This is a genomic window from Kocuria marina (assembly GCF_000786655.1).
Taxonomy (GTDB): domain Bacteria; phylum Actinomycetota; class Actinomycetes; order Actinomycetales; family Micrococcaceae; genus Kocuria; species Kocuria marina_A.
The window spans coordinates 56,644-114,175 of the sequence record NZ_JROM01000007.1; the positions used below are offsets into that span (position 1 = coordinate 56,644).

The 57,532-nt window shown below is 69.0% G+C and carries 55 protein-coding genes, 1 tRNA gene and 1 riboswitch (2 of these 57 running past the window's edge); of the genes, 13 read left to right on the plus strand and 43 right to left on the minus strand.

The features are described 5' to 3' along the window. From rplB to AS25_RS01075, 31 genes are all read right to left on the minus strand, one after another. Positions 1-352, minus strand: partial view of a 50S ribosomal protein L2 gene (gene rplB, locus AS25_RS00925; RefSeq protein ID WP_035959718.1) — the start only. It extends 488 nt beyond the left edge of the window; the window shows 352 of its 840 coding nt (coding positions 1-352); it begins with the start codon at positions 350-352; its stop codon lies off the left edge, out of view. Between the two features lie 31 nt (positions 353-383). Next, a complete protein-coding gene (gene rplW / locus AS25_RS00930; RefSeq protein WP_035959727.1) occupies positions 384-689 on the minus strand; it encodes a 50S ribosomal protein L23 in 306 nt (101 codons plus the stop codon). Next, positions 686-1,309 (minus strand): 50S ribosomal protein L4, encoded by a 624-nt coding sequence (rplD, locus tag AS25_RS00935; protein ID WP_035959733.1) that lies wholly within the window; start codon positions 1,307-1,309, stop codon positions 686-688. The genes rplW and rplD overlap by 4 nt, the downstream gene beginning before the upstream one ends. 5 nt (positions 1,310-1,314) lie before the next feature. Then, positions 1,315-1,971: a 50S ribosomal protein L3 gene (rplC, locus tag AS25_RS00940; RefSeq protein WP_035959743.1), complete on the minus strand. Its 657-nt coding sequence runs from the start codon at positions 1,969-1,971 to the stop codon at positions 1,315-1,317. Positions 1,972-1,987: 16 nt separating this feature from the next. Further along, the gene (rpsJ, locus tag AS25_RS00945; protein ID WP_003803825.1) at positions 1,988-2,296 is read right to left on the minus strand and encodes a 30S ribosomal protein S10; all 309 of its coding nucleotides are present in this window, start codon (positions 2,294-2,296) and stop codon (positions 1,988-1,990) included. Between the two features lie 514 nt (positions 2,297-2,810). Beyond that, the gene (gene tuf, locus AS25_RS00950) at positions 2,811-4,001 is read right to left on the minus strand and encodes an elongation factor Tu (protein ID WP_035959752.1); all 1,191 of its coding nucleotides are present in this window, start codon (positions 3,999-4,001) and stop codon (positions 2,811-2,813) included. A gap of 160 nt (positions 4,002-4,161) precedes the next feature. Next, the gene (gene fusA / locus AS25_RS00955; protein WP_035959758.1) at positions 4,162-6,276 is read right to left on the minus strand and encodes an elongation factor G; all 2,115 of its coding nucleotides are present in this window, start codon (positions 6,274-6,276) and stop codon (positions 4,162-4,164) included. Positions 6,277-6,354: 78 nt separating this feature from the next. Then, on the minus strand, positions 6,355-6,825 hold the full coding sequence (gene rpsG, locus AS25_RS00960; RefSeq protein ID WP_035959766.1) for a 30S ribosomal protein S7: 471 nt from the start codon (positions 6,823-6,825) through the stop codon (positions 6,355-6,357). Next, positions 6,825-7,199: a 30S ribosomal protein S12 gene (rpsL, locus tag AS25_RS00965; RefSeq protein WP_012397684.1), complete on the minus strand. Its 375-nt coding sequence runs from the start codon at positions 7,197-7,199 to the stop codon at positions 6,825-6,827. The genes rpsG and rpsL overlap by 1 nt, the downstream gene beginning before the upstream one ends. A gap of 229 nt (positions 7,200-7,428) precedes the next feature. Beyond that, on the minus strand, positions 7,429-8,247 hold the full coding sequence (locus tag AS25_RS00970; RefSeq protein WP_035959774.1) for an IclR family transcriptional regulator domain-containing protein: 819 nt from the start codon (positions 8,245-8,247) through the stop codon (positions 7,429-7,431). Between the two features lie 107 nt (positions 8,248-8,354). Next, the gene (locus tag AS25_RS00975; protein WP_035959783.1) at positions 8,355-9,014 is read right to left on the minus strand and encodes a 3-oxoacid CoA-transferase subunit B; all 660 of its coding nucleotides are present in this window, start codon (positions 9,012-9,014) and stop codon (positions 8,355-8,357) included. Then, complete coding sequence (locus tag AS25_RS00980; RefSeq protein ID WP_035959791.1) at positions 9,011-9,709, minus strand: 3-oxoacid CoA-transferase subunit A; 699 nt, start codon at positions 9,707-9,709, stop codon at positions 9,011-9,013. Before AS25_RS00980 ends, AS25_RS00975 begins: the two co-directional genes overlap by 4 nt. 32 nt (positions 9,710-9,741) lie before the next feature. Next, the gene (locus AS25_RS00985) at positions 9,742-10,953 is read right to left on the minus strand and encodes a thiolase family protein (RefSeq protein ID WP_035959800.1); all 1,212 of its coding nucleotides are present in this window, start codon (positions 10,951-10,953) and stop codon (positions 9,742-9,744) included. Positions 10,954-11,094: 141 nt separating this feature from the next. After that, positions 11,095-11,493, minus strand: coding sequence for a carboxymuconolactone decarboxylase family protein (locus AS25_RS00990; RefSeq protein ID WP_052160594.1), 399 nt, complete (start codon positions 11,491-11,493; stop codon positions 11,095-11,097). Positions 11,494-11,639: 146 nt separating this feature from the next. Continuing rightward, on the minus strand, positions 11,640-12,428 hold the full coding sequence (locus tag AS25_RS00995; RefSeq protein ID WP_035959807.1) for an alpha/beta fold hydrolase: 789 nt from the start codon (positions 12,426-12,428) through the stop codon (positions 11,640-11,642). Further along, a complete protein-coding gene (locus AS25_RS01000) occupies positions 12,425-13,867 on the minus strand; it encodes a lyase family protein (protein ID WP_035959815.1) in 1,443 nt (480 codons plus the stop codon). The genes AS25_RS00995 and AS25_RS01000 overlap by 4 nt, the downstream gene beginning before the upstream one ends. Then, the gene (gene pcaG / locus AS25_RS01005) at positions 13,867-14,439 is read right to left on the minus strand and encodes a protocatechuate 3,4-dioxygenase subunit alpha (RefSeq protein WP_035959822.1); all 573 of its coding nucleotides are present in this window, start codon (positions 14,437-14,439) and stop codon (positions 13,867-13,869) included. Before pcaG ends, AS25_RS01000 begins: the two co-directional genes overlap by 1 nt. Beyond that, entirely contained in the window at positions 14,432-15,244 is an 813-nt protein-coding gene (pcaH, locus tag AS25_RS01010; RefSeq protein ID WP_035960353.1) for a protocatechuate 3,4-dioxygenase subunit beta, read from the minus strand. The genes pcaG and pcaH overlap by 8 nt, the downstream gene beginning before the upstream one ends. A gap of 45 nt (positions 15,245-15,289) precedes the next feature. After that, on the minus strand, positions 15,290-16,489 hold the full coding sequence (locus tag AS25_RS01015; protein WP_035959831.1) for a 4-hydroxybenzoate 3-monooxygenase: 1,200 nt from the start codon (positions 16,487-16,489) through the stop codon (positions 15,290-15,292). 189 nt (positions 16,490-16,678) lie between these two features. Continuing rightward, a complete protein-coding gene (locus AS25_RS01020) occupies positions 16,679-17,452 on the minus strand; it encodes an IclR family transcriptional regulator (protein ID WP_035959834.1) in 774 nt (257 codons plus the stop codon). A 146-nt stretch (positions 17,453-17,598) separates the two neighbouring features. After that, on the minus strand, positions 17,599-21,489 hold the full coding sequence (locus AS25_RS01025; protein WP_035959838.1) for a DNA-directed RNA polymerase subunit beta': 3,891 nt from the start codon (positions 21,487-21,489) through the stop codon (positions 17,599-17,601). Between the two features lie 65 nt (positions 21,490-21,554). Beyond that, positions 21,555-25,064 carry a DNA-directed RNA polymerase subunit beta gene (gene rpoB, locus AS25_RS01030; protein WP_035959842.1) on the minus strand — a complete coding sequence of 1,170 codons (3,510 nt, stop codon included), beginning with the start codon at positions 25,062-25,064 and terminating at the stop codon, positions 21,555-21,557. A 239-nt stretch (positions 25,065-25,303) separates the two neighbouring features. Next, entirely contained in the window at positions 25,304-26,047 is a 744-nt protein-coding gene (locus tag AS25_RS01035) for an MBL fold metallo-hydrolase (RefSeq protein ID WP_035959847.1), read from the minus strand. Positions 26,048-26,181: 134 nt separating this feature from the next. Continuing rightward, the gene (gene gcvT / locus AS25_RS01040; protein ID WP_035959853.1) at positions 26,182-27,327 is read right to left on the minus strand and encodes a glycine cleavage system aminomethyltransferase GcvT; all 1,146 of its coding nucleotides are present in this window, start codon (positions 27,325-27,327) and stop codon (positions 26,182-26,184) included. After that, a complete protein-coding gene (gcvP, locus tag AS25_RS01045) occupies positions 27,324-30,227 on the minus strand; it encodes an aminomethyl-transferring glycine dehydrogenase (protein ID WP_035959861.1) in 2,904 nt (967 codons plus the stop codon). Before gcvP ends, gcvT begins: the two co-directional genes overlap by 4 nt. 161 nt (positions 30,228-30,388) lie before the next feature. Beyond that, a riboswitch (glycine riboswitch) is annotated at positions 30,389-30,523 on the minus strand. A gap of 158 nt (positions 30,524-30,681) precedes the next feature. Continuing rightward, positions 30,682-31,068, minus strand: a complete 387-nt coding sequence (gene rplL, locus AS25_RS01050; protein ID WP_035959869.1) for a 50S ribosomal protein L7/L12 — start codon at positions 31,066-31,068, stop codon at positions 30,682-30,684. Positions 31,069-31,190: 122 nt separating this feature from the next. Then, on the minus strand, positions 31,191-31,724 hold the full coding sequence (gene rplJ, locus AS25_RS01055) for a 50S ribosomal protein L10 (protein WP_035959878.1): 534 nt from the start codon (positions 31,722-31,724) through the stop codon (positions 31,191-31,193). Between the two features lie 305 nt (positions 31,725-32,029). Beyond that, the gene (gene fdhD / locus AS25_RS01060) at positions 32,030-32,878 is read right to left on the minus strand and encodes a formate dehydrogenase accessory sulfurtransferase FdhD (protein ID WP_035959885.1); all 849 of its coding nucleotides are present in this window, start codon (positions 32,876-32,878) and stop codon (positions 32,030-32,032) included. A 1-nt stretch (position 32,879) separates the two neighbouring features. Beyond that, positions 32,880-34,055: a molybdenum cofactor biosynthesis protein MoaE gene (locus AS25_RS01065; protein ID WP_052160595.1), complete on the minus strand. Its 1,176-nt coding sequence runs from the start codon at positions 34,053-34,055 to the stop codon at positions 32,880-32,882. After that, the gene (gene moaC, locus AS25_RS01070) at positions 34,052-34,549 is read right to left on the minus strand and encodes a cyclic pyranopterin monophosphate synthase MoaC (RefSeq protein WP_035959890.1); all 498 of its coding nucleotides are present in this window, start codon (positions 34,547-34,549) and stop codon (positions 34,052-34,054) included. Before moaC ends, AS25_RS01065 begins: the two co-directional genes overlap by 4 nt. Then, complete coding sequence (locus AS25_RS01075) at positions 34,546-35,895, minus strand: molybdopterin molybdotransferase MoeA (RefSeq protein ID WP_084117927.1); 1,350 nt, start codon at positions 35,893-35,895, stop codon at positions 34,546-34,548. Before AS25_RS01075 ends, moaC begins: the two co-directional genes overlap by 4 nt. A 66-nt stretch (positions 35,896-35,961) precedes the next feature. Here AS25_RS01075 and moaA point away from each other — a divergent pair, with 66 nt between their 5' ends. Genes moaA through AS25_RS01090 form a run of 3 tightly spaced genes read left to right on the plus strand, consistent with a single transcriptional unit; the run spans position 35,962 to position 38,621 of the window. After that, the gene (gene moaA / locus AS25_RS01080) at positions 35,962-37,038 is read left to right on the plus strand and encodes a GTP 3',8-cyclase MoaA (RefSeq protein WP_084117928.1); all 1,077 of its coding nucleotides are present in this window, start codon (positions 35,962-35,964) and stop codon (positions 37,036-37,038) included. A 4-nt stretch (positions 37,039-37,042) separates the two neighbouring features. Continuing rightward, on the plus strand, positions 37,043-37,306 hold the full coding sequence (locus tag AS25_RS01085) for a MoaD/ThiS family protein (protein ID WP_035959901.1): 264 nt from the start codon (positions 37,043-37,045) through the stop codon (positions 37,304-37,306). A gap of 4 nt (positions 37,307-37,310) precedes the next feature. After that, complete coding sequence (locus tag AS25_RS01090) at positions 37,311-38,621, plus strand: molybdopterin molybdotransferase MoeA (RefSeq protein WP_084117929.1); 1,311 nt, start codon at positions 37,311-37,313, stop codon at positions 38,619-38,621. A 16-nt stretch (positions 38,622-38,637) separates the two neighbouring features. Here AS25_RS01090 and AS25_RS01095 read toward each other — a convergent pair whose 3' ends face one another. From AS25_RS01095 to AS25_RS01120, 6 genes are all read right to left on the minus strand, one after another. Beyond that, complete coding sequence (locus AS25_RS01095) at positions 38,638-39,804, minus strand: GNAT family N-acetyltransferase (protein ID WP_035959902.1); 1,167 nt, start codon at positions 39,802-39,804, stop codon at positions 38,638-38,640. 197 nt (positions 39,805-40,001) lie between these two features. Further along, positions 40,002-40,712 (minus strand): 50S ribosomal protein L1, encoded by a 711-nt coding sequence (gene rplA / locus AS25_RS01100; protein ID WP_035959904.1) that lies wholly within the window; start codon positions 40,710-40,712, stop codon positions 40,002-40,004. Between the two features lie 86 nt (positions 40,713-40,798). Then, on the minus strand, positions 40,799-41,227 hold the full coding sequence (rplK, locus tag AS25_RS01105) for a 50S ribosomal protein L11 (RefSeq protein ID WP_035959909.1): 429 nt from the start codon (positions 41,225-41,227) through the stop codon (positions 40,799-40,801). A 136-nt stretch (positions 41,228-41,363) separates the two neighbouring features. Further along, entirely contained in the window at positions 41,364-42,236 is an 873-nt protein-coding gene (nusG, locus tag AS25_RS01110) for a transcription termination/antitermination protein NusG (protein WP_035959922.1), read from the minus strand. Between the two features lie 45 nt (positions 42,237-42,281). Beyond that, positions 42,282-42,548 carry a preprotein translocase subunit SecE gene (secE, locus tag AS25_RS01115; protein ID WP_035959935.1) on the minus strand — a complete coding sequence of 89 codons (267 nt, stop codon included), beginning with the start codon at positions 42,546-42,548 and terminating at the stop codon, positions 42,282-42,284. A 63-nt stretch (positions 42,549-42,611) separates the two neighbouring features. Continuing rightward, positions 42,612-42,684, minus strand: a tRNA-Trp gene (locus AS25_RS01120). A 360-nt stretch (positions 42,685-43,044) separates the two neighbouring features. On the opposite strand from AS25_RS01120, the gene AS25_RS01125 reads away from it, so the two are divergent. Together AS25_RS01125 and AS25_RS01130 are read left to right on the plus strand one after the other, a co-directional pair. After that, on the plus strand, positions 43,045-44,265 hold the full coding sequence (locus AS25_RS01125) for a pyridoxal phosphate-dependent aminotransferase (RefSeq protein WP_084117930.1): 1,221 nt from the start codon (positions 43,045-43,047) through the stop codon (positions 44,263-44,265). Then, a complete protein-coding gene (locus tag AS25_RS01130) occupies positions 44,262-44,630 on the plus strand; it encodes a hypothetical protein (protein ID WP_052160598.1) in 369 nt (122 codons plus the stop codon). The genes AS25_RS01125 and AS25_RS01130 overlap by 4 nt, the downstream gene beginning before the upstream one ends. 189 nt (positions 44,631-44,819) lie before the next feature. Here AS25_RS01130 and AS25_RS01135 read toward each other — a convergent pair whose 3' ends face one another. The 3 genes from AS25_RS01135 to ppk2 form a co-directional block, all read right to left on the minus strand. Beyond that, a complete protein-coding gene (locus AS25_RS01135; RefSeq protein ID WP_052160599.1) occupies positions 44,820-46,274 on the minus strand; it encodes a PepSY-associated TM helix domain-containing protein in 1,455 nt (484 codons plus the stop codon). A gap of 78 nt (positions 46,275-46,352) precedes the next feature. Then, positions 46,353-46,949 carry a hypothetical protein gene (locus AS25_RS01140; RefSeq protein WP_253270426.1) on the minus strand — a complete coding sequence of 199 codons (597 nt, stop codon included), beginning with the start codon at positions 46,947-46,949 and terminating at the stop codon, positions 46,353-46,355. Between the two features lie 71 nt (positions 46,950-47,020). Continuing rightward, positions 47,021-47,932, minus strand: a complete 912-nt coding sequence (gene ppk2, locus AS25_RS01145) for a polyphosphate kinase 2 (RefSeq protein WP_172644385.1) — start codon at positions 47,930-47,932, stop codon at positions 47,021-47,023. Between the two features lie 204 nt (positions 47,933-48,136). Between ppk2 and AS25_RS01150 the strand changes: the two genes are divergently transcribed. Continuing rightward, positions 48,137-49,168, plus strand: a complete 1,032-nt coding sequence (locus AS25_RS01150) for a 6-phosphofructokinase (protein WP_035959970.1) — start codon at positions 48,137-48,139, stop codon at positions 49,166-49,168. 72 nt (positions 49,169-49,240) lie between these two features. On the opposite strand, the gene ygfZ is transcribed toward AS25_RS01150, so the two are convergent. From ygfZ to AS25_RS01165, 3 genes are all read right to left on the minus strand, one after another. Continuing rightward, positions 49,241-50,464: a CAF17-like 4Fe-4S cluster assembly/insertion protein YgfZ gene (ygfZ, locus tag AS25_RS01155; protein WP_253270427.1), complete on the minus strand. Its 1,224-nt coding sequence runs from the start codon at positions 50,462-50,464 to the stop codon at positions 49,241-49,243. After that, positions 50,461-51,069 carry a nitrobindin family protein gene (locus tag AS25_RS01160; protein ID WP_035959982.1) on the minus strand — a complete coding sequence of 203 codons (609 nt, stop codon included), beginning with the start codon at positions 51,067-51,069 and terminating at the stop codon, positions 50,461-50,463. The genes ygfZ and AS25_RS01160 overlap by 4 nt, the downstream gene beginning before the upstream one ends. 115 nt (positions 51,070-51,184) lie before the next feature. Continuing rightward, positions 51,185-51,793: a hypothetical protein gene (locus tag AS25_RS01165; protein ID WP_035959995.1), complete on the minus strand. Its 609-nt coding sequence runs from the start codon at positions 51,791-51,793 to the stop codon at positions 51,185-51,187. A gap of 181 nt (positions 51,794-51,974) precedes the next feature. Between AS25_RS01165 and AS25_RS01170 the strand changes: the two genes are divergently transcribed. The 7 genes from AS25_RS01170 to asd form a co-directional block, all read left to right on the plus strand. After that, complete coding sequence (locus AS25_RS01170; protein WP_035960005.1) at positions 51,975-52,664, plus strand: winged helix-turn-helix transcriptional regulator; 690 nt, start codon at positions 51,975-51,977, stop codon at positions 52,662-52,664. A 32-nt stretch (positions 52,665-52,696) separates the two neighbouring features. Further along, positions 52,697-53,608 carry a mycothiol synthase gene (gene mshD, locus AS25_RS01175; RefSeq protein WP_035960017.1) on the plus strand — a complete coding sequence of 304 codons (912 nt, stop codon included), beginning with the start codon at positions 52,697-52,699 and terminating at the stop codon, positions 53,606-53,608. A 75-nt stretch (positions 53,609-53,683) separates the two neighbouring features. Continuing rightward, a complete protein-coding gene (locus tag AS25_RS01180; protein ID WP_035960029.1) occupies positions 53,684-54,634 on the plus strand; it encodes an NUDIX hydrolase in 951 nt (316 codons plus the stop codon). Between the two features lie 138 nt (positions 54,635-54,772). Beyond that, positions 54,773-55,591: a thymidylate synthase gene (locus AS25_RS01185; protein WP_035960039.1), complete on the plus strand. Its 819-nt coding sequence runs from the start codon at positions 54,773-54,775 to the stop codon at positions 55,589-55,591. Continuing rightward, entirely contained in the window at positions 55,588-56,334 is a 747-nt protein-coding gene (locus AS25_RS01190) for a dihydrofolate reductase (protein WP_084117931.1), read from the plus strand. The genes AS25_RS01185 and AS25_RS01190 overlap by 4 nt, the downstream gene beginning before the upstream one ends. A 33-nt stretch (positions 56,335-56,367) precedes the next feature. Next, a complete protein-coding gene (locus AS25_RS01195) occupies positions 56,368-56,712 on the plus strand; it encodes a GNAT family N-acetyltransferase (RefSeq protein ID WP_035960424.1) in 345 nt (114 codons plus the stop codon). Positions 56,713-56,739: 27 nt separating this feature from the next. Continuing rightward, a protein-coding gene (gene asd / locus AS25_RS01200; RefSeq protein ID WP_052160600.1) for an aspartate-semialdehyde dehydrogenase crosses the window boundary here: on the plus strand, positions 56,740-57,532 show its 5' portion. The gene runs 344 nt beyond the window's last position; 793 of the gene's 1,137 nt are visible here — the first part of the coding sequence; its start codon is at positions 56,740-56,742; the stop codon falls past the right edge of the window.

Below are 57,532 nucleotides of genomic sequence, written 5' to 3' on the forward strand. Positions count from 1 at the left end.
CCACGACGTCGCCCTGACGCAGGCGGTTCGGCGCGATGATGTAGCGCTTGGTGCCGTCCACGTAGTGCAGCAGCGCGATCCGAGCCGTACGGTTCGGGTCGTACTCGATGTGGGCGACCTTGGCGTCCACGCCGTCCTTGTCGTGACGACGGAAGTCGATCACGCGATACTGGCGCTTGTGCCCGCCACCCTTGTGACGGGTGGTGATGCGGCCGGTGTTGTTACGACCGCCCTTCTTGGGCAGCGGACGCACCAGGGACTTCTCGGGCGTGGTGCGCGTGATTTCTACGAAGTCCGCAACCGACGAGCCACGACGGCCCGGGGTTGTCGGCTTGTGCTTACGGATAGCCATGTTTTGAGTTCCTCGTTAAAGTGGTCTCCGCTCAGGAGAGCGGACCGCCGAAGATGTCGATGGAGCCTTCCCGGAGGGACACGATGGCACGCTTGGTGGCCTTACGCTGTCCCCAGCCGAAGCGCGTGCGCTTACGCTTACCGGGACGGTTGAGGGTGTTCACGGACGCGACCTTGACACCGAAGATGTGCTCGATCGCGTACTTGATCTCGGTCTTGTTGGCGGAGGGGGCCACCTGGAAGGTGTACTTGCCCTCGTCGATCAGACCGTAGGACTTCTCGGAGACCACGGGACGGATGATGACGTCGCGCGGGTCCTTGTTGTAGATAACGCTCACTTGGCGTCCTCCTGCTTGCTACCGGACGCGGCTGCGACGAACGAGTCGTAAGCGGCCTTGGTGAAGACCACGTCGTCCGAGACGAGCACGTCGTACGTGTTGAGCTGATCGGCGTACACGGCGTGCACGTTGACCAGGTTGCGCACGGACAGCGCGGCGTTGTCCTCGCCACGGTTCAGCACCACGAGCAGGTTCTTGCGCTCGGTGAGCGAACGCAGCGCCTCCTTGGCGGCCTTGGTGGACGGCTGCTCGCCGCTCACCAGGTCCGCGACCACGTGGATGCGGCCGTTGCGGGCCCGGTCCGAGAGGGCACCGCGCAGGGCGGCGGCCTTCATCTTCTTGGGCGTGCGCTGGGAGTAATCACGCGGCGTGGGGCCGTGCACCACGCCACCGCCGGTCATGTGCGGGGCGCGGATGGAGCCCTGACGAGCCCGGCCGGTGCCCTTCTGCTTGAACGGCTTGCGACCGGCGCCGGAGACCTCCGCGCGGGTCTTGGTCTTGTGCGTGCCCTGACGGGCGGCGGCCAGCTGGGCGACGACGACCTGGTGCAGCAGCGCCACATTGGTCTGGGCGTCGAAGATCTCAGCGGGCAGCTCGACGTTGACGGTTTCAGTTGCCATGAGTATCAAGCTCCCTTCACGGTGGAACGGACGAGGACGACCGATCCCTTGGGGCCCGGCAGGGCGCCCTTGATGAGCAGCAGGGAGTTCTCGGCGTCGACAGCGTGCACGGTCAGGTTCATGGTCGTGTGACGGGCGTTGCCCATCCGGCCGGCCATGCGCATGCCCTTGAACACGCGAGCGGGGTACGACGCGCCGCCGATGGAACCCGGCTTGCGGTGGTTCTTGTGTGCACCGTGGGAGGCGCCCACACCGGCGAAGCCGTGGCGCTTCATGACACCCGCGGTGCCCTTGCCCTTGGTGGTGCCGACGACGTCGACCTTGGCACCGGCCTCGAAGAGCTCGACGGACAGTTCCTGTCCCAGCTCGTACTCGGCGGCGTCGGAAGTACGAAGTTCGACGACGTGACGACGGGGCGTCACGCCTGCAGCGGCGAAGTGGCCGGCCAGCGGCTTGGTCACCTTGCGGGGATCGATCGCACCGAAGCCGATCTGCACGGCGTTGTAGCCGTCCTTGTCCTCGTTGCGCAGCTGCGTCACGACGTTGGAGTCGGCCTTGACCACGGTCACCGGCACGAACTTCCCGTTCTCGTCCCAGACCTGGGTCATGCCGAGCTTCGTGCCCAGCAGGCCCTTCACCTGGCGTTCGAAAGTGGTAGTCATTGGGGTGCGATCCTTTTTACAGCTTGATTTCGATGTTCACGTCAGCGGGCAGGTCGAGACGCATGAGCGAGTCGACGGCCTTGGGCGTGGGGTCGATGATGTCGATCAGCCGCTTGTGGGTGCGCATCTCGAAATGCTCACGGCTGTCCTTGTACTTGTGCGGCGAGCGGATCACGCAGTACACATTCTTCTCGGTGGGCAGCGGGACGGGTCCCACCACCGTGGCGCCTGCGCGCGTCACCGTCTCAACGATCTTCCGGGCCGAGACGTCGATGACCTCGTGGTCATAGGACTTCAGCCGGATGCGGATTTTTTGTCCCGCCATGGCGTCGTGACTCTCTTTCTTCAAGTACTTCCCTGTATGGAGTCCGCGGACTCCTTGTGCTCGGCGATCGTGCTCGCCACCCCGCACAGACTGAATCCGGAAATTTCCGGGTTCCTCACCCTGTCGGGGCCCCGGCACCCGAACTCGGGCGTGTCGCGCCAGCAGCGCGCCGCCCGGTCCACACAATGATGCGGTGCCGGTTGAAAAATGGTTGTTCGCGGTGATGCCCGCGTGGAAGTTCGCTGCATTGCGTTTGCTTCGGCTGCGCGACTGCTCCGCACCCGGTTCTCGCGATGGACTCCCCGCGCTCGATCGACGCACGGAATCCCGCGTCGCTGAGCGAACAACAGCGACCATTCTGCCAGAGATCCGGGGGCACGCGCAAACCGGCTTCTCCCCCGCTCCCCCGGGCCGGCCGGCACGCCGTCGCCCGGGCATGCGAGAACCCCGCGGTCCTGGACGGACCACGGGGTTCTCGAGGGTTCGGCTCAGCGCCTCACCGGATCAACGGGTCTTACTTGTTGATCTTGGTCACACGACCGGAGCCCACGGTGCGGCCACCCTCACGGATGGCGAAGCCGAGTCCCTCCTCCATGGCGATCGGCTGGATGAGCTCGACCGACATCTCGGTGTTGTCACCGGGCATGACCATCTCGGTGCCCTCGGGCAGGGTGATGACGCCGGTCACGTCCGTGGTGCGGAAGTAGAACTGCGGGCGGTAGTTCGAGTAGAACGGGTTGTGACGCCCGCCCTCTTCCTTGGACAGGATGTAGACGTTGGCCTCGAAGTCGGTGTGCGGGGTGATGGAACCCGGCTTGCACACGACCTGGCCACGCTCGACGTCGTCGCGCTTGAGACCGCGCAGCAGCAGACCGCAGTTCTCGCCGGCCATGGCCTCGTCCATCTGCTTGTGGAACATCTCGATACCGGTCACCGTGGTCTTCTGCACGGGGCGGATGCCCACGATCTCGACCTCGGAGTTGATCGGCAGGGTACCGCGCTCGGCGCGGCCGGTCACCACGGTGCCGCGACCGGTGATCGTGAAGACGTCCTCGATGGGCATCAGGAAGGGCTTGTCGGTGTCACGCACGGGGTCCGGGACGTTCTCGTCCACGGCCTCCATGAGGTCCTCGACGGACTTGACCCACTCGGCGTCGCCCTCGAGGGCCTTCAGAGCGGAGACACGCACCACGGGGGCGTTGTCGCCGTCGAAGCCCTGGTCGGACAGCAGCTCGCGGACCTCCATCTCGACGAGGTCGAGCAGCTCTTCGTCGTCGACCATGTCGGACTTGTTCAGCGCCACCAGCAGGTAGGGCACGCCCACCTGGCGGGCGAGCAGGACGTGCTCGCGGGTCTGGGCCATGGGGCCGTCGGTCGCGGCGACCACGAGGATCGCGCCGTCCATCTGAGCGGCACCGGTGATCATGTTCTTCACGTAGTCGGCGTGACCGGGGGCGTCCACGTGGGCGTAGTGACGCTTGTCGGTCTGGTACTCGATGTGAGAGATGTTGATCGTGATGCCGCGCTGCTTCTCCTCCGGGGCGGAGTCGATCGCACCGAAGTCACGCTGCTCGTTGACGTCCGGGTACTTGTCGGCCAGGACCTTGGAGATCGCAGCGGTGAGCGTGGTCTTGCCGTGGTCAACGTGGCCGATGGTGCCAATGTTGAGGTGCGGCTTGGTGCGCTCGAACTTGGCCTTCGCCATGATGTGTTCCTCCTAGAACATTGAGGTGAGACTTGCTCGACTGCTCCGGACCACGGAGCGTGGGACCACAGCGCGTCAGACGCTGCGCGTGTCGAAACCTGTGCAAGTCTACTTCTGGATTACGAATTTACTGAAATCACGGGGCACGGGCCCCGCCGGCTCACTCGCCGCGGTTCTTCTGGATGATCTCCTCGGCCACGGCCTTGGGGACCTCCGAGTAGCTGTCGAACTCCATCGAGTACACCGCGCGACCCTGGGTCTTGGACCGCAGGTCACCGATGTAGCCGAACATCTCCGACAACGGCACCAGAGCCTTCACGAGCTTGACACCCGCGACGTCCTCCATGGACTGGATCTGGCCACGGCGGGAGTTCAGGTCACCGATGACGTCACCCATGTACTCCTCCGGGGTACGCACCTCTACGGCCATGAGCGGCTCGAGCAGGACCGGGTTGGCACGCCGGGCACCTTCCTTGAACACCATGGAGCCGGCGATCTTGAACGCCATTTCCGAGGAGTCCACGTCGTGGTAGGCACCGTCGATCAGGGTGGCCTTGACGCCCACCACCGGGTAGCCCGCGAGGATGCCCAACTGCATGGCGTCCTGGATACCGTGGTCCACCGAGGGGATGTACTCGCGCGGCACGCGACCACCGGTCACGGCGTTGTCGAACTCGTACAGCTCCTCCGCGTCCAGCGGCAGCGGCTCGAAGGAGACCTGCACCTTGGCGAACTGGCCGGAACCACCGGTCTGCTTCTTGTGGGTGTAGTCGACCTTGTCCACGGCCTTCTTGATGGTCTCGCGGTAGGCCACCTGCGGCTTGCCCACGTTGGCCTCGACCTTGAACTCGCGCTTCATGCGGTCCACCAGGATGTCCAGGTGCAGCTCGCCCATGCCGCCGATCTCGGTCTGGCCGGTCTCGTCGTTGAGGGACACCGTGAAGGTGGGGTCCTCCGCGGAGAGCTTCTGGATGGCGGTGGACAGCTTCTCCTGGTCACCCTTGGTCTTGGGCTCGATGGCCACGAAGATCACGGGCTGGGGGAAGCTCATGGACTCCAGCACGATCTGGTTGTTCGGATCGCACAGGGTGTCACCCGTGGTCGTGTCCTTCAGACCGATCGCCGCGTAGATGTGACCGGCGGAGATCTCGTCCACCGGGTTCTCCTTGTTGGAGTGCATCTGGAACAGCTTGCCGATGCGCTCGCGCTTGCCCTTGGTGGAGTTCATGACCTGCTCGCCGGCCTTGGCCTTACCCGAGTACACGCGGATGTAGGTGAGCTGGCCGTAGAACGGGTGGGCCGCAACCTTGAACGCCAGCGCCGCGAAGGGCCCGTCGGCGTCGGCGGTGCGGGTGAGGGTCTCCTCCTCGTCGTTGACGGCGTGACCGTGCACGTCCTCGACGTCGAGCGGGGAGGGCAGGTAGTCCACGACGGCGTCGAGCATGGGCTGGACACCGCGGTTCTTGAACGCGGAGCCGCACAGCACGGGGTACGCCGCGGAGGTGGTCGTCAGCTTGCGGATGCCGGCCTTGATCTCGTCCTCGGTGAGCTCCTCACCGTTGAGGTACTTCTCCATGAGGTCGTCGTCGGACTCGGCGACGGCCTCGACCAGCTGGCTGCGGTACTCCTCGGCACGGTCCTTGAGGTCCTCGGGGATCTCGCGGGTCTCGTACTTGGCACCCAGGGACACGTCACCCTTGGAGTCGCCCTCCCAGACCAGGGCCTTCATGGTCAGCAGGTCCACGACGCCCACGAAGTCGTTCTCGGCACCGATCGGCAGCTGCAGCACGAGCGGGGTGGCACCCAGGCGGGACTTGATGGTGTCCACCGTGAAGTAGAAGTCCGCGCCGAGCTTGTCCATCTTGTTGACGAAGCAGATGCGGGGCACTTCGTACTTGTCGGCCTGGCGCCACACGGTCTCCGACTGGGGCTCCACACCTTCCTTGCCGTCGAAGACGGCCACGGCGCCGTCGAGCACGCGCAGGGAGCGCTCGACCTCGACCGTGAAGTCCACGTGACCCGGGGTGTCGATGATGTTGATCTGGTAGTCGTGCCAGTAGCACGAGGTCGCGGCGGAGGTGATCGTGATGCCGCGTTCCTGCTCCTGGGCCATCCAGTCCATCGTGGAGGCACCGTCGTGCGTCTCGCCGAGCTTGTGGTTGATACCCGTGTAGAACAGGATTCGTTCGGTGGTCGTGGTCTTACCGGCATCGATGTGAGCCATGATGCCGATGTTGCGGACCTTGTTGAGGTCGGTAAGCACGTCGAGTGCCACGATGGTTCCCTTCGTAAAAGGTGGTGCCGGGCCCTGGTGTCGGTCCCGCGGGTGGCGGGACCGACACGACTACCCAATTTACCAGCGGTAGTGGGCGAAGGCCTTGTTGGATTCGGCCATCTTGTGAGTGTCCTCGCGGCGCTTGACAGCGGCACCCAGGCCGTTGGAGGCGTCGAGGATCTCGTTCTGCAGACGCTCGGTCATGGTGTTCTCACGACGAGCCTTGGAGTAACCCACGAGCCAGCGCAGGGACAGCGCGGTGGCGCGCCCGGCCTTGACCTCGACCGGGACCTGGTAGGTGGCGCCGCCGACACGACGGGAGCGGACCTCGAGGGCCGGCTTGACGTTGTCGAGGGCCTTCTTCAGGGTGGCCACGGGATCGGAGTTGGTCTTGTTGCGCACACCCTCGAGGGCACCGTAGACGATGCGCTCGGCGGTGGACTTCTTGCCGTCCTGCAGGACCTTGTTGATCAGCTGCGTGACCACGGGCGAGCCGTAGACGGGATCGACGACGAGGGGGCGCTTGGGAGCGGGACCTTTACGAGGCATTACTTCTTCTCCTTCTTCGCGCCGTAGCGGGAGCGAGCCTGCTGACGGCCCTTGACACCCTGGGTGTCGAGCGCGCCGCGCACGATCTTGTAACGGACACCCGGCAGGTCCTTCACACGACCACCGCGCACGAGCACGATGGAGTGTTCCTGAAGGTTGTGACCCTCACCCGGGATGTAGGCGGTGACTTCCACGCCGCCGTTGAGCTTCACACGGGCCACCTTGCGCAGCGCCGAGTTCGGCTTCTTGGGGGTCGTGGTGAACACGCGGGTGCAGACGCCGCGCTTCATGGGGTTGCCCTTGAGCGCGGGAGCTTTGGTCTTCACGACCTTGGAGTGCCGGCCCTTGCGGACCAGTTGCTGGATAGTTGGCACAGTGCCTCCTGTTGGAACGGGGCCGGTGGTGGCCGCCCCCGTTGATGGCGGAATATTGATCCCGGGCCTGCCGGGACGGATCAGCAGCAGTGACTGCGGCGAAACCGTGTCCGAGCATGACGAAAGATGGCATCTAGGTACAAGTTGCGTACCACAGGACGGTGTCCGATTTGCCATCTGAGGGTTGCCCGGAATCGAGCAATTCTTCCTTAGCATAGCAGCTCGCGTCTCAGGAGGGAAAACCGCTCCTGCCGGAGGCCACGACGTCCGCCGACAGGGCGGCGGCGCACCGTTGCAGCGCGGGGACCACGCGGCGGTCCGGCTGTTCCACGTCCCCGGATCCGAGGCCCACGCGCATGGACACGTTGATCGCGGCCACCACCGCTCCCGTGCCGTCCGTCACCGGCACCGCCACGGAGCGCAGCCCGAGTTCGAGTTCCTGGTCCACCACGGCGTAGCCGGCACGACGCACGGCGGCGATCTGTGCCCGCAGCTGCGTGTGGTCCGTGAGCGTCAGCGGGGTCAGGCTGCGCGGTTGTGCCCGCTCGAGCAGTTCCGAGAGTTGCTCGGGGGGCAGTGCCGCGAGCAGGACCCGGCCCATGGAGGTCGCGTACGCCGGGAACCTCGTGCCGAGCGAGATGCTCACGCTCATGATCCGCTGGGTGGCCACGCGCGCGACGTAGACGATCTCCGCGCCGTCGAGCACGGACATGGACGTGGACTCCCCGAGTTCGTCCGACAGCGAGCGCAGGTGCGGCTGGGCCAGTTGCGGCAGCGACAGCGCGGAGAGGTAGGAGTAGCCCAGGCTCAGCACCTTGGGCGTGAGTTCGAAGCGCCGCCCGTCCGAGCGCACGTAGCCCAGGGACTCGAGCGTGAGCAGGAACCGGCGGGCGGTCGCGCGGGTCAGCTGGGTCTGCCGGGCCACCTCGGACAGGCTCATGGCGGGGCGTTCGGCGTCGAACGCCCCGATCACGGCGAGTCCGCGCGCGAGCGACTGCACGAAGCCGTCCCCGGGGGCGGGGTCGTTGCTACCGGTCGTGGTGACCACCCTCTCTCCCCCACGACGCCGCGTGGGTCACTGATCGACACGGCGATGGCGCCGCGCACGGTCCGCGCGACGCCATCGGCACACTACCCGGCAGACTACCGCGCGGGTCACCGGGCGGGGGTCAGCTCCACGTCCACCTGCTGGGCGAGTTCGTCGAAGCCGACGCCGAAGGTCTCGCGCACCGTGACCTTGCCGTCCTCGAGGAGGAACACGCCGAGGTCCGTGTAGATCCGGGACACGCAGCCCACGCCCGTGAGCGGCATGGTGCATTCCTTCACGAGCTTCGACTGACCCTTCTTGGTCTTCAGTGTCATCATCACGAAGGTCTGCTTGGCGCCGGTGGCGAGGTCCATGGCACCGCCCACGGCGGGGATCGCGTCCGGCTTACCGGTGTGCCAATTGGCGAGGTTGCCCTGCTGGTCCACCTGGAACGCACCCAGCACGCAGCAGTCCAGGTGACCGCCGCGCATCATGGCGAACGAGTCCGCGTGGTGGAAGTATGAGCAGCCCTCGGTCTCGACCACGGGGATCTTGCCGGCGTTGATCAGGTCCGGGTCCACCTCGTCCCCGTGGGCCTCCGCACCCATCCCGAGCATCCCGTTCTCGGTGTGCAGGGTGACGTCGTCCTCGGCGCTGAGGTAGTTGGAGACCAGGGTGGGCTGGCCGATGCCCAGGTTCACGTACGCCCCGGCGGGGATGTCCCGCGCCACGACCTCCGCGAGTTCCTCCGGGCTCAACGGGTGATCACTGTTCTGCGGAACGCTCATGCCGCACCTTCCTCTCGCGGGTCCTGCTGCTGGGGCCGGTTGATCTGCACCACGGTGTCCACGTAGATCCCAGGGGTCACCACAACCTCGGGATCGATCTGCCCGCGCTCCACGATGTCGCTGACCTGCACGATGGAGTGCGTGGCCGCCGCAGCCATGATGGGGCCGAAGTTGCGCGCCGTCTTGCGGTACACGAGGTTGCCGGCCTTGTCCGCCCGGTACGCCTTGGTCAGGGAGAAGTCCGCGTGGATGGGGTACTCGAGCACCTGGTGCTTGCCGTCCAGCTCGCGCACCTCCTTGCCCTCGGCCAGGGACGTGCCGTAACCGGTGGGCGTGAAGAACGCCCCGATCCCGGCACCGGCAGCGCGGATCCGCTCGGCGAGGTTGCCCTGCGGGACGACCTCGAGCTCGATCTCACCGGCGCGGTACTTCTCATCGAAGTGCCACGAGTCCGACTGGCGCGGGAACGAGCAGATGATCTTCTGCACGCGGCCCAGCTGGATCAGCTTGGCGAGACCCACGTCCCCGTTGCCGGCGTTGTTGTTCACGACCGTGAGGTCCTTGGCGCCGTGTTCGATCAGGGCGTCGATGAGTTCCACGGGCTGACCGGCCACACCGAAGCCGCCGATCATCACGCACGCACCGTCGTGGATGAGCTCCACGGCCGCCGCGGCGCTGTCTGCAATGTTGAGCATGGTGTGCCTTTCTCGAAGAGGTTGGAGGGGTCTCAGCCCTGGGCGTTCTCGTTCTCGAGCACCACCGCGAGACCCTGCCCCACGCCGATGCACAGGCTGGCCACGCCCCAGCGCTGCCCGCTCTCCTGCAACCGGCGGGCCAGGGTCCCCAGTACGCGGGTCCCGGAGGCGCCGAGCGGGTGGCCGATCGCGATGGCCCCGCCCCACTGGTTGACGATGCCCTGGTCCACGCCCCACTGGCGCAGGCACGCGAGCGACTGCGCGGCGAAGGCCTCGTTGAGTTCCACGGCGGCGACGTCGTCCCACGTGATCCCCGCGCGGCGCACGGCGATGTTCGCTGCCTCCACGGGTGCCTCGCCGAAGAACTGCGGTTCGTTGGCGGCGGCACCGCGGCCGGCGATGCGGGCGATGGGCTCGCGCCCGAGCAGCTGCGCACCGCGCTCGCTGCCGAGCCACACGGCGGACGCGCCGTCGTTCATGGGAGAGGCGTTACCGGCGGTGACGGTCGCGTTGTCGCCGCTGCGGAACACGGTGCGCAGACCGGCGAGCGTCTCCGGGGTGGAGTCCCCGCGCACGGTCTCGTCCCGGGTGAGCTCCACGCCCTTCTTGGTGTTGGGGGCCACGCTGACCGTGAGGTCGTCGTACTTGCCCTCGTCCCACGCCTTGGCCGCGAGCTGGTGGGAGGTGGCCGCGAACGCGTCCTGGTCCTCGCGCGAGATGCCGTGCTTCTCGCGCAACTGCTCGGTGGCCTCACCGAGGGACACGGTCCACTCGCTCGGCATGTTCGGGTTCACGAGGCGCCAGCCCAGGGTCGTGTTGGCGAGCTCCAGGTTCTGCATGGGGTAGGGCCGCTCGGTCTTGGGCAGCACCCACGGCGCGCGGGACATGGACTCGACGCCGCCCACGAGCAGCAAGTCCCCTTCCCCCACCTCGATCTGACGGGAGCCCATCATCGCGGCGTCCAGGGACGAACCGCACAACCGGTTGATCGTGGAGCCAGGGACGGACACGGGCAGACCCGCGAGCAGCGTGGCCATGCGCGCCACGTTGCGGTTCTCCTCACCGGCGCCGTTGGCGTTGCCGAAGTAGACCTCGTCGATCGTGGCGGGGTCCAGCTCGGGTGCGCGTTCCACGAGCGTGCGCACCACGAGGGCCGCGAGGTCGTCGGGACGGTGGCTCGCGAGCGCGCCACCCACCTTCCCGAACGGGGTACGGATGGCGTCGTAGACGTATGCGTGGTTCATGGGGATCCTCACCGTGGTGACTCACCCGGCCGCGGCCGGGGCGGCGCCGGGCTCGGGTGTCCGGTCACCGCGTTGCATGTGTTCAGTCTAGAGCGCAGTGATCGCCATGTGAACACTTGTTCGCATGACGAACAATTCCGGTCAGCCCGAGTACTCCGACAGCGCCTTCTGCGCGTGCTTGAACGCGTTATTGGCGGACGGGACGGAGAGGTAGATCGCGGACTGCAGCAGGATCTCCTTGATCTCGTCCTTGCTCAGCCCGTTGCGCAACGCGGCCTTGACGTGCATCTCGAACTCCTCCCAGTGACCGGCGGCGATCAGCGCGGTCAACACGCATGCGCTGCGCATCCGGCGGTCCAGGCCCGGCCGGGTCCAGATCTCGCCCCACGCGTAGCGTGAGATGAAGTCCTGGAAGTCCTCCATGAACTCGGTCTTCCCGGACTCCGCGCGGTCCACGTGGGCGTCCGAGAGCACCTCCCGGCGCACGGTCATCCCGTCCTGCAGGGCCTGTGCTTCGGTGCGTTGCGAGCGTGGGTTCATGTCTGTTCCTCGTTCCTGGTCTCGTGGTGGTCCGTGTCGTCGTTCCCGAGGTCGTGGCTCGTCATGCCGCGTCTCGTGAATCCGTGTCTCGTGCGCTCGCGGCTCCCCGCGGGTGCCGCGGATTGATCGAGCGCGCGGGGACCGCGTCAGCGCGCGGCCGCCACGAGCTCCGCGATCGTGTGGGCCACGAGCTCGGGTGCGGCCACGGGCACGAGGTGGGCGGCGTCGTCGACGACCTCGCAGCGCGCGTGCAGCGCGTCCGCGAGACCCTGGGCGACGTCGGGCCCCACCATGGCGTCCTGCGCACCGGCCACGACGACGGTGGGCACGGACGCGGGGCGCGTGCGCTCCCGCAGGTCGAAACCACCCAGCGCACGGCAGGCCGCGGCGTAGCTGAACCGGTCCGTCCCCTGCAGGTCGTGCAGCAGCGGGGTCCCGCGTTCCGAGTGCTCGGCCAGGAAATCGGGGGCGAACCACGCCTTGGCGCACCCGATCACCTGGGTGGGGGTGCCGGCACTCGCGACGAGCTCGGCGCGCTCGCGCCACATCCGCGGGTCCGGGAAGTAGTTGCTCGTCGCGATCAACGCCGCGGACGACACCCGCCCGGGATCCTGGGCGAGCAATTGCTGCACCACCGCTCCCCCGATCGAGGTCCCCGCCATGTGCCACGACCGCGCACCGGTGTGCTCGGTGACGGCGTCCGCCACGGCGCGGGCGAGTTCCTCGAGGGTGAATTCCTGCGCGGGATCGCTGACCCCGTGGCCCGGAAGGTCCCAGCCGATCACGTGGAACCGCTCGGCCAGCAGCGGGGCCACGGCCGCGTAGAGATGGGTGACCGAGGTGCCCAGTGCGGGGCCGAGCACCACGAGGGGCGCACCCTCCGCGAGGTCCTGCGGTCGGGTGAATTCCACGAGTCCCGGTGCGGGAACCGTCATGCCGTCGTCCTTTCCTCGTGCCGGGCCACGGCCCGGTCACACAGTTCGCCCGACGCGCCCAGGTAACCGCGCGGGTCCAGCAGGCTCCGGACCCAGCGGGTCACGGACTGCGGGTCCCCGGCGGACACTCCCTCGGGCAGGGTCGGGTCCTCTTCCGCTGCGATCTCCCGCGCCAGGGCGCTCGCGAGCGCGTCCGCGTCCCACGGCTCGGCGCGCACCGCGGCCTGGACGCGCTGTTTCGCGTTCTTGCCCTCGCGCTCGCTCAGCACCGGCGCGAGTGCCGCGCTCAGCTGTTCCGCCATCACACCCGTTCCCGCGCGCTCGAGATTCTGCGCCATGCGCTCGGTGTCCACCGTGAGCCCCCCGGCCAGCTCGGCAGCGTGCGACGACGCCGCCGTGGCCAGTACCGCGAGCTCGCGCAACGCGGCCCATTCGGCATGCCAGCCGCCGTCCGGACGTTCGTCGTCCGCGGCGCTCGCACCCGCGAACACCTGGGACAGCAGCCCCGGGGCGGCGATGCCCGTGCGCTTGAGCAGCACGCTCAGCACGGGGTTCTGCTTCTGCGGCATGGCCGAGGAGACCCCTCGCCCCTCCGCGGTGGGTTCGCGCAGCTCCCCCACCTCCGGCCGGGACATCATGAGGACGTCGTTGGCCATGCGGGCCAGTGCGGCGGTGGTCTGCGCGTAGCCGCTCGCGACCCGCAGCACCGGCACGCGGTCGGTGTGCCACACACCGTTCGGCAGCTCCAGGCCGAGCTCGTCCGCCCAGTGGCCCAGCAAATCGGTGACCCGCCCGAAGGTCTGCTCCGACGTTGCGCCGTCGGAGCAGCGGGCCATCGTGGCGGCCAGGCTCCCGGACGCCCCGCCGTACGACACGGGAAGCCGTGCGGCGAGCACGGCGTCCACGGCGTCGTCGACCGCTGCGAGCCAGGAGGCGGCCTTGAGACCGAAAGAAATGGGGAGTGCGTGCTGGGTGAGGGTCCGTCCGACCATCACGGTGTCGCGGTGCTCGGCCACGAGGCGCGCGAGAGCGTCCCCCGTGCGGGCGAGGTGCGCGAGGATGCTCGAGCGGACGTCACGCATCACCAGCGCGAGGGCCGTGTCCATGACGTCCTGGCTCGTCAGCGAGGCGTGCACCGCACTAATCGGCGCGCCGTTCTCCCCTATGACCGCCGCACGGTAGGCCGCGAGCAGGGGGATCACGGGATTGCCGCCGCCCTCGGACGCCACGGCGAGTTCGTTGAGGGCCGCTTCGTCGAGCGCGACCCGCTGCACGGCGGAGTGGGCGGCCCGAGCGGCGTCGGCCGGTACGAGCCCCGAACGCGACTGGGCCGCGACCCATGCGTCCTCCACACGGAGGATCGCGCGGGCCACGGCGCGGTCGTCTGCGAGCTCGGCGGCTCGGTGGCTCCCCGGGGTGAGAAGACCCGTGAAGATCATCAGATCCCCGGGTACGCCAGGAACACGGTCTCGTCGTCGCCCTGCAGGTGCACGTCGAAGCGCAACGAACCGTCCGCCTGACGCTCGGCGATCATCGAGGCACGCTCGGCCTCTGACAGCGAGTTCAGCAGCGGGTCGTTGGCGAGCGCGTCCGTGTCCTCGGGGAGGTAGACGCGGGTGAACAGGCGGTTCAACAGACCGCGCGCGAACACCGTGAGGCAGATGAACGGGGCCTTGCCGTCCTCGGTGGGGCCGGGGTTGACCGTGGTGAAGTCGTAGTGCCCCACGTTGTCCACCGCCACGCGACCGAAACCGGTGAAGGTGTAGCCGTCCCGCTTGAGCGAACCGGGCTCCTGCGAGACCTGGCCGTTCTCGTCCGCCTGCCAGATCTCGAGCATGGAGTCCGGAACCGGCGTGCCGTGGCCGTCGTACACCGTGCCGTGCAGGCGCACGGCGTTCGGGTGCGAACGGTCCACGAGGAACTCCCCGCCCTCGTAGGGCAGCGCGTAGCCGTAGAAGGGTCCGATGGTCTGGCCCGGGGTGGGCACCAGGCGCTCAGTGTTCTCAGACATTGCTGTCGTCCTCCGTCCAGGTTCGGTTCGAACCGCTCAGCACGATGTCCCAGCGGTAGCCGAGCAGCCATTCGTGCTCGGAGATGTCGTGGTCGTAGTCCGCCACGAGACGCTCGCGCGCCTTGGGGTCCACGATCGACTGGTAGATGGGGTCCAACGCGAACAGCGGGTCACCCGGGAAGTACATCTGGGTGATCATGCGCTGCGTGAAGTCCGTGCCGAACAGCGAGAAGTGCACGTGCGCGGGGCGCCACGCGTTGAGGTGGTTCTTCCACGGGTACGGGCCCGGCTTGATGGTGATGAACGAGTAGGAACCGTCGTCACCGGTCAGGCAGCGGCCCACGCCCGTGAAGTTCGGGTCGATCGGGGCCGGGTGCTGATCGCGCTTGTGGATGTAGCGACCGGCGGCGTTGGCCTGCCAGATCTCCACGAGCTGGTTGCGCACGGGGCGGCCGTCGCCGTCCAGGATGCGCCCGGAGATCCGGATCCGCTCACCGATGGGCTCGCCGCCGTCCTGGATGGTCAGGTCCGACTCCAGCGCGTGCACGTCCCGCTGGCCGAAGGCGGGCGCGTAGAGCTCGATGGTCTCCGGGTCCGCGTGGCGGGGGTCCTTGGTGGGGTGACGCAGGATCGAGCTGCGGTACGGGGCGTAGTCCAGACGGGGCTGGGTCTCCTCTTTGCCGGCGTTTTCGTACTGCTTGCTGATGGCGGCCATCTCGTCGTTGAGCTGGTTCTGGGTGTCGGCGGCGTCGTCCGCACCCTTGACGTACGGCGGGTCGAAGGTGTCGTCGTTCTCGGTGGTCATGATCATCTCCTTGGGTGAGTGGTTCGGAGTCCAGGTCCGGTGTGCTCAGGTGCGGTCCTGCCAGCCGGTGTATGACTCGGCGAAGTAGCCCGAGCCGTACGTGGAGTTCGTGACGGCCTCGAACTCGCCCCGGCGGCGCTTCATGTTGAAGGGGTTCTCCCCCGGCTGGATGTGCATCAGGTTGGTGACCCAGTACGAGAAGTTCTGGGCCTTCCAGATCCGGTCCAGGGCCTTGGCGGAGTACCCGGCCAACCCGCGCTCGTCACCGGAACCGAAGAACTCGATGATCGCCGGCGCGAGCACCCGCACGTCGCAGAACGCGAGGTTCAGACCCTTGGCGCCCGTGGGCGGCACGGTGTGCCCGGCGTCCCCCACCAGGAACATGTTCCCGTAGCGCAGGGGCTCGCACACGTACGAGCGGAACGGCAGCACGGTCTTGTCGAAGATGGGCCCGCGCTGCAGCTGCAACCCGTCCGGGCCGTCGATGCGCCGCTGCAACTCGGTCCAGATCCGCTCGTCGTCCCAGTCGTCCACGTTCTCGTTGGGGTCGCACTGGAAGTACATCCGCTGCACGGTGTCGCTGCGCTGCGAGATCAACGCGAAGCCGTACTGCGAGTTCGCGTAGATCAGCTCGGGGGCCGACGGCGGCGCTTCGCACAGGATCCCGAACCACGCGAACGGGTACTCGATGAAGTTGTCCGTGCGCACGTCCTGCGGGATCTGACGCTTGCAGATGCCCTTTGAACCATCCGCGCCCACGAGCAGGCGGCTACGGATCTCGAGCTTCTCGCCGTCCTTGGTGGTGCACAGCACCGTGGGCTGCTCCGTGGTGAGGTCCCGGACCTCGGTGTCCGTGACCTCCCAGCGCACGTCGCCGCCATCGCGCTCACGCGCCGCGGCGAGATCCACGAAGACCTCGTTCTGGGGGTACAGCCACACGGACTGGCCCACGAGCTTCTGGAAGTCGATCCGGCGGCTCTCGCCCTCGAAGCGCAGCACGGTGCCCTCGTGTTCGTGCCCGTGTGACAGCACGCGCCCGTCCACGCCGGTCTCCGCGAGCATCTGCACGGTCCCCGCCTCGAGGATGCCCGCGCGGTGGGTGTTGGCGATCTCGTCGTGGCTGCGTTTCTCCACGACCACGTTGTCGATCCCGGCCCGGTACAACAGGTGGGAGAGCATCAATCCGGCGGGCCCCGCCCCCACGATGGCCACCTGGGTGTCGATGACTGTTCGCTCCTCGAGCATGTGTCCTCCTTGCGCACGTGTTGCGTCACATTATGTTGGAGTCACATGGCGCGTATCACATCGATTCCGTTCAACGGGACGTGCGGACGCCTCTATGACGCGGGGGTACGACGACGCTCCGCGGGGTCTGCAGCGCACGTTTCCTATCTCCCCGGCCGCCTTCAGACGCGGATCACCCCGAATCGGTTGTCACAGGGCACCCAGGGCACGGGAGATCCCGTGGCCGGCAACCCGTAACGTTTGCACGATGGCCGAGACGTCCGCGTCCCGCATGTCGCTCAGGGGCAGCACCGCTCCCAGTGCCGCTGCGCGGTGCCCCGGGGGGACCTTGAGCGGGACCGCCACTCCCCCCGTGCCCTCGTCGATGCGTTCGCGTTGGATCGCGTAACCCCGCTGGGCGAAGACCCGCAGGTCCGCCGCGAAGCGCTCCCGACCCGCGAGGGTGCCGGCGGGATCCTCGGCGACCGAGCGCGCCGCGGCGTCGTGGTACTGCCCGATGAAATCGTCCGAACACTGGCACAACAGGGCCAGGCCCGTGGCCGAGCGGTGCAGCGGCAACCGGCCCGCCACGATCGAGCGCAACGGGACCGCGGAATCGCTCGCCGCGATCCGTTCGGCGAACAGGACGTCGTGGCCTTCGATCACCCCCACGTGCACGTGTTGGCGCAGCACCGCGTGCACGTCCGACATGAACGGGATCGCGGCGGCCGCGAGGTTCTCTGCGGAGGCCGCGCGCGAAGCGAGCTCCCACAACCGGGTCCCCACGCGATAGGTCTGTGCGGTGCCGGACTCGAGCCACCCCGCGCGTTTCATGTCCCCCAGGATCCGGTGCACCGTGGAGGACGGCAGGCCGGTGGCCGCGCAGATTTCGCGGAAGGTCAGCTCGGGGCGCGCGGGGCCGAACGCGTCCAGGACACGGTCGAACCGGGTGATCAGGGATTCACCGGACGCAGAGTTGGCCATTCTTCGCCTCCGTTCATGGGCCCGCGCACGTCTTCCCCGCTCCAGCCTACGACCCCGCGGGTCCGGGGCAACGGGTACGCGAGAGCCCGGGTGGCCCTCCCCGAAGGGAGGCCCACCCGGGCTCTCAGATCACACGCCTATTCGGCTCAGTGACCGCCGAAATCGTAGTCGTCCAGGGGGATCGCCTGGAACTCGGAACCGAGCCCCCCGGCGTTCTCCTCGGCGTAGCTGAAATCGGCGAACGCGGAGGGATCCGTGAACATGGAGGCCTTGGCCTCCTCGGTGGGCTCCACGTCCACGCTGTTGTACCGCTCAAGACCGGTACCGGCGGGGATGAGCTTACCGATGATCACGTTCTCCTTCAGACCCAGCAGCGGATCCGATTTGCCCTCCATGGCGGCCTGCGTGAGCACACGCGTGGTCTCCTGGAAGGACGCGGCGGACAGCCACGAGTCCGTGGCCAGCGAGGCCTTGGTGATGCCCATGAGCTCGGGACGCCCGGCCGCGGGCCGCTTGCTCTCCGCCACCGCGGCGCGGTTGGCCTCGAGGAAGCGCACGTTGTCCACCAGCTCACCCGGCAGCAACGCGGTGTCGCCGGACTCGATGATGGTCACGCGCCGCAGCATCTGGCGCACGATGACCTCCACGTGCTTGTCGTGGATGCCCACACCCTGGGAGCGGTACACGCCTTGGACCTCGTCCACGAGGTGCTTCTGCGCCTCGCGAGGACCGCGGATGCGCAGCACCTCCTTGGGGTCCACGGCACCGGTCACGAGCTGCTGACCGACCTCCACGTGATCACCGTCCGCGACGAGCAGCTTGGCACGGCGCAGCACCGGGTAGGCGAACTCTTCGTCGCCGTTGTCCGGGACCACGACGATCTTGAGCGACTTGTCCGTGTCCTCGATGCGGATCCGTCCGGAGACCTCGGAGATCGGGGCCACGCCCTTGGGCGTACGGGCCTCGAACAGCTCCTGGATACGGGGCAGACCCTGCGTGATGTCACCGTCCGAGGACGCCACACCACCGGTGTGGAACGTACGCATGGTCAGCTGGGTACCGGGCTCACCGATGGACTGGGCGGCCACGATGCCCACGGCCTCCCCGATGTCCACCAACTGGTTGGTGGCCAGGGAGCGGCCGTAGCACGCGGCGCACACGCCCACGGCGGACTCACACGTGAGGACCGAGCGCACGCGCACCGTGTCCACACCGGCGGTGTAGAGCTTGTTGATCATGGCGTCGGACATGTCCACGCCGGCCTCGGCAAGCACTTCGCCGTTTTCGTCCGCCACGGCGCTGGCCAGCACGCGGCCGTGCACCGTGTTCTCGATGTCCTCGTGCAGCGTGCGCACACCGGTGTCGGTGATGTCCGCGAGCGGCAAGGTCAACCCGCGCACCGTCTGGCAATCGGACTCGCGCACGATCACGTCCTGCGAGACGTCCACCAGACGACGGGTCAGGTAACCCGAGTTGGCGGTACGCAGAGCGGTGTCCGCGAGGCCCTTACGAGCACCGTGGGTCGCGATGAAGTACTCCAACACGGACAGGCCCTCACGGTAGGAGGACTTGATCGGTCGGGGCATGATCTCGCCCTTGGGGTTCGCCACCAGACCACGGATACCCGCGATCTGACGCACCTGCATCCAGTTACCACGGGCACCGGAGGAAACCATCCGGTTGATCGTGTTCCCGGCGGTCAGGTTGTTGCGCATGGCCTCGGCGACCTCGTCGGTGGCCTTGGACCAGATGTCGATCAGCTCGGAACGGCGCTCGTCGTCGTCGATCAGACCCTTGTCGTACTGGCCCTGGATGCGCGCGGCCTGTGCCTCGTAGCCCTCCATGATGGCGGGCTTCTCCGGCGGCGTGGCGATGTCCGAGATGGCCACGGTCACACCCGAGCGGGATGCCCAGTGGAAACCGGCGTCCTTGAGGTTGTCCAGCGTCTTGGCCACCTGCGTCATGGGGTAGCGCTCCGCGAGATCGTTCACGAGCGCGGACAGGTGCTTCTTGTCCGCGACGTTCTCGTCCCACGGGTAGTCCGCGGGCAGCGTCTCGTTGAACAGCACGCGACCGAGCGTGGTCTCCACGACGGCGGGCTGACCCTGCTCCCATCCCTCGGGGGCTTCCCACCCGGCGTACGGCACGAAGTCCTCGAGCTCGATCTTGCAGCGCGAGTTCAGGTGCAGCTCACCGGAGTCCGCGGCCATGATGGCCTCGGCCACGGAGGAGTAGCTGTTGCCCTCCCCGGCCCAGCCCTCACGCACGGTGGTGAGGTGGTACAGACCGATGATCATGTCCTGCGAGGGCAGGGCGATCGGCTTACCGTCCGACGGCTTGAGGATGTTGTTCGAGGACAGCATCAGCACACGCGCCTCGGCCTGCGCCTCCGGGGACAGCGGCAGGTGCACGGCCATCTGGTCACCGTCGAAGTCGGCGTTGAACGCGCCGCACACGAGCGGGTGCAGCTGGATGGCCTTGCCCTCCACGAGCTGCGGCTCGAACGCCTGGATGCCCAGACGGTGCAGGGTCGGTGCGCGGTTGAGAAGCACGGGGTGCTCCGTGATGACCTCTTCCAGCACGTCCCACACCTGCGGGCGGTAGCGCTCCACCATCCGCTTGGCGGACTTGATGTTCTGCGCGTGGTTCAGGTCCACGAGGCGCTTCATCACGAAGGGCTTGAACAGCTCCAACGCCATCTGCTTGGGCAGACCGCACTGGTGCAGCTTCAGCTGTGGGCCCACCACGATCACGGAACGACCGGAGTAGTCCACGCGCTTGCCCAGCAGGTTCTGACGGAAGCGGCCCTGCTTGCCCTTGAGCATGTCGGACAGCGACTTCAGCGCACGGTTACCGGGGCCCGTCACCGGGCGACCGCGGCGGCCGTTGTCGAACAGCGAGTCCACGGCCTCCTGCAGCATGCGCTTCTCGTTGTTCACGATGATCTCGGGCGCACCGAGGTCCAGCAGCCGCTTGAGGCGGTTGTTGCGGTTGATCACACGACGGTAGAGGTCGTTGAGATCGGAGGTCGCGAACCGGCCACCGTCCAGCTGCACCATGGGGCGCAGTTCCGGCGGGATCACCGGGACGGCGTCCAGCACCATGCCGAGCGGCGAGTTGTCCGTGGTCAGGAACGCGTTGACCACCTTGAGGCGCTTGAGGGCGCGGGTCTTGCGCTGGCCCTTGCCCGTGGCGATCGTCTCGCGCAGGGCCTCGGCCTCCGCGGCGAGATCGAAGGTCTCGAGGCGCTTCTTAATGGACTCGGCGCCCATGGAACCCTCGAAGTACATGCCGTAGCGGTCCACCATCTGGCGGTACAGGGCCTCGTCACCCTCGAGGTCGTTGACCTTGAGGTTCTTGAAGCGGTCCCAGACCTTCTCGAGGTAGTCGATCTCGCGATCGGCGCGCTTGCGCACGTTAGCCATCTGACGGTCCGCGGAGTCACGCAGCTTGCGCTTCTCGGCGGCCTTGCCGCCCTCCTCCTCGACGCGCGCGAGATCGTTCTCGAGGTCACGGGCGATCGCGTTGATGTCCGCGTCCCGGGTGTCCTCGAGCTGCTTCTTCTCACGGTCGATCGCGGCCTGCAGGTTGGGCAGGTCGTCGTGACGGGCCTGCTCGTCCACGGACGTGATCATGTACGCCGCGAAGTAGATGACCTTCTCGAGGTCCTTCGGGGCGAGGTCCAGCAGGTACCCCAAGCGCGAGGGCACGCCCTTGAAGTACCAGATGTGGGTCACGGGAGCGGCGAGCTCGATGTGGCCCATCCGCTCACGACGCACCTTGGCGCGCGTGACCTCCACGCCGCAGCGCTCGCAGATGATGCCCTTGTAGCGCACACGCTTGTACTTACCGCAGTAGCACTCCCAGTCCCGGGTGGGACCGAAGATCTTCTCGCAGAACAAGCCGTCCTTCTCGGGCTTGAGCGTGCGGTAGTTGATGGTCTCGGGCTTCTTGACCTCGCCGTAGGACCAGCCACGGATCTGATCCGCGGTCGCGAGGCCGATACGCATGAGGCCCAGTGAAGAATCGTTGGACATAAGGTCCTGTCCCTCTTTCTAAAATCCTGAAGTGTGTTCGGGCTGATCGATGAACGAAAGGGGTCTCAGACCTCTTCAACCGAGCTGGGCTCGGAGTGGGAGAGGTCGATACCGAGTTCGTCCGCAGCCCGGAAGCTGTCGTCCTCGGAATCACGCATTTCCACCGCGTTACCGTCCGCGGAGAGGACCTCCACGTTCAGGCACAGGGACTGCATTTCCTTGATGAGCACCTTGAAGGATTCGGGCACACCCGGTTCGGGGATGTTCTCGCCCTTGACGATCGCCTCGTACACCTTGACGCGGCCGTGGACGTCGTCCGACTTGACGGTGAGCAGTTCCTGCAGGGTGTAGGCCGCGCCGTACGCCTCGAGCGCCCACACCTCCATCTCACCGAAACGCTGACCGCCGAACTGCGCCTTACCGCCCAGCGGCTGCTGGGTGATCATGGAGTACGGACCGGTGGAGCGCGCGTGGATCTTGTCGTCCACCAGGTGGTGGAGCTTCAAGATGTACTGGTAGCCCACGGACACGGGGTCCGGGAACGGCTGACCGGAACGGCCGTCGTAGAGCTTGGCCTTGCCGGAACGCCCGATCAGGCGGTCACCGTCCCGCGTGGGGTTGGTGTGGTCCAGCAGGTCGAAGATCTCGTCCTCGCGAGCGCCGTCGAACACCGGGGTGGCCACGTTCGTGGGACCGGTGGACTTCGGGAAGTCGCTCAGACCGTGCAGCCACTCGGGGTCGCCCTCGATGTTCCAGCCCTGCTTGGCGAGCCAGCCGGTGTGGACCTCGAGCACCTGGCCCAGGTTCATACGACCGGGCACGCCCAGCGGGTTCAGGATCACGTCCACGGGGGTGCCGTCCTCCATGAACGGCATGTCCTCGATGGGCAGGATCTTGGAGATGACGCCCTTGTTGCCGTGACGACCGGCGAGCTTGTCGCCGTCCGTGATCTTGCGCTTCTGCGCCACGTACACGCGCACGACCTGGTTGACGCCGGCCGGGAGGTCGTCGTCCTCGTCGTCGCGGTCGAACACGCGCACACCGATCACGGTGCCGGACTCGCCGTGGGGCACCTTGAGGGAGGTGTCACGGACCTCGCGGGACTTCTCACCGAAGATCGCGCGCAGCAGCCGCTCCTCCGGGGTCAGCTCGGTCTCGCCCTTGGGCGTGACCTTGCCCACGAGGATGTCGCCGGCCTGGACCTCGGCACCGATGTGGATGATGCCGCGCTCATCCAGGGCGGAGAGCACCTCTTCCGACACGTTGGGGATGTCACGGGTGATCTCCTCGGCACCGAGCTTGGTGTCGCGGGCGTCGATCTCGTGCTCCTCGATGTGGATGGACGTCAGGACGTCCTCGGAGACCATGCGCTGGGACAGGATGATGGCGTCCTCGTAGTTGAGGCCCTCCCAGGACATGTACGCGATCAGCAGGTTCTTGCCCAGTGCGAGTTCACCGTGGTCGGTGGAGGGCCCGTCCGCGATCACGGTGCGGGGCTCCACGCGGTCGCCCTCGGAGACGATCACGCGCTGGTTGTACGTGTTGCCCGGGTTCGAGCGCACGAACTTGTTGATCGGGTAGAGCTTGGTGGTGCCGTCGTCGTTCAGGACTGTCACGAGGTCCGCGGAGACCTCCTCGACCACACCGGACTTGGTGGCCAGCACCGAGTCGCCGGCGTCCAGGGCCGCGTAGCGCTCCATGCCGGTACCCACGAGCGGGGCCTCGGACGTGAGCAGCGGCACGGCCTGACGCTGCATGTTGGCGCCCATGAGCGCGCGGTTGGCGTCGTCGTGCTCGAGATACGGGATCAGGGCGGTGGCCACCGACACCATCTGGCGCGGGGACACGTCCATGAACTCGATGTCCGTGGGGGCCACGAGCACCGCTTCACCCGAGCCGTCGGAGGCACGCGCGAGGACGGCGTCCTCGGCGAAGCGGCCGTCGTCGGTCAGCGGGGCGTTGGCCTGCGCGATGGTGAGCCCGCGCTCGTCGTCCGCGGTGAGGTAGACGACGTCGTTGGTCACGGTGCCGTCCACCACGCGGCGGTAGGGCGTCTCGATGAAGCCGAACGGGTTGATCCGCGCGTAGGTCGCGAGCGAACCGATCAGACCGATGTTCGAGCCTTCCGGCGTCTCGATCGGGCACATGCGGCCGTAGTGCGAGGGGTGCACGTCACGGACCTCCATGCCCGCCCGATCGCGGGAGAGGCCACCGGGACCCAGTGCGGACAGGCGACGCTTGTGCGTGAGGCCCGCGAGCGGGTTGTTCTGGTCCATGAACTGCGACAGCTGGGAGGTCCCGAAGAACTCCTTGATCGCGGCCACGACCGGGCGGATGTTGATCAGGGTCTGCGGCGTGATCGCCTCGACGTCCTGGGTGGTCATCCGCTCGCGCACCACGCGCTCCATGCGGGACAGACCCGTGCGGATCTGGTTCTCGATCAGCTCGCCCACCGCGCGGATGCGACGGTTGCCGAAGTGGTCGATGTCGTCCACGTCCACGTGGATCTCACGGGCCTCGCCGTCACGCGTGCCGGGCATGGTGGAGCCGCCGTCGTGCAGGGTCACGAGGTAGCGGATCATGGCCACGATGTCGTCGAGGGACAGCACCGAGGCGTCCGAGTCCGTGAACGGCTTGTCCAGACCGAGCTTGCGGTTGAGCTTGTAGCGGCCCACCTTGGCGAGGTCGTAGCGCTTGGGGTTGAAGTACATGTTGTCCAGCAGGGACTGGGCGGCGTCCACCGTGGGCGGCTCCCCCGGGCGCAGCTTGCGGTAGATGTCCAGCAGCGCCTCCTCACGGGTCTCCGTGGTGTCCTTCTCCAGCGTCGCGCGGATGGAGTCGAACTCGCCGAACTCCTCGAGGATCTTGGACTCGGTCCAGCCCAGCGCCTTGAGCAGCACGGTCACGGACTGCTTGCGCTTGCGGTCCAGGCGCACACCCACCTGATCGCGCTTGTCGATCTCGAGCTCGAACCACGCACCGCGGGACGGGATGATCTTGGCGGAGTAGATGTCCTTGTCGGACGTGCGGTCCTGGCCCTTCTCGAAGTAGGCACCCGGGGAACGCACGAGCTGGGAGACGACGACGCGCTCGGAGCCGTTGATCACGAACGTGCCCTTCTCGGTCATCAGGGGGAAGTCGCCCATGAACACGGTCTGCTGCTTGATCTCGCCCGTGTTGTTGTTCATGAACTCGGCCTTGACGTACAGCGGGGCCGAGAAGGTCGCGTCGCGGTCCTTGCACTCGACCATTGTGTACTTGGGGTCGTAGAACTCCGGCTCGGAGAAGGACAGGGACATGGTGCCCTGGAAGTCCTCGATCGGGGAGATCTCCTCGAAGATGTCGGACAGACCGGAGGTCGTGGGAACGCTGGTGTCACCCGCCTCCTGGGCTTCGACCACGCGTGCCTGCCAGCGCTCGTTGCCGACCAGCCGATCGAAGCTGTCGGTCTGCAGAGCGAGCAGGTTGGGGACGTCCAGCGGTTCGTGGATCTTCGCGAAGGAAACGCGGCGAGGAGTGTTGTCACTCGTGGGGTGGTTGGCGGAGACGTTCGTATCGGTGCTCGAGGCGACCAAGATGTGATCCTTCCACAGACATGCAGTGAATACGCGAGGTTCCCGGGGAGAGAAAAAGGGGCCGGTTTTCGATGCTCGTCGACAACCGCCCCTGCGGCGCCCACCGCTATATGAAGGCACGCATGTATAAGGGACAACGCAAAGTACTAGCTTAGGCGAACTGCACCCGTTTGTCCACACCGGTGCTCGACGAAATCCCGTCCGGGCCGTAAGATGCCCGCCCCTCGGGCGGCGCCCCCTCAGGCGACCCCGTTCTCCCGGGCCAGTTCGACGGCGCGTCCCACGCCTTCACGCCACGGGTCGCCGTGTCCGGGCAGCACCAGGGTGGCTCCCGTGACCTCGAGTGCGGCGAGGGATTCCACGGCCATCGCGCTGTCCGCGGTGGCGGCGCGGGCCACGATGCGGGGGCCCGTGAGACCCGAGTAGGGGTCCAGGGTCACGAGCGCGTCCCCCGAGATCACGGCGTCCGCTGTGGGGACGTACAGCGCGCAGTGCCCGTACGTGTGGCCCGCGGTGAACACGACCCGCGGGCGGCCCGGGACGGGGACGGTCTCCCCCGCGGTCAGCTCGCGGGTCACGGTCACGCCCCGCACCATCGCGGCGCCACCGGCGATCATGGACGCGAGGATCGGCACGGCGCGCGGGTGACGCAGCGGGTAGACGGCCGTAGGGTTCTCGTGCGCGTAGCTGTAAGGGTGTGCCGCGAGGTGCTTGTCCCGCTGGTGGGCGTAAACGGGAATCCCGAGCCGGTCCACGAGTTTCGCGGCGACCCCCACGTGGTCGAAGTGCGCATGGGTCAACACGAGCGCTTTGATGTCCTCGGGGGCGTGGCCGAGTTCGCGCACGGCCCACCCGAGTTCGTTCCACACCCTGGGCAGACCGGCGTCCACGACCGTGAGGCCGTCCGAGTCCTCCAGGACGTAGCAGTTCACGTTGTGGTTCTGGATCATATGGATCCCGGGGGCGACGTCGCGCAGGAACACGGCGTTCTCCTTGTCCGTCCCGCCCCGATTACACGGGGCGGGACCCTCACCGGCCCGCGCGGTCCTCGGAACGTGCACGGCGGAGCGGGCCTGCCTAGAGACTACTCCGGGCGGCTCGCTCCCCACACCACCCTTCAGGACCGCTTGTAGAAGGGCAGCGCGGTGCGCGTGACCTCCACGGCGCGCCCGCGTGCGTCCTGGACGCTCACCTCACCGGCGTCGATCCCGTCGACGGCGTCCGTGGCCACGAGCGCCATGGCCACCGGCTTGCCCAGCGTGGGCGAGGGCAGCCCGCTCGTGACCTCACCCACGGTGCGCTCCCCCACGTGCACGGTGTAGCCCGCGCGCACGGGTTTGCGACCCAGGCCCTCCAGACCGATGAGGGTGCGTTCGGGCGTGCCTTCCAGCATCGCCGCGAGCACGTCCTCGCCGACCGTGGTGGTGCCGGCCTCCGCCTTCTTGCGCAGGGCGATCTCCACGAGCTTGCCGAGTCCCGCTTCGACCGGGGTGATCTCCGTGGACAGTTCGTGACCGTACAGCGGCATCCCGGCCTCGAGCCGCAGGGAGTCGCGCGCCGCGAGACCCGCCGCTCCCACGGGGGCCTCCTCCGTGCCGAGCTCGGCCGCGGTCGCCAGGAGCGCGTCCCACAGCACGGGCGCGTCCTGGTTGTCGCAGTACAGTTCGAAACCGTCCTCGCCCGTGTACCCGGTGCGGGCCACGAGCACGGCCACGTCCGCGCAGCGTGCGCGCACGCACGCGTAGTACTTCAGCGCGGCGACGTCCTCGGCCGGTTCCAAACGCGTGGCCTCGAGCACCTCGAGGGCGCGCGGGCCCTGGACGGCGATCAGCGACGTCGCCGGACCGCTGTCCGTGACGCGCACGTCGAAGCCCTGGGCGCGCTCCTGGAGCGCACGCACGACCGTCTCCTGGTTGCCCGCGTTCGGCACCACGAGGTATTCGTCCTCGTCCGTACGGTAGGTAATGAGGTCGTCCAGGATCCTGCCCTGTTCGTCCACGATGATCGAGTACTTGGCGCGGCCCACCGTGAGCCCGGAGAGCACACCCACGAGGGCGTGGTCCAGGAACGCGCCGGCCTGCGGACCCGAGACCGAGACCTCCCCCATGTGGGACAGGTCGAAGATCCCGGCGCCGCGGCGCACCGCGTGGTGCTCGGCGGTGTCGCTCGCGTAGCGCACGGGCATGGTCCAGCCACCGAAGTCGGTGAACCTCGCCCCCAGCCGCTCGTGGGCCTCGTACAGTGCGGTGCGCTGCTCGCTCATCGGGTCTCCTCCTGTGCTACTGCTGCGGTGTCGTACGCGGCGTCGAACGCCTCGATGGGCGGGCACTCGCACACGAGGTTGCGGTCCCCCGCGGCGTTGTCGATCCGGCCCACGGGGGGCCAGTACTTGACCCGGCGCAGGGACGCGACCGGGTAGGCGGCCTGCGAGCGCGGGTAGGCGCGCTGCCACTCGTCCGCGGTGAGCACCTGGGCCGTGTGCGGGGCATTGCGGATCGCGGAGTCCTCGAGGGACACGGTGCCGTCCGCGATCTCCTGCATCTCCGCGTGGATCGTGCGCATCGCGGCGATGAACCGGTCCTGTTCCTCGAGGCCCTCGGACTCGGTGGGCTCGACCATCAGGGTCCCGGCGACCGGGAACGCGAGCGTGGGCGCGTGGAACCCGAAGTCCACGAGGCGCTTGCACACGTCCTCGGCCGTGACGCCGGAGGCCTTGGTCATGGGTCGCAGGTCCAGGATGCACTCGTGGGCCACGAGCCCGCCGTCCCCGGTGTACAGCGTGGGGAACACGTCCGCGAGCGCGCGGGAGATGTAGTTGGCCCCGAGCACCGCGGTGCGCGTGGACTCGGTCAGCCCCTGCGCGCCCGTCATGGCGATGTACATCCACGTGATGGGCAGCACCCCCGCGGAACCGTAGGGAGCCTGCGCCACGGGGAAGCCCGCGCCGTGCTCGTCCAGGTCCGCGTCCGCCGGGTTGCCCGGCAGGTACGGCACGAGGTGTTCGGCCACGGCCACGGGACCCACACCGGGCCCGCCGCCGCCGTGCGGGATGCAGAAGGTCTTGTGCAGGTTCAGGTGCGACACGTCCCCGCCGAAGCGGCCGGGCCGTGCCAGACCCATGAGCGCGTTGAGGTTCGCGCCGTCCACGTAGACCTGACCACCGGCGTCGTGCACCGCGGCGCACACCTCGGTGATGTCCGTGTCGTAGACGCCGTGGGTCGAGGGGTAGGTGACCATGATGCCCGCGAGCTCGTCCCCCACCGCCTCGATCTTGGCCGCGAGGTCCGCCTGGTCGATCGTGCCGTCCGCGGCGGTCACCACGACCACGACCTTGAGGTCCGCGAGCACGGCCGACGCCGCGTTGGTCCCGTGCGCGGAGGACGGGATGAGGATCGTCTTGCGCTGACCCTCGCCGCGGGCCAGCTGGTACCGCCGGATGGCCAGCAGACCCGCGAGTTCACCCTGCGAACCGGCGTTGGGCTGCACGGACACCGCCGCGTAGCCGGTGATCTCCGCGAGCCATGTCTGCAACTGCTCGATCAGTTCGGTCCAGCCCCGGGTCTGATCCGCAGGGGCCAACGGGTGGATACTCGCGAACTCGGGCCACGAGATGGGTTCCATCTCCGCCGCCGCGTTGAGCTTCATGGTGCACGAGCCCAGCGGGATCATGGTGCGGTCCAGCGCCAGGTCCTTGTCGGAGAGTTCGCGCAGCCACCGCATGAGCGAGGTCTCGGAGCGGTGCGTGTGGAAGACCGGGTGGGTCATGTACTCGTCCGTGCGCAGCCACTCGTCCGGCAGTGCGTCCGCGCTCGCGGCTTCCCCGGAGTCCGAGGTGCGCGCGCCGCACGCCTCGGACACCGCGGTGAGCACGTCCTGGACGTCCCGCTGCGTATGGGGTTCACCGAAGCTCACGCCCACCGTGTCCTGGTCGATGCGGCGGAGGTTGATCCCGCGGTCCGCGGCCGCGGCCACGATGCCGTCCGCCCGGCCCGGCGCGGAGAAGGTCACGGTGTCGAAGAACCGCTCGTGGGCGACGTCGATCCCGCGCTCCCGCAACCCGGCGGCGAGCTCCGTGGCGAGACCGTGCAGCCGCTCGGCGAGGGCACGCAGTGCGACGGGACCGTGGTGCACCGCGTAGGCCGCGGCCACGATCGCGAGCAAGGCCTGCGCCGTGCAGATGTTGGAGGTCGCCTTCTCGCGTCGGATGTGCTGCTCACGTGTCTGCAGCGCGAGCCGGTACGCGGGTGCGCCCGAGGAATCGGTGGACACCCCCACGATGCGCCCCGGCAGGGAGCGTTCGGTACCCTTGCGGGTCGCCATGAACGCGGCGTGCGGGCCCCCGAAGAACAGGGGCACCCCGAAGCGCTGGGCCGAACCGACCGCGATGTCCGCGCCCAGCTCACCCGGGCTGCGCAGCATGGTCAAGGCGAGCAGGTCGGTGCTCACGGTCACGAGCGCGCCCGCCTCGTGCGCGGCGTCGATCACCGCGGTGGGATCCGTGACGTCCCCGTCCGCACCGATCTGCGCGACGACGACGCCGAAGACGTCACCCTCCGAGACCGCCCGCGCGGCGGCGTCGGGATCACCGAGGTCCGCGGTGACGAGCTCGATGCCCGCGGCGCGGGTGCGGCCCGTGAGCACGGCGAGGGTCTGGGGCAGGCTGCGGCTGTCCACGAGCACACGCGGGCTCTTGGAGCGGCGGTTGGCACGGCGCATCATGAGCACGGCCTCGGCCACGGCGGAGGACTCGTCCAACAGGGACGCGTTCGCCACTTCGAGACCGGTGAGGTCGATCACCGCGTTCTGGAACGTGAGCAGCAGCTCGAGCCGGCCCTGGGAGATCTCGGGCTGGTACGGCGTGTAGGACGTGTAGAACCCGGGGTTCTCCAGGATGTTGCGACGGACCGCTGCGGGCGTCACGGTGTCGTGGTAGCCCTGCCCGATCATCTGGCGCATCACGGTGTTGCGCGCAGCGATCGAGCGCAGGGCTGCGAGGGCCTCGGGCTCGTCGAGGGGTTCCGGCAGGTCCAGGGCGTCCCGGACACGGATGCTCTCGGGGACGGCGCGGTCGATCAGTTCGTCGAGGCTGGCTACCCCCACGGTGCGGAGCATGACGGTCATGTCATCGGCGTCGGGGCCGATGTGGCGTGACAGGAAGGACATACGAGGGTCTCCTGGGCTGCTTGTGGGCGCGCGAGGGCCCGGTGAGTCCTCCCCGCTCTGTATCGCAACCTGAGAGATTTCGCCGGCGGGCGCAGCAGCTCGCGCCCGTCGACCTGCCCCGTCGGTGCTCTCCCCGTGACGGGGTGAGCTCTTCAGAGTGGCCCGGTGCGGCGGTACGGGTGCCTGAGAGATTCCCGGGGAGGGTTTGCTCCTTCGGCGATGGCGCGATGCCCTGCTTTTCCTGGTCACGAGGACCCGGATCACGGGGATCCGCCATGCTCTCCCGCCGCACGGTGACGGCCAGATGGTCACACACAGTTTCGCACATCACACCGCTACGGGGAATGCGCAAAACCCCGCACCGACGATCGGTGCGGGGTTTCGCGGTGATGTCGTGCCGGACGGACCCGGGGGTCACGTCACGGGACACGGCGGGCGCACGAGGCGCCGTGGATCACTTGACAGTGACGGAGGCGCCGGCGCCCTCGAGGGCTTCCTTCGCCTTGTCAGCGGCTTCCTTGGTGGCGCCTTCGAGGACGGCCTTGGGAGCGCTGTCCACGAGGTCCTTGGCCTCCTTCAGGCCCAGGGAGGTCAGGCCGCGAACTTCCTTGATGACCTGGATCTTCTTGTCACCGGCGGATTCGAGGATGACGTCGAACTCGGTCTTCTCCTCCTCGGCCCCACCAGCGTCGCCGCCGGCGGGAGCGGCACCGGCCACGGCCACGGGGGCGGCAGCGGTGACGTCGAAGGTCTCCTCGAACGCCTTCACGAACTCGGACAGCTCGATGAGGGACAGTTCCTTGAAGGCCTCGATGAGTTCTTCGGTGGTCAGCTTAGCCATGGTATTGGCTCCTTACTTGTACGTGGTGCCGGTGCTGGTGGCGCCGGCGAGGTGTGCGTGGGAAGAACACGGGTGTTTCCCGGGCGCTCGCCCGGGACCCCGCAACCGGGTCCCCGAAGGGATCAGGCGGCGTTCTCGCCCTGTTCGTCCAGCTTGGCGCGCAGGGCCTCGGCGGTGCGCACGGTCTTGGACAGCGGGGCCTGGAACAGCGCAGCAGCCTTGGACATCGACGCCTTGGCGGCGCCGGCGACCTTGGCCAGCAGAACCTCGCGGGACTCGAGGTCCGCGAGCTTCTTGATCTCGGACTCGTCCATCGCGACGCCATCCAGGTAACCGCCCTTGACGACCAACTGGGGGTTGTCCTTGGCGAAGTCACGCAGACTCTTGGCGGCCTCGACGGCGTCACCGGAGACGAACGCGATGGCCGAGGGGCCCGTGAGCTTGCCCTCGAACGCGTCGATACCGGACTCGCGAGCCGCGATGGCGGTGAGCGTGTTCTTCACCACGGCGTATTCGGCGTTCTCACCGAGGGAACGGCGCAGCGTCTTCAGCTGAGCCACGGTGAGACCGCGGTACTCCGTCAGGACGGCAGCGTGCGAGTTGGAGAAGAATTCCTTCAACTCCGCAACCGCGGCAGCCTTTTCAGGATTCGCCATGGTGCTCCTTCCTTACATGTGGGTGCCGGCCCGCGTCCCGTACGAGGACACGAAAAAAGCCCCGCGCAGATGCCCGGGGCTCGAGACCACGCCCTGATCACACGCATGAAAATGCGGTTTTGAGGAGCGGAATTCGTGCTGGTTCACCTGCGCTGGACGGTTCACGTTTCCGAGAACCTCTTAGATCGCGCGTACCGGGGCACGCGTGATGACCGGCGGTCTTTGGTGCCTCCACCGTACCCCAGGGCGCGGGCGCCCACCAAATCGGCGGGGCGCGGGCGCCCACCAGATCGGCAGGGCCCGGTTCACTCCTCGGTTCCCTCCCCCGTGATGCGCTCCGGGTGGGTGTAGACGTTGCACCGACCCTTGCGGTTGAACCCCACGACCGTGACCCCGCGCTCCCGCCCGTGGGTCACGGCGAGTGCGGAGGGTGCGCTGACCGCGGAGAGCACGGGGATCCCGGCCATGGCGGCCTTGCTCACAAGTTCGAACGACGCCCGAGCGGAGACCTGCAGGACCGCTTCGTGCAGCGGCAGCAGTCCTCGCTGCACCGCCCACCCGATGACCTTGTCCACGGCGTTGTGCCGGCCCACGTCCTCCCGGACCACGAGGGGTTCGTCCCGGCCCACGGGGAACAGCGCCGCCGCGTGCACCCCGCCCGTGGCGGAGAAGACCCGCTGGTGCTCCCGCAACTCATCCGGCAGGGACACGAGCCGCGCCGCGGTGACGAGTGGACGCGGGTGCGCCACGGGGTACGCGGAGGACTTGACCACCCCGTCCAACGACGGCGTGCCACACACCCCGCACGACGAGGATGTGAACACCTGGCGCTGGGCGTCCGCGCGCGGCCCCGGGGCCGCCGGTGCGAGCCGGACGTCCACCACGTTGTACGTGCGGTGCCCGTCCTGGTCCACGCCCGAGCGGTAGTCCATCTTCACGATGTGCGAGACCTCCGTGATCACGGCCTCGCTCAGCAGCAGCCCCGTCACGAGTTCGAAGTCGTCCCCGGGCGTGCGCATGGTCACGGTGAACTGTTGCCCGTTCAGCCGGATCTCCAGGGGTTCCTCCCCCGCGAGCCGGTCCGGACCCGCGCGCACTTCCCCGTGGGCGTCGAACGTGCGCACGCGGGCGGGGACGATGATCCGAGCGGCCATCTCAGGCGTCCAGCCCCACCCAGTTGTGCTGCCCGTCCTCGAAGCTCTGCCGCTTCCAGATGGGCACGCGTTCCTTGATGAGGTCCACGAGCTGTGCGCACGCCTCGAACGCCTCGCGACGGTGTCCCGCGGCCACGGCCACCTCGAGCGCGCTGTCCCCCACGGCGAGCGCGCCGATCCGGTGCGCGGCCCACAAGCGCACGTCCGGGTGGGCGCTCGCGATCTCACCGACCACGTCCCGCATGACCTCGCCCGCGCTGGGGTGGGCGCTGTACTCAAGCGCCGTGACACCGTCCTTGCCGCCGTCGTGGTCGCGGATCACGCCGCTGAACCCGACGACCGCCCCGCACCGCGGGTGCTGGACCGCACGCTGCGCCTCGGCCGCATCCAGGGGGTCGGTCGTGACGAGCGCCAGCAGCACCTCGCCCGTCGAGGGCTCGGCGCCCGGCGCGGCGTCGTCGTCGGACGACGACGACGCTGCGGGCACCCGCGCGCCGACCGTGCCCGCGGCGGGGGCGGCGTCATGGCCGGGCACGTCCGTGCGCTCGGCGTGGCCCGGGGAGTCCGGGACCGCCGCGGGGACGACCTCCCCCTGCGCGGAGCGCGTCACGGAGCGGTCCTCCCCGTGACCGTGCACGTCCTCGAGCTGTGCGCTGATGTGGCCCAGCAGGGGGTCCAGCACGGTCATCCCGTCCTTGACGCCCCCGCGCGAACCCGGGAGGTTCACCATGAAGGTCTGGCCGGTGTGCCCCGCGACCCCGCGGCTCATCACGGCCGTGGGGGTCTTCTGCAGCCCCGCGCTCCACAGCGCGTGCATGATCCCCGGCGACTCGCGCTCCAGCACCCGGGCCGTGGACTCGGGCGTGACGTCGTCCGAGTTCAGTCCGGTGCCCCCGGTCGTGATCACGAACCGCGGGGCGGCAGGCCCGGACGCCGATGTGAGGTTGCGCAGCAGCTCGAGGACCTCGGGCCCGTCCGGGATCACGCGCAGCGTCACGTCCAGGCCGCGGCCCCGCAACCAGTCCCGCAGTAGCGGCCCGCAACGGTCCTCCGCCGCGCCCGACGCCGCCGAGCTGGACACCACGACCACCACGGCGCTGCGCCCCTCCAGGTGGGTGTCGCCCACCTCGTGTCGACGGGACGGACGGCCGTGGGCCGGATCCGCGTGCTCACTCATCGGGCGCTCCAATCGCCGCTCTTGCCGCCGGACTTGGCGAGCACGCGGGTGTCGGTGATCGTGGCCGCCTTGTCCACGGCCTTGATCATGTCGTACAGGGTCAGCGCCGCCATGCTCGCCGCGGTGAGGGCCTCCATCTCCACGCCGGTCACACCGCGGGTGCGCACGGTCGCCTCGATCACCACGCGGTCCTCGCGCGGGGTGAGGTCCACGGTCACCTTGCTCAGGGGCAGCGGGTGGCACAGGGGCACGAGGTCCGGGGTGCGCTTGGCGGCCATGATCCCGGCCACGCGCGCCACGGCGAGCGCGTCCCCCTTGGGCAGACCCCCCGAGGCCAGCAGGTCGATCACGTCCGGGCGGGTCACGAGCACGGCCTGCGCGGTGGCCTCGCGCGAGGTCACCGCCTTCTCGCTCACGTCCACCATGTGCGCCGTGCCGTCCTCCCGCACGTGTGTCAGGTGCTGTTGTCCGGGCTCCGGCTCTCGTTCGCTCACGCTGGCTCTCCTGTTCGTTCCGTTCCGTCTGCTGCGCCCGCGGGTACCGGGGCGTCGTCCGCGGGCAGCACGCCGCCGTCCACCGGCAGCACCGCCACGGTCGTCCCGGCAGCGAGTTCGTGCTCCCCGGGCGGGATGCGCACCAGGACGTCCGCATGGGCGGCGGCGCTCAGCAGGTGCGACGACGCTCCCCCCACGAGACGCACGCGCGGGACCGTTCCGTCCCCCGGGTGTTCCATACTCCCGCGGCGCAGCTGGGTCCTGGTGTCCAGCGGTCGAACCGCCTCGCCCAGTTCGGCCGTGAACCACCGCGCCGACGGGCAACACCCCCACGCGGCCGCGAGCGCGGGACGCACGAAGACCTCGCACGAGACCCACGTGCTCACGGGATTACCGGGCAGGCAGATCACGGGCACGCCACGGAACGTGCCGTGTCCCTGGGGGCCTCCCGGTTGCATGGCCACGTGGTCGAACCACGTGTCCCGGCCCTCCCGCTCGAGGCCCTGGCGCACGACCTCGAACGCGCCCGCGCTGATCCCGCCGCTCGTGATCACGAGGCGGGGTCGTGCCTCGGTGACAACGTGATCCAGGGCTCGCACGAAGGCGTCCGGGTCGTCGTCCACACGGACCCGGGTCACCGATTCGGCGCCCGCCTCGGACAACCACGCGGCCAGCAAGGGGCCGTTGGCGTCGTGGTACATCCCGGGGCGCGGCGCGTGCCCGTCGGGCGCGATCTCGTCCCCTCCGCTCACCACGACCACACGCGGTCCGGTGCGCACGGACACCTCGGTCCCCGGGCCCAGTCCGAGCGCGGCGCACGCACCGAGCGCCGCAGCCCCCAGCCGCGTTCCGGCGGGCAGCGCCACGGCGCCGCGGGCGACGTCGCTCCCGGCCGCTCGCACGAAGGTGCCCTCGGTGACGGACCGGGCGACGTCGGGGCTGATCGTCACGGCCGGGACGTCGAAGCGCGGGGGACGCACCCGTTCCACGGGGATCACCGCGTCCGCACCCTCGGGGAGCACGGCCCCGGTCATCACGGCGGTCGCGGTACCGGGTGTGTGCCGCACCGGTTCGGCACCCGCGGGCCGCACGTCCGCGACGGGCAGTTCAATCGCTTCAGCATCCCCCGGCTGGGGCGGGATGGAGGGGGTCAGATCGGCCACGCGCACCGCGAACCCGTCCATCTGCGAGTTCGCCAACGGCGGCAGGTCCGCCTCCGCCACGAGGTCCCGGGCGAGCACGCGTCCCGCGGCGCGAGCGAGGGGCAGGAGTGCGGCGTCGTCGTGGGACGCCGAGTTGAGCAACTCGACCAGCGTGCGCTGGTGCATTTCGATACAGCGGGACATGGCTCCAGGGTAGCCACCCCGCCGGGGGTTCCGCCCGTGCTGGGGGCAGCACCTACACTGGACGGTATGTCCGTTTTCCTCGGTAATCCCCATGTCCTCCCCGTTCGCGGGGTGCCCACGCAGGGGCCGTTGACGGACCGCTTCGGACGTACCGCCACGGACCTGCGCATCTCCATCACCGACAAGTGCAACCTCCGGTGTACGTACTGCATGCCCGCGGAGGGCATGCAGTGGCTGCCGCGTGAATCGTTGTTGACGGTCCCGGAGATCGTGCGCCTGGCCGCCATCGCCGTCTCGGACTTCGGCGTGCGGGAGATCCGACTCACGGGCGGGGAACCGCTCATCCGCCCCGATCTCGAGGAACTCGTGGCCGCCCTGACCGAGCGCATGCCGGGGATCCCCGTGTCCATGACGAGCAACGGCATCGGACTCGCCGCGCGTGCCCAGGCCCTCGCGGACGCCGGGATGACCCGCGTGAACATCTCCCTGGACACCCTGTGCGCGGACACGTACGAGAAGCTCGCCCGCCGCGGACGGCTCACCCAGACGCTCGAGGGCGTGGCCGCCGCCCAGGAGGCCGGCATGAGCCCGGTCAAGCTCAATGCCGTGCTGATGCGCGGGGTCAACGACCACGAGGCTCCCGAGTTGCTGCGCTGGGCCCTGGACCACGACTGCGCCCTGCGCTTCATCGAGCAGATGCCCCTGGACGCGGACCACGGCTGGACCCGGAAGAACATGGTCACGGCCGCCGAGATCCGCGAAGCCCTCTCCCGGGACTTCGACATCACTCCGGACACCGCACCCCGCGCGGGCGCCCCCGCGGAGAAGTACCTCGTGCGGGAACGCGGCGGGGACACCGTGGTGGGGACCGTGGGGATCATCGCGTCCGTCACGGAACCGTTCTGCGAGGACTGCACGCGCACCCGGATCACCGCGGAGGGCCACGTGCGCTCGTGCCTGTTCTCCCACCACGAGACGGATCTGATGCACCTGTTGCGCTCGGACGCCTCGGACCGGGACATCGCCCAGCGTTGGCGCGATGCGATGTGGGTCAAGCCGCGCGCCCACGGGATGGACCACGCCGGTCTCGACTCCGGGGACTACGTCCAGCCCGACCGCAGCATGAGCGCGATCGGGGGCTGAGACCGTGCTCGTGCGTTATTTCGCCGCTGCCGCTGCCGCGGCCGGGACCGAGGAAGAGCACGTGGAGACCACCACGGCCCTGACCCGCTCCGAGCTGCAGCAATTGTTGGTCACCCTGCACCCCGTGGCCCCACCGGGCGAACGCACGCTGGCCCAGGTGTTGCCGCAGTGCTCGTGGCTCGTGGACGGTGTGGCCGCCCGGGCCCCGGAGTCCCCGCTGGCCCCGGCCGCCACGGTGGACGTCCTGCCGCCCTTCGCGGGGGGCTGATCGGATGCCCGGTCCCACCCCACCCGCGTGGAGCAGCGGTCTCGAACCCCTGCATCATGCGGCGCGCGACGCCGCCCGGGCCCTCGCACACCGGGCCGGTTCGGCGCTCGCGGACTCCCGGCCCGGCGGCGCGGTCGATGTGGTCCCCCTGGACCGGGCGGCGGGTCGCACCGCGGCCCACGACGTCCGCGCAGCATGCCCCGTCCCGCACTACGCCTCGAGCGCGATGGACGGGTACGCGGTCCACGGACCGGGACCGTGGCGCGTCGTCGCCCCGGGCTCCCGCGCAGGGGGATCCGACGGGCGACGACTGGATGATCACCCGACCGACCGCGCTACGCCGTCCTCGGGCACGCCGCTGCCGAGTGCCGCGTCCGCTGTCACTCTCGCGCCCGGCACGGCCGTCCCCGTGGTCACGGGTGGGGTGATCCCGGACGGCACCACCACGGTCATCCGCGAGGAGTTCGCAACCCGCCGCGGTGACGTCCTGGAACTGTCCCAGGGGAGCCCGCGCACGGAACTCGCGGGCAGGCACATCCGCCCCGCAGGAACGGAATGCGCCGAGGGCGAGACCGTGGTGCGGGCGGGCACCGTGCTCTCCCCCGCGCACGCGGCGTTCCTGGCCGTGGCCGGACGGGACGACGTGCCGGTGCATACCGTCCCGCGCGTGGCCCTTCTGCTCACGGGTTCCGAGGTGCGTACCAGCGGGCTCCCGGCTCCGGGGTACGTGCGCGATGCGTTCAGCATGTCCCTGCCGCCCATGGTGGAGGCCTTCGGCGGGCGCACGGTCACGGTGCGCCGCGGTCCCGACGACGCCGCGGCGCTGCGTTCGCTGTTCCGCGAACTGAGTGCCGAGCACGACCTCGTGGTCACCACGGGTGGCACGTCCCGCTCGCGCGCGGACTTCGTACGCCCCCTGGTGCAGGACGAGTGCCACGTGCTCGTGGACCAGCTGGATCTCATGCCCGGTCACCCCACGTTGTTCGGGGCGGCACGGGACACGGCGGTGCTCGCACTGCCCGGCAATCCCCTGGGTGCCATGGTGGCGTTCCTGCTGCTGGGCGGGGCGTTCCTGACCGGTCATCTGGGTCGCGATCCGCAACCTTTCGCCCCCGCGATCGCCGGGGAGGATCTGGCCGGTGCCCGCTCCGAACGACTGCTTCCGGCCCGGCGGCACGAGGACGGCTGGGTGCCGTGCCGCGCGGTGGGCTCCAACATGGTGCGCGGACTCGCCGAGGCGCAAGGGCTGTTGTCCGTGCCCCGGGACGGGCTGGTCCGCGGACAGGAGACCGTGGTGCTGCCCCTGCCGTGGTGAGTGACCGGCCCGGCGATCAGTGGATGCTGAAGTCCTGCTCCCAGATCGCGGACTGACCGGCGTCCCGGAAGCCGAGCTGGGCGTTGACCCAGTTCATCCGGTCGTTGCCGCTGTGGGTCCACGAGTACACGGTCCTGACCTCGGGGGCCACGTTCGCGAGCTGCTCGAGGTTGGCGAGCTTGAGCCGCATCCCCAACCGGTGCCCGCGGTGGGTACGCACCACGAGGGTCTCGTCCTGCAGCGCCAGGGCCGGGCGGTGCTGCGCCAGGATCAGTTCGGTCATCCCCACGAGTTCGCCCGTGCGCACGTCCTGGATCACGGCCATCAGGGACCGGTCGCCGTCCTCCTGCCGCAACTGTTCCGTGCGGCGCACCCGCGCGCCGTCCCACGGATCCGGGTCCGCCACGATCGGTCGCACGAACGAGTCCGTGGGGATCTTGGCGTGCAGCTGCGCGAGCGGGGCCAGGAGCTCGTCCGGGGCCTCCCCCACCCACGTGTGCAGGCGGTAGTGGTCCGCGAACGGCACGGCCTCGAGGGATTCGTGGATGCGCGCGGCGCGCTGTTCGTCCAGCGGCACGGGCAGGAGCGCGAAACTGCTGACCGTGCGCAGGGTGTACCCGGCGTGCTGGGCGAACCTCGTCTGGCGGTGGCTCGCGGGCAGGCGCCCGGAACCATCGGCGGCGTCGAGCCACTGGACGGGAGTCACGGGGCTCGCACCGCCGTCGGCCGTACCGTCCGCACTGCCGTCCCCGGGGCCGGAGGGATCGCGCGCCTCGGACGCGGGGTGCTCGGTCACGAGCCGGATGAACCGGCGGGACTCACCCCGCGCGAGTTGCTCGGCCGCGCTCAGAAGACCGCGCCCGATCCCCTCGGAAGTCTCGTCCGGGGCCACGTCCACCACGATCTGCGCCATGTCCGTGTCCGCGATCAGGGGCATCCGCACCTCGGCGCGTCCCACGAGACGGTCGTCGAGGTACGCGCACAGGATGTTCACGCGCTCGTAGGGGTCGTGCAAGTCCCGGAAGATGTCGTGGGCGCCGTTGCTGAGCTGACCGGTGCCCCACACGTGTCGCCGGGAGGACTGCACGAGCGCGGCCACGCGCCCCAGGACCCGCTGCGCCTCGTCGTCGAAGGTGTCGGGGATGCGCAACAACTCGATGCGTACCGGTGACGGCTCCGTCACAGTGCTCTCCTTCCGCGCCGCCCGGCCGGGACGGCACCCGGGCGACGGGCCCCGTCCTCGGAACCCGGCCTCAAGTACATCATGAATTCGTAACGGTGTTTTCCGCCGTCCCAGGAAAGAAGGGTCCGGCCGGTGACGGCACGGACCCTTCCCTCGACGGCAGGGAACGCGAGCGTTCCCCCGTTACGTACCTGCGATCACGCCTGGGTCGTGACCTCGGTGGCGTTCGGGTCCACGGGGATGCCCGGGCCGAACGTGGTGGCCACGGTGGCCTTGGTGATGTAACGACCCTTGGACGCGGCCGGCTTCAGACGAAGCACCTCTTCCAGCGCCGCACCGTAGTTCTCGGCGAGCTTCTGGGCGTCGAAGGACGCCTTGCCGATGATGAAGTGCAGGTTGGAGTGCTTGTCCACGCGGAAGTCGATCTTGCCGCCCTTGATGTCGGACACGGCCTTGGCCACGTCCATCGTCACGGTGCCGGTCTTGGGGTTCGGCATGAGGTTACGGGGACCCAGGATCTTGCCCAGGCGACCCACCTTGCCCATCATGTCCGGGGTGGCCACGGCGGCGTCGAAATCGGTCCAACCGCCCTGGACCTTGGCGATCAGGTCGTCGGAACCCACGAAGTCCGCACCGGCGGCCTCGGCCGCGGCGGCCTTGTCACCGGTCGCGAACACGACCACGCGGGCGGTCTTGCCCGTGCCGTTGGGCAGGTTCACGGTGCCGCGGACCATCTGGTCCGCCTTGCGGGGATCCACACCGAGGCGCATGGACACCTCTACGGTGGAATCGGACTTGCTGTTCTCGGCCAGTTCCTTGGCCAGGGCGACCGCCTCGGCGGGAGCGTAGAACTTGCCCGCCTCGATCTTCTCGGCAGCTGCCCGGTATGCCTTGCTGCGCTGTGCCATCTGCTTGTTCTCCTTGTGCAGTTGTGGTCAGCGGGCCGCGCTCGGCCCTGCCACGATGGTTGTCTTCGTTACGAGCTCGGGAGAGCTCAGTTGACCTCGATGCCCATGGAACGGGCGGTGCCGGCGATGATCTTCGCGGCGGCCTCGACGTCGTTGGCGTTGAGGTCTTCCTTCTTGGTCTCGGCGATCTCACGGACCTGGTCCATGGTGATCTTCCCGACCTTGTTGGTGTGCGGGACACCGGAGCCCTTGGCGACGCCGGCGGCCTTCTTGATCAGCTGCGCGGCGGGCGGGGTCTTGGTGACGAACGTGAACGAGCGGTCCTCGTACACGGTGATCTCGACCGGCACGATGTTGCCGCGCTGGGATTCCGTGGCCGCGTTGTAGGCCTTGCAGAATTCCATGATGTTGACGCCGTGCTGACCCAGCGCGGGACCCACGGGGGGAGCCGGGTTGGCGGCGCCCGCCTGGATCTGCAGCTTGATCAGGCCTGCGACCTTCTTCTTGGGAGCCATGTGATGGTCCTTCTTCTAGCTGTGCGTACCGCCGCACAGGAGCGTACGACGGCGGGTGGTCGCCGTGGCGCGGCGACCGAACGGAAACACCCCGGACCAAAGCACATCCGGGGCCGGTTTCCGAAATCTTGTGGGACTAGATCTTGGTGACCTGGTCGAAACCGAGGGTCACGGGGGTCTCGCGTTCGAAGATGGACACCAGCACCACGAGCTGCTGGGATTCCACCTTGATCTCGGAGATCGTGGCCGGGAGGGTCTCGAAGGGGCCCTCCTTCACGATCACGGACTCGCCGACCTCGAAGTCCACGGTGACCTGCTGGGCGCCACCCTGGGCACCCGCGCCGGATCCGGCGGTCTCGCCCAGGCCCTTGGCCTTCTCGGGGGTCTCGAACGTGGGGGCGAGCATGTCGAAGACCTCGTCCAGGCGCAGCGGCACCGGGTTGTAGGCGTCCTGGCCCACGAAGCCCGTGACACCCGGGGTGTGGCGCACCGCGCCCCAGGAGGCGTCCGTGAGGTTCATGCGCACGAGCACGTAGCCGGGGATCCGCACGCGGCGCACGGTCTTGCGCTGCGAGTTCTTGATCTCCACGACCTCTTCCATGGGCACCTCGATCTGGAAGATGTCCTCTTCCATGTTGAGGGACTGGATGCGGGTCTCGAGGTTGGTCTTCACGCGGTTCTCGTACCCCGCGTAGGTGTGGATCACGAACCAGTCGCCCTCTTGACGGCGCAACTTGGCCTTGAACTCCTCCACGGGGTCGACATCGTCCTCGGCGGCTTCCGCGGTCGCGGCGGCGTCCTCGGTGGGCACGGGCACGGCCTCACCGTTACCCTCGGCGACGTCCAGGTCCGCTTCCTGCACGGTCTGCTCGTCGGTGTCCTGCTGCGGATCCGTGGCTTCGGTGGTCTCGGACGTGCTCTGCGCCGACTCGTCCCGCGCAGCGTCCGCCATCAGGGAGTCGAGCTGAGCGGGCTGGGTGTCGTCGTTGTCGAGCTCGTGGTCGGTCACCGGGGATTCCTGCTTTCTGTGGACGTCTGGAAGTGGTGGAAGGACTTACTGGGCCTGGTCGCCGTTACCGAACAGCCAAATGGCCACCTGACCGAAGCCCAGGTCCAACAGGGAGATCAACACCATCATGAACGCCACGAACACCAGCACGACCAGGACGAAGTTGACCAGTTCCCGGCGGGACGGGGTGACGACCTTCTTGAGCTCGCCCACGACCTGACGGATGAACAGCCAGATCCGGCCGAAGATCCCACGCTTGTGATCGGAACCCGCAGGCTGACCCGGGGTCTGTCCTGTGACGGTGTGCGACATCGGCTCTCCCCTGCGTGAAGCAACTTCTCGGCGGTGGTGTACGTGCCGTTGTGGGTCCTGAAGCAGGGCAGACAGGACTCGAACCTGCAACCTGCGGTTTTGGAGACCGCTGCGCTACCAATTGCGCCACTGCCCTTCGACACCGTGTCGCCCTCATGCGCGACACGAAATCCGGTGCCCGAGCCTATCATCGGCCCGTCATCCCGCCGCCGAGAGTGGATCACGGCGCAGGGAGCACCGCACGGGTGGCGGCACCAACAGACCATGGTACGCGCCCGCCGCGTCCCGTGCAAAGCCCGGGCCGGGCCACCTAAGCTGGGGAGCGGCGTCCGCGCCCGGCTCGGCCCCCGGGCCCCGCCCGGTTCGCGGGCGGGTACGCCTGCGGGCCACGAGCCGGTCCGTCCTCGCGGACGACCCGGTCGGTCCGCGCAGCGCAGTCGGTCCGAACAGCCCAGTCGGTCCACATAGTCCACCTAGTCCAGTCAGCCCAGGAGAGATGATCACCATGTCACCAGCGCAGCAGCGCATCTCGCGTCGGATCGCGGCGATCGCGGAGTCCGCGACCCTCGCCGTGGACGCCAAGGCCAAGGCCCTCAAGGCCGAGGGGCGGCCCGTGATCGGTTTCGGTGCGGGCGAACCGGACTTCGCGACCCCCGACTACATCGTGGCCGCCGCCGCGGAGGCCCTCGAGGACCCCAAGAACTTCCGCTACTCCCCCGCCGCGGGACTGCCCGAGCTGCGTTCCGCGATCGCGCAGGCCACGCAGCGCGACAGCGGCTGGGCGGTGGAGCCCTCCCGGGTGCTCGTGACCAACGGCGGCAAGCAGGCCGTGTACCAGGCCTTCCAGACGGTCGTGGACGACGGCGACGACGTCCTGCTGCCCGCCCCGTACTGGACCACCTACCCCGAGGCCATCCGGCTGGCCGGCGGCAATCCCGTGGAGGTCTTCGCGGGTGCTGAGCAGGACTACAAGGTCACGCCCGAACAGCTCGAGGCCGCGTACACGGAACGCACCAAGGCCCTGTTGTTCTGCTCGCCGTCCAACCCCACGGGTGCGGTCTACACCGCCGAGGAGACCCGGGCCGTGGGCGAGTGGGCCGCGTCCAAGGGCATCTTCGTGATCAGTGACGAGATCTACCAGCACCTCACGTACGACGACGTGGAGTTCACCTCCATGGCCCAGGCCGTCCCCGAGCTGCACGAGCACCTGATCCTGCTCAACGGTGTGGCCAAGACCTACGCGATGACCGGATGGCGTGTGGGGTGGCTGGTCGGTCCCGCGGATGTCGTCAAGGCCGCGACCAACCTGCAGTCCCACCTCAGTTCCAACGTGAACAACGTGGCCCAGCGCGCGGCCCTGGCCGCCCTGAACGGGCCCATGGACCAGGTGGAGCGCATGCGCGAGGCCTTCGACCGGCGTCGCCGGAAGATCGTGGAGGGGCTCAACGCGATCGACGGCGTGGTGTGCCCCACCCCCACCGGCGCGTTCTACGCATACCCGGACGTCACGGCGCTGTTGGGCCGCGAGTTCGCGGGCGTCACGCCCACCACGAGCGCGGAGCTCGCGGAACTGATCCTCGAGAAGGCCGGGGTGGCCGTGGTCCCGGGTGAGGCCTTCGGTCCGTCCGGGTACCTGCGCCTGTCCTACGCCCTGGGCGACGACGATCTCGCCGAGGGCCTGTCCCGTCTGCAGGACTTCCTGGGAGGCACCGAGTGAGCGTCAAAGAAACCTTGCACGAGCTGGACGAACTGCTGCCCTCCGCCGTGGCCCTGCCCAGCTCGGCCGTGGTGGCCGGCGGACTCATCGGTGGATACGCCGTAGCCCGGTGGAGCGGTGTCCGCGCCCTGGGCGGTGCGGTCCTGCTCGTGAAGGGCGTGGTCGCCGGGCGCACGTGGTACCGCTCCGCGGGACCCGCCACGACCGCGGGCCTGAGCGTGCTGTACCTCGCCGGGTTCGGACTGTCCCACCCGCTGGCCAAGAAGATCGGCGCGTGGCCCTCGGTGTTCACCGTGGCCGCGGTCAACGCCGCGGCCTCGTGGGCGCTCGTGGACCGGCACAACTTCCGGCGCGACGCCGCCTGAGGCCTCTCACGCGGATGCACCCCCGGCGCACGCACCCCCGACGGCGGATGTCCGCTGCCGGGGGTGCTGTCCGTTCAGGGGTGCCCTTCCTTCACGGGGCGCCGTCAGTTCAGGCGGTGCGATCCGTTCGGGGGACGCCGCCCGCTCGGGGTGCGCCGCCCGTTCGAGAAGCGCCGCCCGTGCAGGGGATCATTGCGCGGCTTTCCAGGCCGAGCGGCGTCGTACGACGGCGGCGATGACGAGATCCACCGCGAGGAACGCAACGAGCGAGATGCCCAGCAACGACACGAACAACCCCGCGCCCAGACCCACCGCGAGCAGCAGCGGCCACGTCCACGGCGGAGTGCTGCGCAGCGCGCCGCGCGGGGGCACGGGGCCGAAACCCGCGCCCGCGGCGCGCGTGGGACGGCGGCGCCACCACATGACGTAACCGCCCACCACCAGGACCACGAGGCCCACGGCCAGGACCGCGAGCGCGATCTGGTTGGGCAGACCGAACAGCAGACCCATGTGCGCGGCGATCGCCCACTGCGTGAGCTTCGCGGGCAGGCCCCATTCGGAGAAGCGCACGTGGTCGGTGACCCGCAGGCTCTCGGGGTCCACGGCCATGCTGTCCACCTGGGTGGGCCACGACCGGTCGTTCTCGGCCACGGTCCACGCCGCGTCCCGGGACGCGGCGGGGCGGATCTCCACGAGCTGCGAGTCCAACCCGGCGGTGCGCGCGGCCGTGAGCACGGCGTCGAACGACGCGGACGGGTCCGTGTGACCCTGGTGCCCCTGGTGGCCGTGGTGCTCGGCGTGTTCGTCCCCGGCACCCTGCTGCGGCGCGGAGCCCGGCAGGGCCGTGGACACCTTGGGGGTGGTCCAGTGCAACGCGCTGCGCAGCTGCGACACGTTCTCCCCCGCGTACGCGGACCACGTGAGTCCCGACGCCGCGAGGAACAGGAAGCCGAGCGCGAGCCACACACCCGTGGCCGTGTGCCACGACCGCGTCCGGCGATACGCGTTGGCCTCTCCCTGGCGCGGCACCAGGGTGACCCGGGCGCGGCGGCCCCGACCCATGCGGCGTCGGTGCAGCACCACGAGCACGACGCCGCTGACGGCCATCACACCCAGCCACGAGGCCGCGAGCTCGCTGTAGAGCCGCCCGGGCTCACCCAGCAGCAGGTCCCGGTGCAACCGGTCGATCGTGGTGCGCAGCGGCAGTGCACCGCTGGTCCCGTAGACGGTCATGTCCCCCACGACCCGGCCGGTCCCGGGGTCCACGAAGATCCCCCGGGACTCTGAGCGGCCCAGGGAGGGGTCGGCGAACATGACGCGCGTGGTGCCACCCTCGGCGGCGGGGCGCACCGCCACGGGTGCGTCGTCCGTACCGATCTCGCGCTGGGCGGCCCGGACCTGCCGGTCGATGCTCCACGGGGCCTCGGATTGCGTGCCGGTGAGGGCGTCGGCGTAGACCGCCCGTTCGAGTTGCGGTGTGAACACGTACAGCAGCCCGGACAGGGCGGCGATCATCAGGAAGGGCCCCATGAGGATTCCCGCGTAGAAGTGCAGTCTTCGTAGCAGGGCCATGAGCCAGGCGTGGGAGGGGCGCGCACCCTCGCGGGCGCGCTCGGACGACGGTGCGTCCAGTGTTGCGGACATGATGAAGTACCTCTCGATGACATGTGGTGAGGACACCCGGCGGACGAGTGCCCGGGGTGTGCTCGGAAGGACAGCGGCTCAGACGGAAAGAGCCGGCGGTCCGCGTCGAGAGATGATGCGCACGGGTGACCACGTGCGCGGGGGCAGGAGGTAGGCCAGGGGTACGGGCCGTGGCGCGTGACACGGCACGAGCGCCGGGACCGCGAGCGCCAGGGCGGTGAAGAACACGCGTGCGGCGGCATGCGCGAGCCGCCACCACCCGTCCTCCGCGTGCCGGATCAGCACGAACGTGAGGACGGCCGCGCCCACGTGGGCCCACACCATGGGGTCGTGACCCATGGCCAGCGGGTCGGCAGGGGCCAGGGTTTGCGCGTCCATGACGTGAGCGTGGTGAGCGTGGCCGTGCGCATGCATCGTCCCCGACATGTAGGAGGACGATCCCGCGGCATGACCGCCCAGCGAGAACGGCGCGTGGAAGGGCAGCTGGCTCAGCGCCACGACACACGCGGTTCGTACGGCGCCGAGACGCCGCCCGGCGAGAAGCACGCACACGAGCCCCGCGATCGACAGGGTCAACGCCAGGAGGGCCACGTTCGGCGGGTTCGGGTCCACCGCGTAGTGGGACGTGGCCTCGCACAGGGTGGATACGCCAGCGGCCGCCCAGCCACGAATCAATCAGGCCGGGCGGCTCACGGGGGTGGAACCAACCATGGACGCTTCCGGGGAACGGTGGGAGGAGCCGGGTGTCAGTCGTCCACGGCGTCGCGGCCGCGGCGCACGATCAGCGGGTCTGGCGGGTACACCACGGAGGTGTCCTTGTCCTCGTAGTCGAACTGGTTGAGGAAGAAGCGCATGGCGTTGAGGCGGGCGCGCTTCTTGTCGTTGGACTTGATGGTGATCCACGGGGCGTGGTCCGTGTCCGTGCGGCGGAAGGTCTCCTCCTTGGCCACGGTGTAGTCCTCCCAGCGGTCCAGGGACGCGAGGTCCATGGGCGAGAGCTTCCAGCGGCGCACCGGGTCGATCTGGCGGATCGCAAAGCGCGTGCGCTGCTCGTGCTGCGTCACCGAGAACCAGAACTTGGTCAGGTGGATCCCCGAGTCCACGAGCATCTTCTCGAACACGGGCGCCTGCAGCATGAAGCTCTCGTACTGCTCGTCCGTGCAGAAGCCCATCACGCGCTCCACGTTGCCGCGGTTGTACCACGAGCGGTCGAACAGCACGATCTCACCGTTGGTGGGCAGGTGCTGGATGTAGCGCTGGAAGTACCACTGGCCCTGCTCGCGGTCCGAGGGCTTGTTCAGGGCCACCACGCGGGCGGCGCGGGGGTTGAGGTGCTCGGTGAAACGCTTGATGGTCCCGCCCTTGCCCGCGGCGTCCCGACCCTCGAACACGATCACGTGTTTGAGGTCGTTGTCCTGACCCCAGTACTGGAACTTCAACAGTTCGATCTGCAACTGGTACTTCTCGAGCTCGTAGTCCTCGCGGGACATCCGCTCGTCGTACGGGTACCCCTCACGCCACGTCTCCACCGCGCTTCCACCCGGGTCGATCAGATCGGGGTCCGGGGACTGCCCGTCCCGCACGGTGTAACCCTGGTCCACAAGCTTGTCGATAAACTCGCGCAGGTTCTCCCGGGCCGGTTCTTGCTGGGCGGTCATAACGTCCTCCTGGTGGCCTGACATCGCGAACGGCGTGTTCACAGATCCTCCCCCGATCTTAGTTGTCCACATTAACCACGGGTGGACGGGACCCACCATGTGCCGCGCATCCGTTTATCCGGTGTCCCGGGCAACGCCGAGCGCGCATTACTAGGATGGAAGGGGAACAACGATACGACACGACAGAGGGGAACTGAGGCACACATGCGAATCGGGCTCATGACCAGCGGCGGGGACTGCCCCGGACTCAACGCGGTGATCCGCGGCGCGGTGTTACACGGCATCAAATCTTTCGATCACGAGTTCGTGGGCTTCCGGGACGGCTGGCGCGGCGTCGTCGAAGGGGACATCATCGACTTGCCGCGGCAGAGTGTACGCGGCCTCGCGCGCCAGGGCGGGACCATCCTGGGCACCTCGCGCACCAACCCCTTCGACGGCCCCCAGGGCGGTCCCGAGAACATCGCCAAGGTCCTGGAGCGTCACGGGATCGACGCCGTGATCGCGATCGGCGGCGAAGGCACCCTGGCCGGCGCCAAGCGGCTCGCGGACGCGGGGCTGCCCGTGGTGGGCGTGCCCAAGACCATCGACAACGACCTGCAGGCCACCGACTTCACGTTCGGTTTCGACACCGCGGTCTCGATCGCCACGGATGCGATGGACCGGCTGCGCACCACCGGCGAATCGCATCACCGGTGTATGGTCGCGGAGGTCATGGGCCGCCACGTGGGCTGGATCGCGCTGCACTCCGGCATGGCCGCCGGCGCGCACGCCATCCTGATCCCCGAATTCCGGGAGTCCATGGAGCAGGTTTCCGAGTGGGTCCGTGAGGTCCACGAGCGTGGCCGCTCACCGCTCGTTGTCGTGGCGGAGGGCTTCATCCCCGACGACCGCGAGGAGGCCATCGCGGGCAAGGGCACCGAGGCGTCCGGGCGCCCGCGGCTGGGGGGCATCGGGGACTTCGTGACGCGGGAGATCGAGGAGAACACCGGCATCGAGACCCGCAACACGATCCTGGGTCACATCCAGCGCGGTGGCGCGCCCACCGGCTTCGACCGTGTCCTGGCCACGCGACTGGGGATCGCCGCCGTGGGGATGGCCACCGAGAAGCAGTGGGGCAAGATGTGCGCGCTGCGCGGCACGGACGTGGTGCGCGTGGACTTCTCCGAGGCGCTCGACGGGCTCAAGGTGGTACCGCAGGACCGCTACGACGAGGCCAAGGTGCTGTTCGGTCGCTGAGCCCCGACTCGTGGTGGCGCCCCATTCCCCTCCGAGGGGAACGGGGCGCCATCACATATCAGTCGTGTTAGGTCAGAGCCGCATTCCACCGCCGCGCGGACCGCGCATGAGCCCCTGGGCCCGGCCCACCACGGACCCGGCATCCGGGGGGACCACCACGGTCTGGGCGGCGGCCCACTGTTCGGCGGGTGCGTCCGCGGACGTGCCGCCCGCGGCGTCGTCGGACGCGCCGTTGCCGTTCGATGCGGCCTCCTCCGAGCCCTGCACGACGGTGTCCCGCACGGTGAGCACCGCGTCCGGGGCGACCGAGCGTTTGAGCACGGCGAGCGCGATGGGGCCGGCCTCGTGGTGCAACTGGGCCGCGGTCACGCGACCCACGACCTTGCCGTTCAGCTCGACCGTGGCCCCGGGGCCCGGGAGCGTGTGCTGGGAACCGTCCAGGTCCAGGAACGTGAGCCGGCGCGGCGGGTGGCCCAGGTTGTGCACGCGGGCCACGGTCTCCTGGCCCTTGTAGCAGCCCTTGGCCAGGTGCACGGCGGTGCGCATCCAGTCCAGTTCGTGCGGGATGGTCTTCTCGTCCGTGTCCGCGCCCCAGCGCGGCCGCCAGGCCTCGATCCGCAGGGCCTCCGCGGCCCACGAACCGGCGAGCGAGTACCCCTGTTCCTCGAGACCCGCGACCGCGGTCTCCAACGACGCGAGCGGAATCAGGTGTTCGTACCACGAGCGCGCGGCACCCGGGTGGTCCTCGGTCACGGCGTAGGCGTGACCGCCCGCGCCGACGCCCGGCCACGGGTCGTGCCACACCAGCACGGGGTTGGTCTGGGCGGGAAGCAGCTCACGAAGGTCCCGCGTGGCGACGAGCACCGCCCAGCGGTCACTGACGTCCTCGATCTCCACCCGCAGGGCGAAGCGCATGGTGGTCAGCCAGTCGGCGAGCCCTGCGGCCTCCCGGGCCTCGGTGATCAACCACGTGGTCCCGCCATCGTCGACCACGTGCGGAGCGAATTCCACGCGGCCCTGGATGCTCAGGAAGAGGGTTTCGGTACTGACTCCCGGGGTCAGTCCGGTGAGCACCTGCGACGACAAGGTGGTGAGCCAGCTCAGTCGATCGGGGCCACTCACGGTCACGACGCCGCGCTGGGACTGGTCCACCACGGCCCTCCCCCGGGCCAGGGCGCGCTGTTCGTGCACGGGGGCGCCGTAGTGCGCCGCGACCCCCTCGTCCAGCGCTTCCGCGGTCACGGCACCGTGGCGGTGCAACAGGACGGAGGAGTATGAGGGTGCGGTGTCAGTCACTTCTGGGGTTCGACCTTGCTCAGTTCGGCGGAAGCGTGCGTAGCGAGTTCGTGGCCCTGCGCGGCCATGTCCCACGCCCACATGAGGTGGTTGTTGACGAGCCCGTAGAGCCGGGTCCCGGAGACGTACTCCTTGGCACCGCGGGCGCGGATCACGGCGTCCGTGCTGAGGTCCACGCGCGGGCCCTTGATCTGGCCCAGGTACAGCTCGGCGACGCCGCCGGGCTGGGCGATCGTCACGGAGATGTCGAAGCCGCCGTCCGCGTTGCGCAGGTCCTCGACGTCCTGTGCGGACTTGAGCACGGGCACGGGGTCCGGCGGGAGCATCCCGGGTCCGATGTCGCCGTCCTCACGAGGACGGGCGAGCTCCCAGAACCCTTGTTCGTACGTGGCCTCGCGCTGGGGTTCGCCCTCTTCGTTGAGCAGCGTGGTCTGCGCGCGGTAGATCATGAACGGTAAGCCGGTCTGTTCGAACGTGACGCGTTGCCGGAAGGCACGTTGTTCGGCGTCGCCGTATCCCATGAAGCCGTTGCCCTCCCACGTGCCCAACAGCCATGCGAAGGGAACGAGTTCGGGGGTCAGGTCCGTGGGGATCTCGACGGGCACGAGTTACAGCTGGCCCTTGAAGAGGCTGAACACGACCTTCAAGGAGATTCCGAGGATGCACAGGCCCGCGAGGCCGAGCAGGACGAGGTAGAAGATTTCGAGAGCAAGCATGGCTTCACGCTACCACGGCGGCCAGTAGCTGGGTCGCGAAAACGGCCACCATACCGAACAGTGCCACGGGTGTGACACCGAGCGTGATCATGCCCCTGCGGCGCAGGTTCTCGGGGGCCGCGGAGATCACGCGGGCACCGGCGACCACCAGGATGATGGTCAGCGGGGCGCCCACGCCCGCGACGGTGAGCCACCTGCTCAGTCCCTGGTCGTGGGCCACGCGGGAGAACGCAATCCACCCCGAGGCGGCAACCGCGGCCAGGACCCCCGTCGCGGAGGCCAGCGCGGATTCCAGACGGTACTTGGCACCCTCCCCCCGCACGAGTTCGGCCACGCACACGGCCATGAAGGACACACCGATGATCGCGGGCAACCACACGAGGCGCTGGGACGGGACGAGTTGTACGAGCAGGCACGCGAGGGTGCCGGCCACCGCGATGAGCACGTTGTGCCGGCGCCGCGCCTGGATCCCCGCGGCGGCGGGCCACCCCACACCGATCGTCACGGCCATGGCCACGGACACGAGCAGCGGCGCCCACGAGCCGATCACGCCCGCCGTGAGCGCGAGGACGAGCGCCACCACGGCGGCGACGATGATGCGCGCGTACTTCATGGCGGGGTTCCTTCGGGGCCGAGGGCGGGCGGTGTGGTGCGTACCCGTTTCAGCGTAACCGGCGCGGGCCTCGCGGCGGGTCACGTGTACCCCCGCACGTCCACGGGGCCCGCCTATACTGGCCCGGTCATCGGCCGTGCCCGCGCGGGAGCGGTCACCTCGCGTCCGAGCGGATCCCACAGTGACCCACATCGCCCTGCTCAGCACCGCATCCCCCGCCGTGGAGTCCGCGCTGCCCGCGCTCGAGCTGCTGCCGCACCGGGTGCGGGTGCACGCCCCGGACGAGAGCAGTGCACTGACCGGGTCCGCGCGCCCGGACGTGGTGATCGTGGACGGCACCCGCAACCTCGTGACGGCGCGCAACACGGCCGTCTCCCTGTCCGGGCTCGAACGCCCGCTGCCCGTGCTCGTGACGGTGACCGAAGGCGGGATGGCGGCCGTGGCGCCGTCATGGTGCGTGAGCGACGTCCTGCTGCACACCGCGGGACCCGCCGAGATCGAGGCGCGGTTGCGCCTCGCGCTCGCCGACGCCGGGACGAACGCGCTCGAGAACGACGACGCCGTGATCCGCGCCGGGGCCGTGGTGATCGACGAGAACTCCTACACCGTGAAACTGGGCGGGCGGGCCCTGAACCTCACGTTCAAGGAATTCGAGCTGTTGAAGTTCCTGGCCCAGCACGCGGGCAGAGTGTTCACGCGCCACCAGTTGCTCTCCGAGGTGTGGGGCTACGACTACTACGGCGGGACGCGCACGGTGGACGTCCACATCCGTCGGCTGCGAGCCAAACTGGGTGCGGATCACGAGCACCTGATCACCACGGTGCGTAACGTGGGGTACAGCTACACCGCGGGCAGGGACCAGACGCCCTGATCGCGCGCCATAACCCACCGAGGAGGCATCCCATGTCCGTGACCGTGACCGCCCACGACGACATCCCGTTCCCCGACGATCTCGTGGCGCTCGCCGAGCGCGCCCACGCCGCGGACGGCGAACCGCCGTTCTCCGACCAGACCCTCGTGGACGTGCGCTCCGGCCGTGCGGGGGTCACGTGCGTCGCGGCCACCGACGGCGAGCGCCTCGTGGGTGCCGCGGTGGTCGTGCCGCAGCCGGATCGCGCGTCCACGTACACGGTGGAGCTCGTGGTGGACCCCGAGCACCGCAACCGGGGTGTGGCCACGGCGATCGCGGGGCAGCTGCGCGCTCAGCTGGACGGCACCGTGGAGGCCTGGGCCCACGGCAACCACGTGGCCGCGCAACGCCTCGCCGAGCTCCACGGCCTCGAGGCCGTGCGGGACCTCTACCAGCTCAAGCGCGCCGTGGCCGGCGCCGAGGACGTCCCCCTGCCCGTGGACCTACCGGAACATCTCGAGATCCGGGCGTTCGAGGTGGGCCGGGACGAGCAGTCGTGGTTGCGGGTCAACGCCGCGGCGTTCGCCGAGCACCCCGAGCAGGGCCGCATGACGCTCGCCGATCTGCAGGAACGCGAGAACGAGTCGTGGTTCGATCCGCGGGGTTTCCTGCTCGCGGTCGCGACCGAGAACCCGGACGACGTCGCGGGCTTCCACTGGACCAAGGTGCACCCTGCCTCGGGGGACGCCGCGGCCATCGGTGAGGTCTACGCCGTGGGGATCGCCCCGGACCAGCAGGGTCACGGACTCGGCCGCGCCCTGACCGCGGCGGGCATCAACCACCTGGCCGAACAGGGGCTGGACGAGGTCATGCTGTACGTGGACGCGGACAACCCCGCGGCCGTGGCGCTGTACGAGTCCCTGGGCTTCGAGCGCTGGCACGTGGACGTCATGTACCGCGGCTGACGACGGCTACGATCGTTACCGAACCCCGCCCGCGCCGCGCGGTCGGGTCGAGCGTCCGACGACGGAGAGCAGGTCATGGCGAAGAACACGACCCTGAGCAAGTACGACATCCTCGCCGCCGGCTGTGTGTGCTGGCGGGTGGTGGACGGCGAACTCCAGGTGTTGGTCATCCACCGCCCCCGCTACGACGACTGGTCCTGGCCCAAGGGCAAGCAGGACGACGGCGAGACGCTGCCGGAGACGGCCGTGCGCGAGCTGCGCGAGGAGACGGGGTTGCACATCACCCTGGGGGTCCACCTCGCGGACACCGAGTACACCGTCCGCGGTCATGACAAGCTCGTGCGCTACTGGGCCGCGGAGGTCTCCCCGTTCGCCCACACGTCCCCGGAGGACGACGAGGTGGACCGGATGAGCTGGTTGCCCGTGGCCCGGGCCCGCTCGATCCTGACCAACGAGGACGACGCCGCTCCCCTGGACGAACTCGCCCGCCTGTACGCGCGGGCCTCCCTGGCCACGCGCCCCGTGATCGTGATCCGCCACGCCAAGGCCAAGCCGCGCTCCTCGTGGCAGCGCGCCGAGGGGGACCGCCCCCTCGCCGCCACGGGCAAGCGCCAGGCACTCGCCGTGACCCGGTTGCTCGCCGCGTGGCAACCGCAGCGCGTGGTGACGTCCCCGTGGTTGCGCTGCATGTCCACCGTGGTGCCCTACGCCAAGAAGTACGGGATCAAGGTCAAGGAGCGCTCGCAACTGACCGAGGCCGCGCACAAGCGCCACCCCAAGCGCGCGGCCCAGGTCACCGAGCAGCTCTTCGACACCGAGCGTCCCGTGGTGCTGTGCACCCACCGCCCCGTGCTGCCCACCGTGTTGAAGGTGCTCGCCAAGCACCTGCCGCCCGCGCTCGCGGGCCAACTGCCGGACGCGGACCCGTACCTGAGCCCCGGTCAGATGATCGTGCTGCACATGCCCCGGGCCTCGCAGAGCGCCCGCGCCGTGGGCTTCGAGATCATTTCCCCGTTCGACGACTGACACCACCCCGACCGCCGGCCCCCCCGGCCCACGTTCATGCCCACGCCGACGCCGCTGTCCCCACCCGGGCGCGCCCCGACCGTTCGTGAGGTGCGCGCCGCGCGGAGGCCGCCGCAGCGGCGTCGTGAGAGGAGACCCATGCCCATCCCCACTCCCTACGAGGACCTCCTGCGGGACGTGCTCGAGAACGGGACCCCCAAGACGGACCGCACCGGCACGGGGACCCTGTCCGTGTTCGGGCGCCAGATCCGCTACGACCTCACGGACTCGTTCCCCCTGCTGACCACCAAGCGCGTGCACTTCAAGTCCGTGGCGCTCGAGCTGCTGTGGTTCCTGACCGGTTCGTCCAACGTGCGCTGGCTGCAGGAACGCGGCGTGAGCATCTGGGACGAGTGGGCGGACGAGAACGGCGAACTCGGTCCGGTCTACGGCGTGCAGTGGCGCAGCTGGCCCGCGGGCCACGGCGAGAGCATCGACCAGATCGCGCGCGTGGTGGACTCCATCCGCGAGCACCCGGACTCGCGCCGGCACATGGTCACCGCGTGGAACCCCGCGGAAGTGGACCGGATGGCGCTACCGCCGTGCCACGCGCTGTTCCAGTTCTACGTGCAACCACGCGAGGACGGTCCGGACGCCCTGAGCTGCCAGCTGTACCAGCGTTCGGCGGACCTGTTCCTGGGCGTGCCGTTCAACATCGCGTCCTACGCACTGCTCACCGTGATGGTCGCGCAGCAGTGCGATCTGGTCCCGGGTGAGTTCGTGTGGACCGGGGGTGACTGCCACATCTACTCCAACCATTTGGAGCAGGTGCGCACCCAGCTCGCGCGTGAGCCCTACCCGTACCCCCGGTTGCAGTTGCGCCGGCACCCGGAGTCGATCTTCGACTACGAGTTCGAGGACTTCGAGGTGCTCGACTACCAGCACCACCCCGGTATCAAGGCCCCGGTGGCGGTATGAACGGGGACGTCGTGAACGGGCAAGGCTCGGACGCACTCGCCACGATCGTGGCTCCCGCAAAGGGTGAGCGGCGCGCGGACGGCGGGAGCGACGTCGTCGTGGGCGGGATCTGGGCGCAGTCCCCGGACGGCGTGATCGGGGCGGACGGCAGCATCCCGTGGCACGTGCCCGAGGACCTGAAGTTCTTCTCGCGCACCACCGTGGGGCACCCGGTGATCATGGGCCGGCGCACGTGGGAGTCCTTCCCGGAGCGTTTCCGGCCCCTGCCGGGGCGGCCCAACATCGTGATCACCTCGCGTCCGGATTCCGTGCCCGCGGACGGTTCGCGGGTGTGGGCCGTGGACTCGTACGACGCCGCCGTGGCCCTCGCGCTGCGCCTGCTGCCCCCGACCTCCGGCGCCGACGACGCCGCGCGCACCGAGGCCTCGGCGCCCACCGGTGCCGCCTCCTCGGACGGGCCATCCCTCGTGCCGGGGACCGCGCGCGAGATCTGGGTGATCGGCGGCCCGGGCGTGTGGCGCGAGGCCGCCGCGTACGCCCCGCTGCCCCTGACCCGGGCGCTCGTGACCACCATCGAGTTGGACGTCACCGGCGACACCCACGCCCCGCAGCTCGACGACGAGTGGGCGCGGCGCGAGGTCGCGGACTGGGCCGAGTCCGCCAAGGGGGTCCGTTACCGGATCGACGAGTACACGCACGGTGCCGCGACCGGGACCGCGACCAGGGGCGATGGGATAGCGTGATGGGACACACAGCCCGAGTTGGAGGTCACCGCCGTGACGACTGAACCCACCCCGCAGATCAACGACAGCCCGGACCTGAAGGTGGTCCCCAACCACGACGCCTCACGTTACGAATTGTGGGACGGGGAGCAGTACATCGGGTTCCTGGGCGTGGAGGTGCTCGAGGACGGCACCGTGGACCTGCAGCACACGATCATCTCGGAGGCCTTCGGCCGCCGCGGATACGCGCGGACACTGGTCACGCGCGTGCTGGACGACTACCGGCAACGCGGCCTCAAGGTCCGGGACACGTGCAGTTACATCCAGGACTACATGCGTCGCTTCCCGTTCTACCGGGAGCTGCTGGCCACCACCCCGGACCCGCGGACTCGGGGCTGAACACGGTGCGTCGCTAGACTGGGGCGCATGACTTCACAACCCGCCGCCGTAGGTTTCATCGGATGGCGCGGCATGGTGGGCTCCGTGCTCATGGACCGCCTGCGCGCCGAGAACGACTTCGCCCAGCTCGATCCCGTGTTCTTCTCCACCTCCAATGCGGGGGGTGCGGCCCCCTCGGTCGGGGGCGCCGGGGATCCCGGTGTGCTGCAGGACGCCCACGACCTCGAGGCGCTCTCCAAGTTGCCCATCCTGGTCACGACCCAGGGTGGGGACTACACCAAGGCCGTGCACGGTGAGCTGCGCAAGAACGGCTGGGACGGCATCTGGATCGACGCCGCCTCCACGCTGCGCATGAACGACGACGCCGTGATCGTGCTGGACCCCGTCAACCGGGACGTCATCGACGCCGCCCTGAACCGCGGCGTCAAGGACTTCGTGGGAGGCAACTGCACCGTCTCGTGCATGCTCATGGGGCTGGGCGGGCTGTTCCGTAACGAGCTCGTGGAATGGGCCACGTCCATGACGTACCAGGCCGCTTCCGGCGGCGGTGCGCGCCACATGCGCGAGGTCATCCAGCAGTTCGGGGACATCCACGCGAGCGTCGCCGACCCGTTGGCGGATCCCGCCTCCGCAATCCTGGAGATCGACCGCGCCGTGCTCGCCAAGCAGCGCGGCGGTGAGCTGGACACCACCCAGTTCGGGGTCCCGCTGTCCGGGTCCCTGATCCCCTGGATCGACGCCGATCTGGGTAACGGCCAGTCCCGCGAGGAGTGGAAGGCCGAGGCGGAGACCAACAAGATCCTGGGCCGCTCCGGGGACC

Coding starts and splice junctions, on each gene's coding strand:
- rplD (WP_035959733.1), bottom strand. CDS start 1,309: ATGGCAACTGAAACCGTCAACGTCGAGCTGCCCGCTGAGATCTTCGAC.
- rplC (WP_035959743.1), bottom strand. CDS start 1,971: ATGACTACCACTTTCGAACGCCAGGTGAAGGGCCTGCTGGGCACGAAG.
- rpsJ (WP_003803825.1), bottom strand. CDS start 2,296: ATGGCGGGACAAAAAATCCGCATCCGGCTGAAGTCCTATGACCACGAG.
- tuf (WP_035959752.1), bottom strand. CDS start 4,001: ATGGCGAAGGCCAAGTTCGAGCGCACCAAGCCGCACCTCAACATTGGC.
- rpsG (WP_035959766.1), bottom strand. CDS start 6,825: ATGCCTCGTAAAGGTCCCGCTCCCAAGCGCCCCCTCGTCGTCGATCCC.
- AS25_RS00975 (WP_035959783.1), bottom strand. CDS start 9,014: ATGAGCGTTCCGCAGAACAGTGATCACCCGTTGAGCCCGGAGGAACTC.
- AS25_RS00980 (WP_035959791.1), bottom strand. CDS start 9,709: ATGCTCAACATTGCAGACAGCGCCGCGGCGGCCGTGGAGCTCATCCAC.
- AS25_RS00985 (WP_035959800.1), bottom strand. CDS start 10,953: ATGAACCACGCATACGTCTACGACGCCATCCGTACCCCGTTCGGGAAG.
- AS25_RS00990 (WP_052160594.1), bottom strand. CDS start 11,493: ATGAACCCACGCTCGCAACGCACCGAAGCACAGGCCCTGCAGGACGGG.
- AS25_RS00995 (WP_035959807.1), bottom strand. CDS start 12,428: ATGACGGTTCCCGCACCGGGACTCGTGGAATTCACCCGACCGCAGGAC.
- AS25_RS01000 (WP_035959815.1), bottom strand. CDS start 13,867: ATGATCTTCACGGGTCTTCTCACCCCGGGGAGCCACCGAGCCGCCGAG.
- pcaG (WP_035959822.1), bottom strand. CDS start 14,439: ATGTCTGAGAACACTGAGCGCCTGGTGCCCACCCCGGGCCAGACCATC.
- pcaH (WP_035960353.1), bottom strand. CDS start 15,244: ATGACCACCGAGAACGACGACACCTTCGACCCGCCGTACGTCAAGGGT.
- AS25_RS01015 (WP_035959831.1), bottom strand. CDS start 16,489: ATGCTCGAGGAGCGAACAGTCATCGACACCCAGGTGGCCATCGTGGGG.
- AS25_RS01020 (WP_035959834.1), bottom strand. CDS start 17,452: ATGGCCAACTCTGCGTCCGGTGAATCCCTGATCACCCGGTTCGACCGT.
- AS25_RS01025 (WP_035959838.1), bottom strand. CDS start 21,489: ATGTCCAACGATTCTTCACTGGGCCTCATGCGTATCGGCCTCGCGACC.
- gcvT (WP_035959853.1), bottom strand. CDS start 27,327: ATGAGCGAGCAGCGCACCGCACTGTACGAGGCCCACGAGCGGCTGGGG.
- gcvP (WP_035959861.1), bottom strand. CDS start 30,227: ATGTCCTTCCTGTCACGCCACATCGGCCCCGACGCCGATGACATGACC.
- rplL (WP_035959869.1), bottom strand. CDS start 31,068: ATGGCTAAGCTGACCACCGAAGAACTCATCGAGGCCTTCAAGGAACTG.
- rplJ (WP_035959878.1), bottom strand. CDS start 31,724: ATGGCGAATCCTGAAAAGGCTGCCGCGGTTGCGGAGTTGAAGGAATTC.
- fdhD (WP_035959885.1), bottom strand. CDS start 32,878: ATGGCCGCTCGGATCATCGTCCCCGCCCGCGTGCGCACGTTCGACGCC.
- AS25_RS01065 (WP_052160595.1), bottom strand. CDS start 34,055: ATGAGTGAGCACGCGGATCCGGCCCACGGCCGTCCGTCCCGTCGACAC.
- AS25_RS01075 (WP_084117927.1), bottom strand. CDS start 35,895: ATGTCCCGCTGTATCGAAATGCACCAGCGCACGCTGGTCGAGTTGCTC.
- moaA (WP_084117928.1), top strand. CDS start 35,962: ATGTCCGTTTTCCTCGGTAATCCCCATGTCCTCCCCGTTCGCGGGGTG.
- AS25_RS01090 (WP_084117929.1), top strand. CDS start 37,311: ATGCCCGGTCCCACCCCACCCGCGTGGAGCAGCGGTCTCGAACCCCTG.
- rplA (WP_035959904.1), bottom strand. CDS start 40,712: ATGGCACAGCGCAGCAAGGCATACCGGGCAGCTGCCGAGAAGATCGAG.
- rplK (WP_035959909.1), bottom strand. CDS start 41,227: ATGGCTCCCAAGAAGAAGGTCGCAGGCCTGATCAAGCTGCAGATCCAG.
- secE (WP_035959935.1), bottom strand. CDS start 42,548: ATGTCGCACACCGTCACAGGACAGACCCCGGGTCAGCCTGCGGGTTCC.
- AS25_RS01125 (WP_084117930.1), top strand. CDS start 43,045: ATGATCACCATGTCACCAGCGCAGCAGCGCATCTCGCGTCGGATCGCG.
- AS25_RS01135 (WP_052160599.1), bottom strand. CDS start 46,274: ATGTCCGCAACACTGGACGCACCGTCGTCCGAGCGCGCCCGCGAGGGT.
- ppk2 (WP_172644385.1), bottom strand. CDS start 47,932: ATGACCGCCCAGCAAGAACCGGCCCGGGAGAACCTGCGCGAGTTTATC.
- AS25_RS01150 (WP_035959970.1), top strand. CDS start 48,137: ATGCGAATCGGGCTCATGACCAGCGGCGGGGACTGCCCCGGACTCAAC.
- AS25_RS01165 (WP_035959995.1), bottom strand. CDS start 51,793: ATGAAGTACGCGCGCATCATCGTCGCCGCCGTGGTGGCGCTCGTCCTC.
- mshD (WP_035960017.1), top strand. CDS start 52,697: ATGTCCGTGACCGTGACCGCCCACGACGACATCCCGTTCCCCGACGAT.
- AS25_RS01180 (WP_035960029.1), top strand. CDS start 53,684: ATGGCGAAGAACACGACCCTGAGCAAGTACGACATCCTCGCCGCCGGC.
- AS25_RS01185 (WP_035960039.1), top strand. CDS start 54,773: ATGCCCATCCCCACTCCCTACGAGGACCTCCTGCGGGACGTGCTCGAG.
- AS25_RS01190 (WP_084117931.1), top strand. CDS start 55,588: ATGAACGGGGACGTCGTGAACGGGCAAGGCTCGGACGCACTCGCCACG.